The sequence below is a fragment of the Nostoc sp. FACHB-190 genome (assembly GCF_014696905.1).
Classification (GTDB): Bacteria; Cyanobacteriota; Cyanobacteriia; order Cyanobacteriales; family Nostocaceae; genus Nostoc_B.
In genome coordinates this window covers 57672-115342 of record NZ_JACJQW010000023.1, presented here as the reverse complement: position 1 = coordinate 115342, position 57671 = coordinate 57672, and the positions used below count along the sequence as shown (strand labels likewise).

Below are 57671 nucleotides of genomic sequence, written 5' to 3'. Positions count from 1 at the left end.
TACCTATTACTTATTGCTTCTGAATTCTGAATTCTGCATTCTGTATTCTTTTTTAAGTTGTCACCCTTGGATTTGAGACTACAGTCTTCTATCCAACGGTCGCCTGCTCTGTGCTAATCTATAACAAAAAATTCCAACCCACCAACCGCGTTTCTTCGGAATTCGTCTTTAATTCTTTAAGCTTGTTGAATATGGCTGTGTAAAACTACGAGAGTTTCAGCTAATTGACTCAGACGGGTTTCGAGATATTGTTTGCGTGCTAATAATTGACGGAGTTTTTGATGCCGTGCGATCGCCATACTCACTGTCGGTACTTGATCTGGTGGACAGGGACGTGACCAAACTTTACCCGATCCATCCAAACCACACAGCCGATATCCTGTGCGCGAAAATTGATAAGCGTCTTTATTCCCAGTTGTGCAGATTTCTTCAACATAGTTCATCAGACGGTCAACTTCCGCGTGGCGTAGTGTGGCGGTTCCTGGTTGTTCTGGTTCTTTGGGATTAGACTCTAACCAACCGTTGACTATCGGCCCTTCTAAATACAGGTCTTGGATTTGTTGCAGGAGATTTTGCAGTTCTTGTTGCCAACCAGCTACATGAATTTGAATTTCTTGCAGCAAATTCATAGCTAAGGCTGGGTTAGCTCCGTGGCGATGGTTACTAAAGCTAGGAGTTTTAAACTTGGGTAGGCTGGGAGTTTTATTACCTGTTTCTTGAGCAGAAAATGTATCTACAGAATGATGTTCCGCAAATAAATCTGGTTCAACAGTGCTGTCATAGTTAGAATTTATCTCTAAATTTTCTGTGAGTTCTGGTGTCACACTTGGCTCATCAGATATATCTACATCTGGGGTAGCAGCTTTGCTAGAAACACTAATTCTAAAAGATACTGGCTGCTTGGGCGAATCTCCAGCTTCGACTGTGGCGTTGTCCCGATTTCCGAGATCATGTAGAGTCGCTTCAATCCGTTTTAGCCCTGTTTTCATAAGCATATCCTGTGAGTTTGCTGTCCTTTGCGGTATTTAACTTTTCACAAAGGTTTGTTGGGAGTCTTGGCTTTTGCCAATTTTGGCACAAATTAATCTGGTGCTAATTTTATCTTTTAAAAGATATTTGCAACAAACAAACTCAAAATTATCATCCCTAGGTATGGGGCTTTGAAGCTGTTTTTGATGGCAATTGGCGATTACATTACATTTCTTTACAAAAAATTCATATTCAATGTATTTCAGAAAACGTTCATATTAAGCAATTTAATGATTTATTTATATTTGTTAAGGTCTTTTGTCTTAGGTCAAATCTCAAGACATATTTCACCAAGGGAAATCCTAATCAATGACTACACCTGTGCAATTAGTAACTAATCAAGATCAGGTCTTGACAACCTCGCTTGTATTCGACCTGAATACCTTGAGTCAAGAATTAGTTTCAGGCAAGATAGCTGCTGCGGATTTCGCTGGTTTATTCAGTAAGACAGATGTTGTAGAAGCAACTCGGTTAGCCAATCCACCTGCTGAACTTATTGAAACTACTATTGACGCTGCAACTGAGTTTGTACTCAAATTTGCACCTGATGTCGCAAATGACCCGATCGCCTTTAAAATATTTTCGGCTGCTAATTCTGATACAGCCTCTTTAGTAAGTAAGCTAGTTCACATCATTCTTGGTACTGAAAGCAATGACATTTTGATCGGTAAAGCCACCCGTGATTATATTTTTGGACTGGGTGGTAATGATCTGTTATTGGGAGAAGGTGAAAATGACTTTCTGTTTGGCGGCAAAGGCAATGATATCCTCCTTGGTGGAGACGGTAACGATACTGTCTTTGGCGAAAGCGGCGATGACACTTTATTTAATGATGCAGGCAGCGATAATCTGATTGGTGGTACTGGTAATGATTACTTTTATGTATTAGATGCCAGTGGTAGCAGTTTGCTAAATGGTGGGACTGGCATTGATACAGCCGACTACAGTGCTTTAAGCCAAGCAATCACCTTGAAATCTACTGGGATTGTTAGCAAAGGAGTAGGCTTTGGTACAGATCAACTAGTTCAAGTCGAGAGAATTTTTGCGACCTCATCACTCAACGACTGGATTGATGCTTCAGATGCTACCGCGCCAACTTCCATAACTGTTAATTTATTAACCAATTCCCTGATTGTAAATAATGTTCCTGGTTTGGGAACCCTCACTTTTACAGTCAGTGGTTTTGAGAATGTCAGAGGTACAAACCAAAACGACAGCATTACTGGTGACAATGCCAATAACATTCTCAATGGTGGTGCGGGTAATGATGTGTTGGGTGGTAGTAACGGTAATGATACCCTCAACGGTGATGTAGGAACTGATACAGCAGACTATAGTGCGCTGGGACAAACTATCGTTCTCGGCCCCACAGGTACAGTCAGCAAATCAGGTGGAGGAATTGACCAATTAAACGGAATTGAAACCATCACAGCCTCTGCCTTACTCGGCGATACAATTAATTCCTCAACAGCAACGGGTAGCGTCAGCATTACCGCCAACTTGGGTACAAATAGTTTGACAGTGAATAATGTGTTGATTGGTGGTGTGACTACCAACCTCAACTTTACTGTCAACAACTTTGAGAATGTCACAGGTACTGGGAATAATGACATTATTACTGGTAACAACGGTAATAATATTCTCAATGGTGGTGCTGGCAATGATGTGTTGCGCGGTAGTAATGGTAATGATACCCTCAACGGTGATGCAGGCACTGACACGGTAAACTACAGTGGATTAGGGCAATCCATTATTCTTGGCCCCACAGGTACAGTCAACAAATCTGGTGGAGGAACTGACCAGTTAAATGGCATTGAAGCGATCGTTGCATCTAACTTGCTGAATGATACTATTAATGCCTCAGCAGCAACAGGTAGTACCTCCATTACCGCCAACTTGGGTACAAATAGCTTGATAGTAAATAATGTGGTGATTGGTAGTGCGACTACTAATCTCAATTTCACTGTCAGTAACTTTGAGAATGTTACAGGTACTGCGAATAATGACACTATTACTGGTAATGCTGCTAACAACATTCTCAATGGTGGTGCGGGTAATGATGTGTTGCGCGGTAGTAACGGTAATGATACCCTCAACGGTGATGCAGGCACTGATACAACAGACTATAGTGCGCTGGGACAAACTATCGTTCTCGGCCCCACAGGTACAGTCAACAAATCAGGTGGAGGAATTGACCAATTAAACGGAATTGAAACCATCACAGCCTCTGCCTTACTCGGCGATACAATTAATTCCTCAACAGCAACGGGTAGTGTCAGTATTACCGCCAACTTGGGTATAAATAGCTTGACGGTGAATAATGTGTTGATTGGTGGTGTGACTACCAACCTCAACTTCACTGTCAACAACTTTGAGAATGTCATTGGTACTGCGAATAATGACATTATTACTGGTAACAACGGTAATAATATTCTCAATGGTGATGCTGGCAATGATGTGTTGCGCGGTAGTAATGGTAATGATACCCTCAACGGTGATGCCGGTACTGACACGGTAAACTACAGTGGATTAGGACAGTCCATTATTCTTGGCCCCACAGGTACAGTTAGCAAATCTGGTGGAGGAACTGACCAGTTAAATGGCATTGAAGCGATCGTTGCATCTAACTTGCTGAATGATACTATTAATGCCTCAGCAGCAACAGGTAGTACCTCCATTACCGCCAACTTGGGTACAAATAGCTTGATAGTAAATAATGTGGTGATTGGTAGTGCGACTACTAACCTCAATTTCACTGTCAGTAACTTTGAGAATGTTACAGGTACTGCGAATAATGACACTATTACTGGTAATGCTGCTAACAACATTCTCAATGGTGGTGCGGGTAATGATGTATTAGTAGGTGGTGCTGGTAACGATAATCTCATCGGTGGTAGTGGTGCAGATGTTTTAACTGGCGGTATTGGCAATGATCAGTTCACCTTCTTAAAACCTGGGGAAGGTGTAGATATCATCACTGATTTTGCTTCTGTCCCTGATACGATCGCAGTTTCTGCTTCTGGTTTTGGTGGTGGTCTATCCTTGGGTGTGCTTTCCAGTCTTCAGTTCTTTGTAGGTACAGGTGCAACAACCGCAAATCAGAGATTTATCTATAACAGTATTACTGGTGGACTATTCTTTGATATTGACGGTAATGGTGTGACGGCACAACAGCAAATTGCTAGTCTCACTCTCGCACCAACTCTGACATCCGATGACATTCTAGTGATTGCTTAACAGAGATAGGATTTACGTACAAAGGTTATCTGTTAAGAATGGGTGTAAGAGTGTGAGGCTGTACTTATAGCGTTTCTCGGTTGAGTGCAGTAAAAGTAGATGGGGAAAAGAGGCTAGGGAAATATATTTATTTCACTGGAATGAAAGCCGCTATAACTTTATTGCTCTATACTCCTTTACCCTCTTCCAAATAGTTGTGATCAAAGGATTGGAACATGAAAGGATGTAGAAGTAAAATTCTACATCTTTTTGCTTAAGTATTTCCTAGGAAAAATCGTGGGTAAAGTCATTTTAATTACAGGGGCTGCTCGGTCGGGCAAAAGTGAATGGGCAGAATATCTTGCCCAGCAGTCAGGTAAACAAGTGGTTTATGTTGCCACTGCTACCGAAAATCCTAATGATCCTGAGTGGCAAAAACGCATTGCGGCACATCAACAACGCCGTCCGCAAAATTGGGTAACTTTAGCAGTGCCTAGAGAATTATCAGCGACTTTGGCTGATGCTAAACCCCAGAGTTGTTTGTTAGTTGATTCTTTGGGAACTTGGGTGACAAATTTTTTAGATGAGGATGAAATTAGTTGGCAAAATACAATTGCCGAGTTTTTAGACACAGTACAACTCGTAGCTGCCGATATGCTGTTTGTGGCGGAAGAAGTCGGCTGGGGTGTGGTTCCTGCTTACCCTATCGGTAGACAATTCCGCGATCGCCTGGGTGCTTTGGTGCGGCAATTAGGCGTTGTTTGTGACACGGTTTATCTTGTAGCTGGTGGTCATGTATTGAATTTGAGTGTGCTGGGTACACCATTGCCAACAGCGATAAATGAGGAATTGTAAAGTATTAAATTAAGAAAAATGAAGAGAGCTTGATTATTATTTTTCCTACCGATTGAGGGTCAAATTTTTAATAGAAAATTAATATTATATACAGAGCAAGTCTCCTCATGCCGAATGTACAATCGTGGTATGGCAAACACAGAAGATGTCAAAAAGTATCTCGCCTACTGGTTTCAGTTGGGTAAGAGAGTAGTGGTTGGTAATGGGGTAGCAAGCTTGTTGCCTCAACCTGTATATAAAGGCGATCGCTATAGCCAGGAATTTGAAGAGTGTTGGCAGAAAATTATCTCGCCAGAATTCGGTGATTGTTATTTAGAAGGCACTCACGAAACCATTGCAGAATTGCTGACCTCTGTATGGGAAATTATGCCTTGTGGTCGTTGCAATATGCCGATTCCGATGAGAAACGTAGGAATGCCGGCTGAGACTTGCCCATGCAATAATTTACCTGGTTGGCCGAACACTGATTTACCAGCGCCACGTTCGGCAGTGGATAACCAAGCCAGACTGATGGGAATCCGCGATCGCTTGTTAGAAAATCTTTCCGCCAAAAGTAAGTAACTAGGACTTACGCACAGGTTGTCTATCCAGAATGGGTGTAAGGGTATAAGGGTATGGGGTGTAAGGGTTTTGTATAATTACACGCCTACAATCTTCCCCAAACTATTGATTTTTCGTCTTATTGCTAGTCCTACACATGATCAAACTCTCTTATACCATTTTGGATTTTAGATTTTGCGAAAAGTTGCGTGGGCGGGTTCCTCGACTTGAGCAAACTTTTCAAGACAGATTTTAGATTGAGACAGGCTTTACTGGTAAGCTTTTGGGCAATTTATTTGTCGCAATCATTCTTCAATTTGGTATTACAATTCTGACTTGTGGATTCTGGATTCTGTTATGTCACCATATAGAATAAAGAGCCAAAATCAGTAATAGGGAAACAAAAAAACGCTGTGCAAATAACATTTTTAGGGACAAGTTCCGGTGTACCGACGCGATCGCGTAATGTTTCTAGTGTCGCCCTAAGATTACCCCAAAGGGCAGAACTGTGGTTATTCGATTGTGGTGAAGGTACTCAGCACCAAATTTTGCGGAGTGACCTAAAAATCAGTCAACTTTCCCGAATTTTTATTACCCATCTGCACGGCGACCATATTTTTGGCTTGATGGGTTTGTTGGCTAGTTGTGGTTTAGCTGGCAATGTTGACAGAATTGATATTTACGGGCCGCCGGGATTAAATGAATATATCCAATCGGCATCAAAATATTCTCATACACACTTTTCTTACCCGATTAAAGTTCATACTATCCGTCCTGGAGTAATTTACGAAGATCAGGAATTTACCGTCACCTGTGGCCAGTTGCATCATCGAATTACCGCATTTGGTTATCGGGTTGCCGAAAAAGACCGCGCTGGACGTTTTGATGTCGAAAAAGCCAAAACGCTGCAAATTCCTGCTGGTCGGATTTATGGTCAACTCAAACGGGGTGAAACTGTCACCTTGGACGACGGAAGAGTAATTAACGGCGCTGAACTTTGTGGCCCCACAGAAATTGGCCGCAAAATAGCTTACTGCACAGATACAATTTATACAGAAGGTGCGGTAGAACTAGCTAAAGATGCGGATGTATTAATTCACGAAGCGACCTTTGCCCATGCAGACGCAGAGATGGCTTTTCAAAGATTACATTCGACAACCACAATGGCAGCACAAACAGCTTTAGCAGGTGGTTCCCATCGGTTAATCATGACTCATTTTAGCCCTCGCTACGCTCCAGGCAACCCCATAGAATTGAAAGATTTACTTCAAGAAGCACGGGCGATTTTTCCTAAGACAGATATGGCTTATGATTTTATGACTTATGATGTCCCTCGACGGCGGGAAGTAGAGTTAAAACAAATGCCTGTAAGTTAAGCGATCGCCCCAAGTTCAGCAATAATTACAATAGAACGATTTGAATTAAATCTAGACAATCATTGCAAAACCGACCCCCGAATTTGAAGGAGTCGGTCAAAGAGAAGGTCAGTTGTTATTTAAAAGAAGAAGGATGAAGGGGTTAACTACACAGCCTCAAATTTCCATTTGTGGTGATCAACGTTTTGTCTTGTCCATTGATCGACTTTTGCTCCATTCTCTTTGTTGCCACCATTTACCTGTAGAACCTTACCACTTTGTTTGCCGATAATGTAGAAGTAGCCGTCACCTGCATCTTCCAATAGCCATTTAGAGTTATCGTTATTTCCTTTCTGATACTGAACAGCATTGCTACCATCAACACTACCACCACCTGCTATATTTGCAACTTTGCCGCTATGTTTAGCAACAAGGTAGTAAGAGCCATCACCAGTATCTTCCAACAGCCATTTAGAGTTATCACTATCTGACTTGTCATACTGAATAAGCTGGATATTGTCTTCCTTACTACCACCTGTCACATTTAAAACTTTGCCAGTATGTTTAACAACAAGGTAGTAGTATTTTCCTGCTGCCGGACGTGGTGTTTTCGCAGACGCAGGCTCAATAGCAATCCAATTGATATGCCATTTGTTAGTGTTAGCTAGTTCTGGGGTAATAGTTCCAGATTCGTAGTCTTTTTCCCACCTTATTTGTATACGAAAGCCTGTAGCAGTAGGGTTATAGATAGAAGTAGCTCCAGTGGTTCCATAATGCTTGCTATCACCAGCAAGTGATGTTATGTATCTTGGTGTTTTGGTGAATCCAGCAGCACTAGTGTCAACTTCTATATAAATACCATCACTATATTGTTGCCAGTTGGTTGCACCTGGTGTCGTATTTCCTGATGCAATTTTAGTACCATCATTACCATAAGTTACTGAGAGCGCCTGGCTGGTTTGTACAGGTGTAGCCACCATAATTGAAACTCCTAAGTAAATAGATGAAAATGAATGAATGCGAGTTTTTGTCAATGCCAAAGACAACCCAGCACAACAATATTCGTCACAAGACTAATGTCTTGTGCGGAATACTATTGCCACAGTGCATATATTTGCTAGATCAGAGCATTTAGCTTGACAAATGCTTTAGTGGAAGTCACTTGAAGTGCGTTCTCGATACACTTCATGCTTCTAATATTCCAAAATTTTCATGAGAATTCAAGGACAGTTAAAACAGTTAAAAAACAGTTAAAAAAGCATTAAGACAGTTAAGACACTTAAGTAATATTGAATAAATACTTAGGGCTGGACGAAAAAGACCTTTGGTGCTGGTAGGGAAAACTTCTCCTATCGGAGACGCTACGCGAACGACAGGCTCAGGGGAGCGCGGGAAACAAGAACCAGGAACAGTTTTTTCCTGATTGATGAGTGCGATCGCTCCAAATCCAGCGATAATTACAATGACCTAGATAAGCGAGTGCGATCGCTCCAAATCCAGCGATAATTACAATGCCTTCAAAGTAAGCAAATTCCACCCTGAATTTCTTACTAACACTGGTCACACTCAGATAAATCAATGCTTTTGAGAGCCATTATGGTGCATTTATATGATGCGAAATCTTGCGGAAACTATAATCACCGTATAGCTACTTCACTATGTATCTAATCTTGCACAAGTAAATTTTACCAAATCATTGATATTGATGTCTCCCGGTAAATTAACATCTAGCTCAATAATAATATTTCCTACTCGTACTAAATTCTCTTCTACACTTATCACTTGCCCTAATATTTCATGAGCAAAACCACTCTTCTTACGGCTAATATAAGGAGTTTTATTTATGGTTTCCAAAACAGGGTATTGGCTATTAAAAGATAAAAGTGGTTCTTCAATAAAATAACCTATACATTTATTACAAGGCTGACAAAAGGCAGCACACTCATAAACACCATCAGTTATATGTAATAAAGCCTCTTCAGCATCTTCTGAAAGAATTTCAATATTTTTAATTAACATATTATTAATAAATTCTTTTCCTCATTTTTCTCTAAATACCTGACACCATTCTCTTTGAAAATGCTCTTGAATTTCAACACTTACAGGCTCTACATCATCACCAGTTTTAAATATATCTACACGAGTTAATTGACCATCTTCACCCACTTTATAAACTCTTCGTCCCAATGCCATATCGATTGCCATACCCGTTATTATGATTTTTCTACTAGCTCCGTAGCAAATAGGCAAAAGACGGTGTAAAGCAAGTCTCTCTCGAACCCGCTTAAAAGACTCGAAAAAATGCCAATCTGTTTCTTCGATTACACCGTTAGCCCACTGTAATTTAATACGACATTCGGTGCGTCGTCCGCCAACTTCAGTCCAATCTCGGCAACCTAATTCAATCTTTGCTGGAAGCAAATTATTATCTGCATCTTTCAAGAAGATTTCATACTCACCAACAGCTTTTTCTGGTGCTTGTGACATTTAACCTTCCAAGTTTAGGTTTTCAATAATCTCTTGAAGCCATTATCGCGTAAGGAAGTTGCTCCATATTGGCAGATGAAAGCTTTACCATTCAAGCATTTGAGTAAATAAACAGATTTTTTCTGGAATTAATTTTCTGACTTGCACCATATTTGATAAGTCAATATGGCGTTTCCTCGTCTGTTGAGGTACAAATTTATCTGTTTCCATCTGTATAGCCTGCGGCAAGCCGCTTACTCACCTAAATTTGCGGTTAACTGTTATTGCTTGTATCTCAGTAGAATAAGAACCGATATAAATATAATTTTCGCACCATCATTATAGTAATTGTGTTGGATTTTACAAACAATATTCTTGTTCACTTCCTAAAATACCAGTAATTATGAGCTATATTGAACTTTTTATAGCTTTTAATGCTGAAAGGAAAAACATCCTATGCGTTATTTATCACTTTATTTATTCAGTATGTTAACGGTTATTGGTTTGAGTGCTAATACTGTGGTGCAGGCAAATACACAAACCCAACCGACAAAAACATATTTAGCACAAAAAACCAACTGTAATGACCCGCAAACTCAATTGGAAATTAATATCTGCTCACAATTGTCATATCAAAATGCAGATAAAAAATTGAACCAAGTTTATAAACAACTGTTACCAAAGTTGTCAAAGACTAGACAGCAAAAATTAATTGCTGCACAGTTAGCCTGGATTAAGTTTCGTGACGCTAGTTGTGAGTTTGAAAGAAGCGCATACGAAGGGGGAAGTATTGCACCTGCGATTTATGCTGGCTGCTTAGAAGAAGCGACAAAACAGCGAACTCAACAATTGCGCGAGTATCTTCAACATGATGGTTAATAACTATCAGGTCGCTATGCTTGAACATAAAGAGGCAAGGTAGACAAGGAAGATAGGGGAGACAAGGGAGATAGGTTTGTTAATGACTATAGAAGCAGAAGCTACAAGAGAAAAGTAGTTTATGAAGCATTTTTTTGCTGGGATGCTTCACTTAAACGAGTAGCAGATTTTTGTTAAAAAATGTAAATGAAATTCAAGCTAAAGTTGCGTTTAATTAAGCGATCGCAATGCGGGAAGTCACTCACTGCGGTAGTCTAGATGAATGTGAATGTATCGCCTGGTTTGACATAACGTTATTATGACTTCAGTTGTTTCCAGTGCAACCCGCACGATTCGTATTGGTTCTCGTAAAAGTCAACTTGCTCTAGTTCAAACATACTGGGTAAGAGAGCAACTACAAAAAAGTTTCCCAGATATCAATTTTGAAGTCCACACCATGTCTACCCAAGGCGACAAAATCCTGGATGTAGCGTTGGCGAAGATTGGCGATAAAGGACTATTTACAAAAGAACTCGAACTGGGAATGATCAACCAAGAAATTGACTTTGCAGTTCATTCCCTCAAGGATCTGCCGACTAATTTACCAGAAGGCTTAACCTTAGCAGCAATTACCGAACGGGAAAACCCCGCAGATGCTTTAGTTGTGCATGAAAAGTACAAAGACAAGCAAATTGACACTTTGCCAGAGGGTGCAGTCATTGGCACATCCTCACTGCGACGATTGGCACAGTTACGCAATCAATTTCCCCACTTTACCTTTAAAGATGTGCGCGGTAACTTGAATACCCGCTTGGCAAAACTCGATGCTGGTGAATATGATGCCCTGATTTTAGCAGCTGCTGGGTTACAACGCTTGGGTATGGGCGATCGCGTTCATCAAGTTATTTCCAAAGAAATTTCCCTCCACGCTGTCGGACAAGGCGCTTTAGGGATAGAATGTCGCGCTGATGACCAAGATTTGATATCTTTACTCAAAGCAATTGAACATCCCCAGACACGCGATCGTTGTTTAGCAGAAAGAGCATTCTTACGTGACCTTGAAGGTGGTTGCCAAGTACCCATCGGTGTAAATACAGAAATTGTTGATGGTAATTTAACATTAACAGGTGTAGTCGCCAGTGTAGATGGTCAAAAACTTGTTAAAGATACCGTCACAGGTGCAGCCAGCAACGCCGAAGCATTAGGGACAGAATTAGCTAACCTTCTACGGGAACAAGGCGCTCAAGAAATTCTTGAGGAAATCTTTGCTGAAATCCAACGGGGTTCTTAGGATACTGGCAAACAGATGTGGTTAGATAAGAGTTGAGATTAAAGGATGAAGTGTAAAGGATCAAGATTCTTTGATTAAACTGCCTTTATACTTCAGACTTCTTGTGAAAATATAGGCAGAACCGGGGAAACAACAAAGACCATGCGGATTCTATTCGTTGCAGCAGAAGCAGCTCCCGTTGCGAAAGTAGGAGGAATGGGTGATGTTGTGGGAGCATTACCTAAAGTCTTGAGAGAAATGGGGCATGATGTCCGCATCTTCTTGCCTTACTACGGGTTTTTACCAGACAAAATGGAAATCCCCAAAGACCCGATTTGGTGGGGATATGCCATGTTTCAGGACTTTGCAGTTTACGAAAGTGTGCTGCCCGGTACGGATGTGCCTTTGTATTTATTTGGACATCCTGTATTTAATCCCCGCCGCATCTATTCGGGCGAAGACGAAGATTGGCGGTTCACCTTTTTTGCCAATGGTGCGGCTGAGTTCTGCTGGAATTACTGGAAGCCAGACATCATCCACTGTCACGACTGGCATACAGGGATGATACCCGTGTGGATGCACCAAGACCCAGATATCACCACAGTGTTTACGATTCATAACCTGGCTTATCAAGGGCCGTGGCGTTGGTATCTGGATAAAATTACTTGGTGTCCTTGGTATATGCAAGGACACAACACAATGGCAGCAGCAGTGCAGTTTGCTGACAGGGTAAATACCGTTTCCCCAACTTATGCCGAACAAATCAAAACACCCGCGTATGGTGAAACTATCGAAGGTTTGCTGTCATTTATCAGTGGGAAGTTATCAGGGATTGTCAACGGTATAGATACTGAGGTTTACAACCCAGTCGATGATAAATATATTGCACAGACATTCTCGCCAGACACTTTAGATCAGCGTAAGAAAAACAAAGTTGCTCTACAAGAAGAAATGGGGTTAGAGGTCAACTCTCAAGCCTTTTTAATTGGTATGGTGAGCCGATTAGTCGAGCAAAAAGGCTTGGATTTGGTCATCCAAATTTTAGACCGCTTCATGGCGTATACAGATGCCCAATTTGTGTTGTTAGGGACAGGCGATCGCTATTATGAAACTCAAATGTGGCAATTAGCATCCCGGTATTCTGGACGTATGGCAACTTACCTGTTATATAACGATGCCCTATCACGTCGGATATATGCGGGTACTGATGCCTTTTTAATGCCCAGCCGTTTTGAACCTTGCGGAATTAGCCAAATGATGGCGATGCGCTACGGTTCAGTTCCCATCGTTCGCCGCACCGGGGGATTAGTTGACACTGTAACCCACCATGACCCAGTTAATGAAGCTGGTACAGGTTATTGCTTCGACCGCTACGAACCCTTAGATTTGTTTACCTGCATGATCCGCGCTTGGGAAGGTTTTCGTTTCAAACCTCAGTGGGGCGAACTGCAAAAACGCGGGATGAATCAAGACTTTAGTTGGTATCGTTCAGCCAAGCAATACGATAAGCTGTATCGTTCAATGTTTGGTTTACCAGACCCAGAAGAAGAAGCACCACAGCCAGAGTTAGTTTTAAATCAGTAGTTTTAAACGCAAAGTGGCGCAGAGTTAAACGCAGAGGAACACAGAGAGTTTTTGTTTTTTATCTGCGTTTATCTGCGTTTCATTATTTTCTAAATACAATGACTGAGGAACGAGAAAGAGCCGATAATGATTCGCCGTGGAAAGAAATTTTAGAAGCATACTTTCCCCAAGCAATGCAGTTTTTCTTTCCCCAAACAGCAGCCCTAATTAATTGGGAACGCCCCCACGAATTTCTCGACAAGGAATTTCAACAAATTGCCCGCGAAGCCGAACTTGGAAGAAGATACGCCGATAAATTAGTTAAAGTTTGGCAAATTGATGGGGAAGAAGTTTGGTTGTTAATTCATGTCGAAATTCAGGCGAAACCAGAAGATAACTTCGCCGAAAGAATGTTTTTGTATAACCTGCGAATTTTTGATAAATTTGCCAAACCAGCCATCAGCCTAGCAATTTTATGTGACGCTGACTCTACTTGGAGACCGAATCAATACAGTTACAATTATCCTGATTGCAGTCTGATTTTTCGATTCGGCACTATCAAATTGCTAGATTATCAAAATCTCTGGACAGAATTAGAAACCAGCAATAATCCTTTTGCGACAGTTGTCATGGCGCATTTAAAAACGCAGCAAACCAGCAAACAGCCAGGAGAACGGAAAAATTGGAAATTCAGCTTAATTCGCCGACTTTATGAACAAGGGCTAGAAGAAAGAGACATTCGTAACCTCTATCGTTTTATCGATTGGGTTATGATTTTACCAAAAGCATTAGAAGCAGAATTTTGGCAAGACTTTAAGTTATTCGAGCAGGAGCTTACTATGCCTTACATAACTACAGGCGAGCGCATTGGCTACGAGCGAGGCAAGGAAGAAGGTAAACAGGAAGGTAAACAAGAAGGTAAACAGGAACAAACACAAATACTTGTCTTACGACTACTGCAAAGAAGGGTGGGCAATTTACCCGACGAAGTTCGTCAACAAGTTCAAGGTCTTTCTTTAGAACAATTGGAAGCACTGAGTGAGGCTTTATTAGATTTTAGTGCGATCGCTGATTTACACAACTGGTTACAAACCAATCAAGCAGTATAGTTTAACTTGGAAATTAAATTACCACAGGCGATCGCCTGTAGTGAGGCTTTATGAAATTTTAGTGCGATCGCTGACTTACTCAACTGGTTACAAGCAAATCAAGCAGGATAGTTTAAGTTTTGTAACTAATAAAAGTAAAAAATAATCCTCACTTCTTTTGGTGAACCTAAAGCTAAGAGTTTCTCAAAAAAATAATCAAGAAATTCAGAACCAACAAATTCTCTATAACTTTCTACCCAACTGACTTGTACATTATCTGATTTAGGAAGATAATTCGAGTTTAGAGAATAGCAGTGCGCGTTTTCTGGCCATTGTTCGTAAGGAAATGGTTGATTACTAGAAAACAAGTTTGCGTACTGTGGTTCAACCAAGCCGTAAAATTTAATGAGTTTTTCCCAATTAAAACTAATCAGTTCTTGAACCAAAAGCCAAGACGCATTCCAACAATTATCATCTTCAATTTCAATATAAGTTTTTAAGAAAGGTGAAAGGTCTTTTGGCAACCCTCGTGGTCGAGATATAGGTATAATATCTACACCATACAACTTTAAAAATCTTTCCCGGCGCACACCTGCTAGAACAGCAAAAAACCCATAAGGTCTGCCGATATCTATGATTTCTAAAGTAGATAAATCTTGATGTGACTCCTTACTTAAATCCTCAGTTATTGATAATGGTGTCCATTGTCCATCCTGTAGACGTTCTGCAAATATTTTAATATCAGTACCCATAATTCGTACAGCCAAATTTAATTTTTGGTAAAGGCAAAATGAAAGTAATCAAGAAGTATTAAAAAGCATAATATGAGTTAAATTACCACAGGCGATCGCATAAGGTGAGGTTTGATGAGATGTTGCTACGATCGCTGATTTACTCAACTGGTTACAAGCCAATCAAACAGCATAGTTTAAGTTTTGTAACTAATAAAAGTAAAAAATAATCCTCACTTCTTTTGGTGAACCTAAAGCTAAGAGTTTCTCAAAAAAATAATCAAGAAATTCAGAACCAACAAATTCTCTATAACTTTCTACCCAACTGACTTGTACAATATCCGCTTTAGGAAGATAATTCGGATTAAGAGAATATAATTTCGCTTCCTCTGGCCATTGTTCGTAAGGAAATGGTTGATTATCAGAAAATAAATTCGCGTACTGTGGTTCAACCAAGCCGTAAAATGTAATGGGTTTTTCCCAATCAAAATTGATCAGTTCTTGAACCAAAAGCCAAGACGCATCCCAACAATCATCATCTTCAGTATGCGATTTCAAAAAAGGTGAAAGGTCTTGTGGAAGACCTCGTGGTCGAGATATAGGTCTGATATCTGCACCATACCACTTTAAAAATCTTTCCCGGCGCACACCTGCTAGAACAGTAAAAAACTCATAGTGTGTGCCGATATCTATTCTTTCTAGAGGTGAAAATTCTGCTGTTGATTTTTTTAGACCGCGACCTTTTGGTTTTAGCACTGCTGTCCATTGTCCATCTTGTAGAAACTCTACAAATATTTGGATTTGAGTACTCATAATTTGTGCAAATAAATTATTTTTTTGGGAAAGGCGTTTTGCCTCTCCCTATTTATCAACTCACTCCCAAATAATTCTTTACAATTTGCAAAATTCTCTCGGCTGCATGACCATCACCGAAAGGATTAATCGCGTTAGCCATTGCATCATACGCCACGGGGTTACTCAACAACTCAGCCGCCGCCGCCAAAATACTCGCGCTTTCAGTCCCCACTAGTTTAGCTGTACCCGCCGTTACAGCTTCAGGACGTTCTGTGGTTTCTCGCAAAACTAACACTGGTTTACCTAAACTTGGCGCTTCTTCTTGCAAACCACCAGAATCAGTTAATAAAAAATGCGATCGCCCAATTGCACCCACTAATTCGGCATAATCTAAAGGTTCGGTCAAAAATACGCGCGGATGTTGCCCTAATAATGCTTGCAATGGTTCCCTAACTGTCGGGTTGCGATGCAGTGGTAACACCAAAGCAGTATCAGGAAACTTATCTAATATTTGCAGAAAACCTTGGGCGATCGCTTGTAATGGTTCTCCCCAATTTTCCCGGCGGTGAACTGTGGACAACAACACGCGATATTCATTCCAATTCAACCCCGGAACATTACAAGCTGGCTGACTCGCCGCCACATTTAATAGTGCATCAATCACAGTATTCCCCGTCAGGTGAATTTCGCCCAACACCCCAGAACGTTGCAAATTCTCCACCGCCAAAGTTGTTGGTGCAAAATGCAGTTGCGTAATTTGGGAAATTAACCTGCGATTCGCTTCTTCTGGATAAGGATTGTAAATATTATCAGTTCTTAACCCAGCTTCGACATGACCCACAGGAATTTTTTGATAAAAAGCTGCCAAGGCTGCGGCAAAAGCTGTAGTCGTATCTCCTTGGACGATAACTAAATCTGGTTGATTTTTTTGAAATAATTCTTCTAATCCGCGCAAGCTGCGACAAGTAATATCGCTTAAAGATTGTTTCGGCTGCATAATCTCTAAGTCATCATCGGCTTTGAGGTTAAACAGTTGCATCACTTGTTCAACCATTTCACGATGCTGTCCAGTTAAAATTACTTGCAACGCAAATTCAGGAGATTGCTGGAAAACCTGAATTACAGGCGCTAGTTTAATCGCCTCTGGACGTGTACCTAAAATAATGCCAACTCGCTTTTTATTAGTCATGGCTGGTAGTCATTAGTCATGGGTCATTGGTCAATAGTAAATGTTTCATCCCTACAAATGACAAATGACTAAGGACTAATGACTAAAAATGAAAAAACCCGGCTGAACCGGGCAGATGTACTGTTTGTCGTGTTTAACGCAATAGTTTTATTTGATTTCACAAGTTAAAGGGCAAGCTGCATATATAGAGGTCTTTTGTAATTCTTCAGTCTCTCCATGCAACCAGCTTAACCATTTGATGTCACTGGGATGTACACCTTTGAGGGTGAGAACACCAGCTGCGATCGCCACTGCCAAAATATTGAACAAAATTAACCCACCACCTACTAGTAAAACCGCACTAACAGGCATGACAGATTGTAAAACAATCGACAACAGACATCCGACCGTAGCCATCAAAACCACTAATGGAAAACCGACAACTAACAAACATACTGCCAACGTGAAAGTCCATATCAAGAAGCTTTTAATCATCATTAAGGAGTAGGTCTTTCCGAGATTAGAGCCTTGAGCCGAAACCATGACTTTTCCTCCTAAGTACACAGCAATCAATTTAATATCAGTGAGATAACGCTGTTGGCGAATCAACTGATTGTTTCAGTGAATCCCAGTATATAAAAAGGAATAGGAAAAATGAGCATTTAGTAACTTAACTTTACAGTTAAGTTTTTCTAATTATGAATGTAAAGTTCCGTTGATTTCTTGCTATGGAACTGGTTTGTGCCATCTATCTCAAGGAGTAGAAGCTAGTTCTTAACAGCCTCATCAGAATGTTTTCCACCCCGCAAATTGATCCCCTTAATATTTCTTATAAAAACTGGGGATGTCTCTCATAAATCACTAATTTGTCTGAAAAAAATACCTGCTGCTGATTTGGCTTTTAGCTGCTAGTCAATTGCCGGAATTTTGCGGAGAAATTTCTCATCTAATCGCCGGATGTTTTCACATTTGATTAAATGTATTATATATTGCTTTTATTTATAAGGGTTATCACTGAAGGATATATCAGGTTGCAGTGTGCTAAACAAGTTTATATAGACTTCAGGATTTTTTAACCTAATGGAGAGATTTGCACATTATCTAAAAAAATATACTAACAGGCAAACTAGGTGTAACGAAATGTTGCGATAAAGTTCTCAGCTAAGGAGCAGCAACAAACCTGCTGTCTGCCGTCCTTAGAACCACCAACACAGATTTTTTGCAGATTCAAGTTCATAACTCCCTAATTTTTAAGATATATGACAGAAACACAAAACTCTGCCAATTCCCATCCTGCTGCTCCTCGGAATGTGCCGCCTATGCCGCCGCCACCACCATCATTAGCGACACAACGGCAGCATACACAAACATTAGATATGTCTGCCCACCGGAATACAACTCAACCTGCACCACCGCCACCAGTTGCAGGTAATCGTCCCGCAAGTCCACCACCAGCAGCAAAAAATCCTTCTGGGCTAACCTTGGGAGCAATTATTAAAGAAGCTTTTGATAACGGTTATTCAGATATTCACCTTGGCGTAGGTGAAGTTCCCCGCTTCCGCAACCGTGGCGAAATTAGTCCCACAGAATATCCCGAAACAGATAATGCAACTTTCATGAGTTGGTTACGGGAAGTGATGACAGAGAAAGAAATTCAGCAATTTGAAGAAAACCTCGAATTTGATGGTGCAACTCAATATGAATTCGCCCGTGTTCGGTTGAACGTTTTTGGCTCGCTGAAAGGCCATGCAATGGTACTGCGGTTGATTCCCCTGAAAATTTTATCAATGGAACAGTTGCGCTTACCGCCAGTTTTCCGAGATATCTGCCACTCTCATAAAGGCTTAATCTTAGTCACTGGGCCGACTGGTTCTGGTAAATCCACCACAATGGCGGCGATGATTGACTATATTAATCGGGAAATGGCCAAGCACATCATCACCATCGAAGACCCGGTAGAATTTGTTCACCAAAGCCGCAAGTCATTGGTGAAACAACGGGAAGTAGGGATGCACACCCGCAAGTTTGACAATGCTTTAAAAGCAGCTTTGCGGGAAGATCCAGATTTGATTCTGGTGGGGGAAATGCGGGATAAAGAAACCGTCAACACCGCCTTGAAAGCTGCCCAAACAGGTCACTTGGTAATGGGAACTCTGCACACCAACAGCGCCGTAAAAACCATTGAACGGATTTTGAATTTATACTCTGGTGCAGAACAGGATGCGATGCGGGTAGCCTTGGCAGAATCGTTGGTGGCAGTCATCGCCCAAGGATTGTGTCGAACGACTGATGGTAAACGAGCTGCATTCCACGATATCTTAATTAACACTGAGGCGGTTAAAGAATGGGTCAAAGACGGTAAATATGATGAAATTACCGAATTGATGAAACAAGCCAGTTTCGACGGCATGATTACCATGAATCAGTCGTTACTCAATCTTTATCAAGAAGGTCGCATTACTGAAGAAATCGCTTTAGAAATGTCACCAACTCCTAACGAAATGGCTCAGTTTCTCCGAGGACGAGTTTAATTACAGTAAAGGTAAAAAGTTATCGCCTCGGCTTTTTACCTCCAAGTTCCCCAACCCCTGTAACTAGCTTGACTACACCTAAACTCTTTTTACCTAAAGTTTTTAAAGGCATTGCCTTATTCACACCCGGAGGCGATTTAATTTATTGCATCGACCCGAATAAACAGGGTCGATGGCATTTGCATTTGTGTGCTGCTTTACAAGAAATTCTCGATTTATCGGAACCGCCACATTTTTTAGTTCCTTGTTATACTGCCACAGTTGACCACTGGTTAGATCCCCATACGCAACAAATTCGGACTTTTGCCGAGGCTTATCCGGCAGTATTACAACATCAAGCTTTACTGAATACAATTTTTCATACGGGCGATTTAATCTGGCAAGCTGCACCTTGGCAAGATGGTTTGTGCGATCGCATGGTGTTAGGCACTTATCGTTCCACATTTCCCCAACTTTGGGAAGACCACGACTTAATTGTGAACTTAGATTTATCCGAAAAGGCTCCCAAATACTATCCACCAGTCAGAGCCACACAAAACATCCAACAAAAAACCCAATGTTACGTTTTGCGTTTATTTATTGCGGGTCATAGCGCCAATACCGAACGGATACTGCACAATCTACACGAAATGTTAGAGCGATCGCTCAAATATCCCTACACTTTAAAAGTGATTGATGTTTTAACTCATCCAGAACAAGCAGAAATTGATCAAGTGTCGGCAACTCCCACTTTGGTGAAAGTTTGGCCGCAACCAATTCGACGCATCGTCGGCGATTTAGATAACGCCGAGAAAATTTTCCAAATGTTAGGTACTAAAGAAAAATTATAAAAAATTTATCGGATTTAGTATTCTGGCTCACAAAAAAAATCAACAATTAGTTTTACTCAAGAAGATTGGCAGGTTAAATTTAATTTTTAATTAAGCTTTCCCACCCAAAAAACTTTGTATATTGCTTAGTAAATTGGGATTTATTTGGCCAAAAATGCTGGCGTTGCTGTTAGGAAAACCGTAAGTAAGAATTAGCCTCAGTTTTCATAGTTCAATTACATACTGTCTTGACAGGTATAAGATTTTCATGCTTTATTGAGTTAATTACAGTAACTCGATGGAGATGCTGTAGATAGCGGGGTAAATCTTTAATGAACAAGTCGCAGCATCCGGCTAATATACATACTTGCATTGAGAAAACAGCACAGTTAATGCGAGTTTTGTATCAAAAAATCGGGAGAATTTGGTTCAACCAAACCTCTGTTAAAAGATTTGCATATTTATGCTTTTTAGGTGCGATTTTAAGTGTAGTTATCTCTGCTTGTGCAGGGAGTTATTCAGCGACAGAACCAGAAATTAAGCTAAGACTAGTTTCTTTTTCGGTCACTAAAGCAGCCCATGACCAAATTATTCCTAAATTTGTCGAAAAGTGGCAGAAAGAACACAACCAAAAAGTAGTTTTCGACCAAAGTTATGGCGGTTCTGTCGCTCAAGCAGCTGATGTAATTTCAGGTAAGCAAGAAGCAGATATAGTCCACTTAGCACTGCCGTTAGATGTCCTGAGAATTCAACAAGCTGGTTTAATTAAATCCAGTTGGCAGATTAGAACCCCCAGAAATGGTATTGTTAGCAAATCGGTAGCAGCAATTGTTACCCGTGAAGGTAATCCGAAAAAAATTCAAACTTGGGCAGACTTAGCGAAAGACAATGTACAACTCATTGCAGCTAACCCCAAAACTTCTGGAATTGGCATTTGGGAATTATTAGCTTTTTGGGGTTCGGTTACACAAAATGGCGGAGATGAAGCAACAGCATTAAACTACATTGCCAAAGTTTATCAAAATGCTGCCGTTCTCACCAAAGATGCCCGTGAAGCCAGTGATGTGTTTTTTCAAAAAGCTCAAGGCGATGTTTTAATCACCTACGAAAATGAGGTGAATTTAGCAGAAAAAACAGCCACAAAACTACCTTATGTCATCCCAGAATTAAATATTTCGATAGATAATCCTGTGGCTGTAGTAGACAAAAATGTTGATCAACACAAGACAAGAAAAGTAGCTGAGGCATTTGTTGACTTCTTATATTCTTCCGAAGCCCAACGGGAATTTGCTAAATTACAATACCGTCCGGTAAATCCTACAGTTACCCAAGAAGTAATCTCACAATATCCCCCCATTCAAACTTTATTCACAGCCCAAGATTTAGGGGGATGGGACATAATTCAAACCAAATTTTTAAACGATGGGGCAATTTTTGACAAAATTAAAGCTAATAGTAAAGCATAAATCCTCATCCAAATTCAGGGAATTAGCAATTGTATGAATTTTATTTCTCAATGCAAAAATAACCTATTACTGCTGTCTTTACTGGTAATTAGTTATAGCCTAACAGCTTGTAGTAGTCAAAAAGAAAAGCAAAAACAAGTCAGTATTGATGGTGCGGCTGTAGGATTTCCGATTTCTTTAGCAGTAGCAGAAGAATATCATAATGTGAAAGCTGATGCTGTTGTGAGTGTTGCATCAAGTGGTACTGGGGGCGGAATCAGTAAATTTTGTGCAGGAGAAATTGATATTGTTGGTGCTTCACGTACCATTAGAGATGAAGAAATCACTAAATGTAAAAGTAAAAATATTGAATTTTTGGAAATACCCATCGCTTTAGATGGTATAGCCGTAATTGTGAATCGGCAAAATGATTTTGTGCAATGTTTGACTGTTGATGAATTAAAAACAATTTGGAGTGCTAAGGCAGACAGCAAAATTTTAACTTGGAATCAAGTTAATCCGAAGTTCCCTAATGAAAAGATGAAACTTTATGCGCCTGCATCGGATACAGGTACATTTGATTATTTTACCCAGGCGGTGACAGGTAAAGCTAAAAATGGTCGCACAGATTATACTCCCAGCCACAATCAAAATACTTTAGTGCAAGGGGTAGCAGGAGATAAATATTCTTTAGGTTATGTGGGTATTTCTTACTACATTCAAAATCAAGACAAGCTGAATTTAGTAGCTGTAGAAAACCCTAATGGCAAGTGTGAAAAGCCTGTACCAGTGGATAATGTCGTGAAAAATATTTACACACCATTATCCCGTCCTTTGTTTATCTATGTGAGTAAAAAGTCGTTAGATACAAAGCCAGCAGTACGAGAATTTGTTGATTTTTATTTAGAAAACTCCTGGAAATGGGTAGATAGCGCAGGTTATGTGGCTTTACCTGATGAAGCCTACGTGAAAGTTAAACAGAAATTTCTCAAGGGGGAAACCGGCACAAAATTCAAAAAAGCTAAACCAGGTCAGCCAATTACTAACTTTATTTAATTTATTGATTTATGAGTGCCATCAATCATCAAAATGGTTTTCAGGAAGATTCTCGGCGATCGCTAGAAAAAAATCCATCCGAAGATATTACCGAAAAGATTATCGCCACAATTTTATTTTGCTGTGGTTTAGTCTCGGTTTTAACAACCTTTGGTATTGTCGTTATTATCTTTCAGGTAACATTTGAGTTCTTCCAAGAAGTCCCCCTAGCTGACTTTTTTCTCGATACTAAATGGACACCTTTATTTGCGGAAAGACATTTTGGCATTTGGCCGTTAATTGCGGGGACTTTCTTAACTACTCTCACTGCGATGGCAGTAGCGATTCCTTTGGGTTTATCTTCCGCAATTTATTTAAGTGAATATGCCCAACCTAAAGTCGCTGCCATTTTGCGTCCAGCAGTGGAACTTTTAGCAGGGATACCAACAGTTGTATATGGATATTTTGCCCTGTTATTTGTGACCCCATTCCTGAGAAATTTTCTGCCTCTAGAAATCTTTAATGCTATGAGTGCAGGCTTAATGATGGGAGTGATGATTACCCCGACAGTTGGTTCTATTAGTTTAGATGCGATTCAAGCCGTGCCGAATTCTTTAAGAGAAGGCGCGTATGCGTTGGGCATTACTAAATTAGAGTCGATTTTTAAAGTGTTATTACCCGCAGCACTTTCAGGAATTACGGCTTCGATTATTTTAGGTATTTCTCGCGCTGTTGGTGAAACAATGACCGTGGTAATTGCTGCTGGACAACAGCCAAAACTGACTGTGAATTTGATGGAGTCAGTCGAGACGATGACAGCTTATATGGCACAGATTTCTGGTGGAGATAGCCCCAGAGGAAGTCTCAATTTTAAAACTTTATATGCTGTCGGGGCTGTGTTATTTCTGCTAACTTTGGCATTAAATATTGTTAGCTACTGGATTTCCCATAGATTTAAAGAAAAATACGATTAATCAATATGGCTACAAGTTATCAAGGTAATGATTTTTTCGATTCTAGTGCAGAATTTACCGATAATATTGAAAAAAGAGAGTCACTCGGTAAGGTATTTGAAATCATTTTTTTATTGGGGTTGTTGATTGGATTATTTATCTTGGCATTACTGGTTTTTGATATTTGCCAAGATGGATTAGTCAGATTTGTCACCCCAGGTTTTTTAACAGAAACTCCATCGCGGTTCCCGGATGAGGGAGGTATTCGTCCCGCAATTGTTGGGAGTATTCTGTTGGCAATTATTGTGATGTTAGTTGCAGTGCCAATTGGTGTAGGAGCCGCTTTATATTTAGAAGAATACGCTCCTAAAGCTTGGTGGACTGCCATCATCGAAATTAATATTAGTAATCTTGCTGGTGTACCTTCAATTGTGTATGGGTTGCTGGGTTTAGGAGTATTTAATTATTTGTTGGGTTTTGGCCCGGCTTTAATTTCTGGAGCTTTAACTTTATCTTTGTTATCCTTACCAGTAATTATCGTGACATCTAGAGAAGCGATTCGTGCAGTACCGGATTCTTTAAGACACGCTTCCTATGGTTTGGGTGTGACTAAATGGCAAACTATTTACCATCACGTTATCCCCTATGCGATTCCTGGGATATTAACAGGGGTGATTATTTCTGTATCTCGTGCTGTGGGTGATGCAGCTTGTTTAATAGTAGTTGGGGCTGTGAGTTTTTTGACTTTTGATCCTGGGTTATTCCAGAGATTTATGGCTTTACCAATTCAAATTTTTAGTTATCTCAGTCGTCCAGAACCAGGTTTTGCTAATTCATCAGCCGCAACAATTATTGTGATGTTGTTGTTGATTTTAGTATTGAACGGGATAGCGATTTATGTTCGCCAACGCTTTTCAATCACTCGATAGGTATTGCTTTAGGTAACGGCAAATTTTTGCAGATATCAAATAGAAATCTTCAATTTAGGTGTAACGGTCATGACTCACAATGATAATAGAAGCAGGCAAAGTAATAATACACTGATTCAAGAAAGAAATGTGTTTGATATTGAGGGTCTGAGAGTTTACTATAGTGGTTTTTTGGCTTTGCTGGATGTTTATCTACAAATTCCCGAAAAGCAAATTGTAGCTTTTATTGGCCCTAGTGGTTGTGGTAAAAGTACTCTGTTGCGATGCTTTAATCGGATGAATGATTTGATTCCCGGTGCGAAAGTTGAAGGCAGATTAAATTACCGCGATCGCAACATTTACGATCCTAAAATTAACTCAGTCAAATTACGCCGCCAAGTCGGGATGGTGTTTCAAAGACCAAATCCTTTCCCAAAATCCATATATGAAAATATTGCTTTTGGCCCCCGTTCTAACGGTTATAAAGGTAATTTAGATGAATTAGTCGAAGATTCCCTCAGACGCGCAGCAATTTGGGATGAAGTCAAAGACAAACTCAAAGCTAAAGGTACAGCATTATCTGGTGGACAACAACAAAGACTTTGTATTGCACGGGCGATCGCGATGAAGCCAGATGTATTATTAATGGATGAACCTTGTTCCGCCCTTGACCCCATTTCCACGCGCCAAGTAGAAGAACTCTGCTTAGAACTCAAGCAACAATACACCATTATTATGGTGACTCACAACATGCAGCAAGCTTCGAGAGTTGCAGATTGGACAGTATTTTTTAATACCGAAATTGATGAACATGGCAAACGCCGTGGTAAATTAGTCGAATTTAGCCCGACAGTTCAACTGTTCTCTTCTCCAACTACCAGAGAAGCAGAGGAATATATTAGTGGTCGTTTTGGTTAGATGAAAGAGGCTAGTACAACAAGGCAAAAGTAAAAGGTCAAAAGGAAAAAGAAAGAATAGTGATAACATCAGCCTTTTAGCAATTTCTTATGGTCACTGAGCGCCGTCGAAGTGTGGTCACTGAGCGCCGTCGAAGTGTGGTCACTGAGCGCCGTCGAAGTGTGGTCACTGAGCGCCGTCGAAGTGTGGTCGGTTTATTTACGCCGAACTGTACTAGCCCCTAGATTCATAAACAGCGTTTAATTGTTGCTAACACAGATTCAGAAAGTGCCGAAAAATCATAACCACCTTCTAAACCAAACAGAATCTTTCGAGTTATACCCAAACAGTACTCTGTAAATAAACCATAATCTTCTGGAAGTAAGTTCATACTTGCCAAATGATCGGCGGCATTAGCATCGTAACCGGCGCTGACAATTAATAAATCAGGTTGAAAGTTTTGTAAGAATGGAATTATCTTACTTTCTAACAGTGGGCGATAAGCGTTGATATCACTACCTGGGGGCAGTGGCACATTTAAAACGTTATTATGATAGCCACGTTCGGAAGCTCTACCAGTGCCAGGATAGCAAGGGTACTGATGAAGAGAACAGTAGGCAATTTGGGGGTGAGTTTCCACGATCGCCTGAGTTCCGTTACCATGATGTACATCCCAATCCAGAATCGCCACACGCTTAACATCTGGTTGTTCTAGTGCATAAAAAGCTGCGATCGCAGCATTAGAAAATAAACAAAAACCCATCCCAGAATCACTTTCAGCATGGTGTCCCGGTGGACGCGCCAGCACAAAAGCCGGATTTTCTGTAGCTAAGACAACATCAACACCATCTAACCAAGCACTCACCGCCAACAATGCCACATCATAGCTATTAGCTGAAACGGGTGTATCACCATCAAGATAGCCACCGCCACTAGCCGCAATTTCGCCCAGTTTTTTGACGTAGGCGGGGCTGTGGGCTTGTAATAATAAAGACATCAACGATGGGTTGTCAGCAACGGGAGTCGGTTCGCGCCAAGCAATCTTTTCTGCAAATGCCGCTTCTTTTAACGCTGTGACAATGGCTGTTAGACGTTCTGGTTTTTCTGGATGATAATTTCCCGTTTTGTGATTCAAAAACTCATCCGAATAGATGACTGGTAGCATAGGTGGCAATCATCAAAGTTACTGAATGCCATTGTATAGCAGAAGGCAGGGGCAGTGGTTCGGCTTCGCGGTAATCGAGCGAAGCGATGCACTGAGCTTGTCGTTCGCGTAGCGTCTCCGGTAGGAGAAGTGTCGAGATTCACCAACCAGGCAGGAGGCAGGAGTTATCAACTCTTAAACCCACTATCTTGAGACTGTCATTAGTCATTAGTCTTTAGTATTGACAGATGACTAATGACCAATGACAGCCTCAACTAGGAAATGTGCCGCTTGAATGCAAACTTGTTTATTTACCCATTTCTGTAAGTAACCGTTGAATTACCACTGCATCTTCAGCATCAGGAACTTTGGATAAGTAATTTTGTAAGTCTGTGACTGCTTGCGGGTAATGTCCTAATTGATAGTAAAGCAGACCGCGATCGCGGATTTCTAACATCGCTGCCGGAAATAACAATAAAATTCGTTCCACAGCAGAGAGGGTTTTTTCCAAATCTTGCTGTTTGAGATATATGTATTTTAAGTTCGTCAGCATCCTAGCCAAAAATTGTCGATTGCTGACAGTGGCTAAAAATTCGGGTTTGAGGCTGACAGGTTGTTGAAACATTTGGGTGAGTCGTTCCTGACAATCCTCTGCAAACATTACCTCACCCCGATTAAAAGCATCCACAAAAATCTCCATATCTGGAATATCAGGACGGATGAGAAAATGTCCTGGTAATCCTATACCCACCATCGGGAACCCAATTCTGTGGGCAATTTCTAGATAAACCAGTGCGAGAGTGATGGGAATCCCGATACGGCGGTCAATCACATCATTTAAAAAGCTGTTGCGGGGGTCGTAGTAGTTGCTACTATTGCCCGTAAATCCCAAATCATCATACAAATACTGATTTAAGCTTTGAATCAACCGCAACGGATAGCGTGGAGTTGGTAAACGTTCTTGAACCTCTTGTGCCATTGTATCGAGGGCATTGAGATATTCTTCCGGGTCAAGGTTGGAATATTCTTCTTGGGCAATGTATAGTGCTGCCTTGGCCAAGTTGATATACTCGTCAGGTTGCTGAATCTCTTGGTAAAAATATTGTCTTGCTGACGAGAAATTCATAAGCAAATTCTGCTGTAAATCTAAGATGAAGCTAGGGCAAATAGGGACTGAGCGATTTTTGCACTTATCTTTATCTTAAGTGAAGAGCATGAAAGTAAAACGCCGAATGCAAAATCGCGCAACTTGATCAAACAGCATTCAGGAATCAGCCTTCAGAAATCAGAATCATAAATAAGTTAGGAGTCTACTAGATAGAAATTTTCATAGCCTGATAAAGCAATTCTGAATGATTTACAAACATCTTTCTACCTTGTCTTGTGTTCATACCTTCCAAATCAGACTGCTATCGTACTGATTTTCTATTTCTCTTGCCATTCTGAATTATTACTGAGAATGTAATCTTTTTCACTCAAAATCTTTATTATAACTAGATAAATAAATGACGAAAATTATTAAAAAATGTCGTTGATTGTGATTCTGATTTATTTTTATCAAAAATTGATTTATTGATAAAATCTGTAAAAATTTGTTTATACCAATTTAAAATTTTTCTTATATTTTATTCGTCTTATTTTTATATTTAATTATAAAAATATCTTGAAGGAATTAGGTTTATTTACAAAGTTTTATTATTGAGTTTGAACTTGTAATCGTCTCAAGTATTTACAAAATCAACTTTTGCGAGTAAATATACAGAATTAAAAATGTAATTATTGTGTAAACAACCGTATTTCTACTATCCAAAAAAATAGTTACCTACTAATCTAATTACATAGACCAGCGAGAACAGATAAAGATTAACTCGCTCAGATTCGGCAGAAATGTGTTTTCAAAGTGTGGTTACAGTACTACGTTGATAATCAGCGATCGCGGCTAGAGATGAATTCAGTTTACAACCATAATACTTGCTACTTTCTGGCATAATTCTTGCTGAAAATCCCCAAGCTTTAGCAAAAAAATATTGCCAACATCACGTTTAATTGGTAGAAAAACATGAAATCTCTCCAGGGTTTTTTCAAAACAGGTGCATTTTCTTTATTAGGTTTAGGATTAGTAACCGCACCTGCCCAAGCTGTCAATATTACTACTAGCAGTGACCCAAATATTTTAGTTAACAACATTTTAGGTTCAGGGATTACAATCTCTAATGCTACCTATCAAGGTGCATCAATAGCATCTGGAATCTTCACAGATGGTTTAGCTTCAGGTATCGGCATAGATAGAGGGATTATTCTCACTACTGGTAATGCAAAATTGGCATCCGGGCCAAATACTACTGAAAGTGCATCTAGTAGCAACAAAGTACCTGGTGATACTGACTTAAGTGCTTTAATTTCTGGTGTAAAAACCTTTGATGCTAGTGTATTAGAATTTGAATTTACATCCACAACTGGCAATCTGTTTTTTAATTATGTTTTCGCTTCCGAAGAATATAACGAATATGTAAATTCTCAATATAACGATGTATTTGGTTTTTTCTTAGACGGTAAAAATATTGCCTTAATTCCTGGAACTAATACACCAGTTTCTATTAATACTGTTAATGGTGGTAATCCATTTGGTAGTAATGCCACCAATCCGCAATTATTTAATAATAATGCCTTAAGTGATGGTGGAATTTATAATCTGCAATATGATGGTTTTACCAACATCTTTTCTGCACAATTCTTAGGTTTGAGTGAAGGCGTACATCGACTGAAAATAGCAATTGCAGATGTGGGAGATTATCGTTACGATTCTGCGGTGTTTATTCAAGCAGGTACTTTTTCTGCTGGTGAATTGCCAAAACCAAAACCCACACCCGTTCCGCAACCAACAACTCCAGTACCTACACCAACACCCGTAAAACAAGTACCAGAACCCACCACTATTGTAGGTATATTGGCTAGTGCTGCTTTTGGTCTGACATCCCTCCGCAAGCGGACATTAGCAGCAACAAAACCTCTCCGCTAAATTTTATGTAAAAATACGGAAACTTCATTATTAAATTACAAAGTAAGAAGTACTCTATAAAAGTAACTTCACAGGAATAACACGTAGTAAGATAACTGCCAAGCTCAAAACTTGTAGTCAAACCCACTGTTTACCAGAATTTGCTGCTTGTTCTGTGATGCGATCGCCTATTAGGAGTAGTTTTCCCCTAAAACACAGTACCCCTAGACAAGTTACTTAACAAACCGCCCGTATTACTACTGGCCTCTTTCTTTGGAAAAACATTCTACTTAAAGTATGGCTAAATCAAATTTTTTTTCCACATTCAGTAAACTAGGACTCACATTAACTACCATCACAGCCATAGGCATGGCAACATCTCATACAGCTAATGCCGCCACCTTGTTGTCTGACAACTTTAATAGTGAAAATGGTGGTGTGGGAAGTTTAAACTACAATGCTTTTACTAATTGGAACGTTTCTGGTGGCAGCGTTGATTTAATTGGGAATGGTTTTTTTGACTTCTTCCCTGGTAACGGACTGTATCTTGATACAGATGGCTCGACCAGTAATGCTGGCAGAATTACATCAAAAACAGCATTTACATTTAATCCGGGAGATTTAGTTGACATCAGTTTCGATCTTGGTGGCGCTAGTAGACGAGGCGAAACTAACTCCGTAATTGTCTCTTTGGGCAGTTTGTTCAACGAAACATTTACCTTACCAGCTAACGAAGCTTTGACTACCATTCGCCGTAGGATTAATGTCGCCACACTTACCACTGCTAATTTAGCCTTTGAAGGCGTTGGTGGAGATAATGTTGGTTTAATCCTGGATAACATTACTCTGTCACGCACAACAACATCAATTCCTGAACCTAGTGCTTGGTTGGGTGTATTAGCATTGGGGGCTTTAGGTACAGTTTCAGTATCTAAGCGTCAACTCCAGAAACTAAAAGCTAAAGCATAAATAAATTTTCACTCAACTTTGTAGCGCCCGTGTCAGAATACATCTGACGCGGTGTTTTTTGTTTTTAGCCTCATTTCCAAAACAAAACACTGGTCTTAAGGAATTACTAACGGAGTTATGTCCCCTTCCGGTGCTACAGTGAAAGATGACATTGCTTAATCTTTTGTCATCAAAGACCTCATCTGAAATATAGCTTCAATCATTAGGCTCAGCATGGTCACCGCAGAAAAAACAAACATAGGCTACATTACCCAAATCATTGGTCCTGTTGTAGACGTTAAATTCCCTGGCGGTAAATTACCGCAAATCTACAACGCTTTGACCATCAAAGGCACTAACGAAGCTGGACAGGAAATCAACCTAACCGTCGAAGTACAGCAACTGCTGGGCGACAACCAAGTTCGAGCTGTGGCGATGAGTTCCACCGACGGTCTAGTACGCGGTTTGGAAGTTGTCGATACAGGCGCTGCCATCAGTGTACCAGTGGGTAAAGCTACCCTGGGTCGGATTTTCAACGTCCTTGGCGAACCTGTTGACAACAGAGGGCCAGTAAATGCGGAGGAAACCTTACCTATCCACCGCGATGCTCCCAAGCTAACTGAACTGGAAACCAAACCTTCCGTTTTCGAGACCGGAATTAAAGTCGTTGACTTGCTAACTCCCTATCGACGTGGCGGTAAGATTGGTCTGTTCGGCGGTGCAGGTGTCGGTAAGACCGTGATCATGATGGAGTTGATCAACAACATCGCTACCCAGCACGGTGGTGTATCCGTATTTGCTGGTGTGGGTGAGCGTACCCGCGAAGGGAACGACCTCTACAACGAAATGATTGAATCTGGGGTTATCAACAAAGACAACCTCAACGAATCAAAAATCGCGCTGGTTTACGGTCAGATGAACGAACCACCCGGAGCAAGAATGCGGGTTGGTTTGTCTGGTTTGACAATGGCTGAGTACTTCCGTGATGTCAACAAACAAGACGTATTGCTGTTTGTTGACAACATCTTCCGCTTTGTACAAGCAGGTTCAGAAGTATCTGCGCTACTAGGTCGGATGCCATCTGCGGTAGGTTATCAGCCTACACTGGGTACTGACGTAGGTGCATTACAAGAACGGATTACCTCGACAACCGAAGGTTCTATCACCTCCATTCAAGCGGTTTACGTACCTGCGGACGACTTGACCGACCCCGCACCTGCAACCACCTTCGCTCACTTGGATGGTACTACAGTACTATCTCGTGGTTTGGCTGCTAAAGGTATTTACCCTGCGGTTGATCCTCTGGGTTCTACCTCAACAATGTTACAGCCCAACATTGTAGGTGACGAACACTACAACACTGCTCGTGCTGTGCAAGCAACCTTACAACGCTACAAAGAATTACAAGACATCATCGCAATTCTCGGTTTAGATGAATTGTCTGAAGATGACCGTCTGACTGTAGCACGCGCTCGGAAGATTGAGCGTTTCTTGTCTCAGCCCTTCTTCGTAGCAGAAGTATTCACCGGTTCTCCTGGTAAATACGTAAAATTGGAAGACACCATCAAAGGCTTCCAGAAGATTCTGTCTGGTGAATTAGATGCTCTACCAGAACAAGCCTTCTACTTGGTAGGCGATATCAACGAAGCGATCGCCAAAGCTGAAAAGCTCAAAGGTTAATACTCAGTGAACAGTCATCAGTGAATAGTCATCAGACATGAAAACTGTTCACTGATAACTGATAACTGATAACTGATAACTGATAACTGAAACATGGCATTAACCGTTCGTGTAATTTCCCCAGACAAAACAATCTGGGATGCTGAAGCTGAAGAAGTAATTTTACCCAGTACAACTGGTCAGTTAGGTATCCTCAGTGGACACGCACCACTGTTAACCGCCTTGGACACAGGGGTAATGCGTGTTCGTGCCGGCAAAAATACTAACTGGCAAGCGATCGCACTTTTGGGTGGTTTCGCAGAAGTAGAAGCTGATGAAGTGACAATTCTAGTCAATGGCGCAGAACGTGGCGACACCATCGACGTAGACAGCGCACGCACAGCTTACAACGAAGCCCAAACCCGCCTAGCTCAAGTTCCAGCAGGCGATCGACAAGCTCAAATCCAAGCTAACCAAGCATACAAACGCGCCCGCGCTCGTTTTCAAGCTGCTGGCGGTTTGGTGTAAACATTGCTCATAATCTGCAATTTTGTAGAGTAGGCTATCTGCTTGCTCTACAAATTTTTTTGAGGAAGTTTTGTGATGAACATCTAACAACCAAACGCGATAACTTCGTTAAGCTACGCTAACGCACTCCCAATCAGCATTAAGGGCTATTCCTGTAAAATCTCTTGATAGCGCATATAGCGCATATATGTATTATTTCCTAGTTTATAATTGGTGTGAATAAATCATAGTCAAACCTTATGTTGCAATCGATTGAAGGAATTTATAAAAATGGCAAAGTAGAACTTGCCGAACTACCATCAGATGTGTCAGAAAGTCGGGTAATCGTAACTTTTTTAGAACCAAGAAATTATTTGCAGCATTCACAAATAATGACATTTGGGATGTTCTCAGGGGAAAATCAATCCACGGAAGACGATTTCGGTATAGCTGAATTTCATGGAGATAGAGAAGATTATTTAGACTGGTCAAAATAATCTATGAAATATGTTGTTGATACCCATGCGCTTATCTGGTTTCTAGAAGGAAACATCGCGCAGATAGCAGAGGCTTTGGAGTTAAGTGTGGATGATGTGAAAAAAGCTGCACAAAAGTCTGAGTAAACAAGGGGATATAAGCGATCGTACTTCCCAACATCATACAGGCGATCGCAGATCAGTTTGGGGTTACACTCAGGAAGCGCGGACGACCTGCTAAGGATGAAGAGGAAAAGTATGAGCCGGTTTCCATTAGATTTCATCCTAAAATCATAGCTTGGGCAAAGAAAGAGGCAGAAAAGCGAGGGATAGGCTATCAAACGGTTATCAATGAAGCACTATTGGAGAAAATAGGCTAAAACTTAATGATTGCACTTTCTCCTCAACTTAATAAATGCGATCGCATTCCTCAAAACTACCAACAGGCGATCGCATGTGGCATTTAGCTTGCTACCTTGTTCAAAAAACTGTTGAAGCGATCGCTATCCATCAAGCCATTTTCTGATAGTATGCGTCGCACTGCAACTAAATGCAATGTTCTGACATCCGCTTGTTGCTCGTAATCAGGCAGGACTATTAGTGTACCAGATGATGGATGCTGGTAAATCTTTTGAGAGCCAAAGGTCTGCATGGTTACAAACCCTGTCTCTAAGAGCAATTTCTCTAATTCTGTGAATTTAATTTCTCTAACCATGATGACGAATCACTCCTTGTAACTGGCTGAGAACATTATTTTTAAATTTAGCAAATATTTTGATCGCCTGCTGATTTAATACGTTGTCTTTAGATAAACGCACAGTTACACTATCACCAACATTCGCTAAATCGAATCCCTCAATGCTTTCAAAATATGCTTGTATATATAACCAATAAGCTTGGCTATTTTTTGCATCATATACAATTAAAATACATGGCATTGGTTCAACCAACCATAATTCTAAATCCGAGCGGGTGATAGTAAAAGTAATGGTTTTTTGGTCTGCAAGTATAGAGAGAGAATCTGTAGCTTTTAACTGTACATATATCTGACCATTTTCAATCTCACCTCCAGCATTATAAGTAAAAATCACTAGATCGTAGCCATAATCATACTCAATACGCTCTACAGAATACCCGCATAGCAAGATATATCTTTCGACATAATTGACACTTAAATCTGCTATTATATGTTCTCTTGGTCGCTTTTTTCTGGGCATTGAACGGGCTTTTTAGTTCAATATCATCAAGATTATCAAAATTATATTAGCAGTTTCCTAATATTAAACTTCACACATCGCACTCCTTAAAATCAAAAAGCGATGTCATGCAAGCTTGCACTTTCTCATTCCCCCTCCAGCCTGGTAGGCTGAGCGAAGCCGAAGCCTCATTTATTCGGGCAAATCTGCCGACGCAATTCATCGCGGGTAGCCAGATAATCTTGGAGATAGTTGCAACCCTGAGCGAGTAAATCATCTAAATCCAAACTCCACAATTTGATGGTGTTGTCTGCACTTGCAGAAGCTAAGGTTTTGCCATCGGGGCTAAAGACGATGGTTTCGACCGAATTTTGATGCCCAGTTAGTGAAGTAATTTCTTTTGCTCTAGCGATATTCCACAATTTGATGGTGTTGTCCTTACTTGCGGAAGCTAAGGTTTTACCGTCGAGACTAAACGCTACGCTGAAGACTATATCTTGATGACCATTTAGGGAGGCAATTTCTTTACGTGTGGACACATTCCATAATTTTATGGTTTTGTCCCCGCTACCAGAAGCTAAGATTTTACCGTCGGGACTAAAAGCGACACTGGTGAAAGCATAACCATATTGATTGTTAGCCAGGGAAGTAATTTCTTCACCCGTGCGCACATTCCACAATTTGATGGTTGTATCCTCACTAGTAGAAGCTAAGGTTTTGCCGTCAGGACTAAACACTACGCTTATAACGCCACCAATATGCCCAGTTAGGGAGTTAATTTCTTTACCCGTGCTCACATCCCATAATTTTATGTTTTTATCCAACCCCATACTTGCGGACGCTAAGGTTTTACCGTCGGGACTAAACGCTACGCTGAAGACTCGATTTTGATGCCCAGTTAGGGAGGCAATTTCTTTACCTGTACTCACATTCCATAATTTTATGGTTTTGTCCGCACTGCCAGAAGCTAAGGTTTTGCCGTCAGGACTAAAAGCAATGCTGAAGACTTGATCTTGATGCCCAGTTAGGGAGGTAATTTCTTTACCCGTACTCACATTCCACAATTTGATAGTTTTATCAACACTTGCAGAAGCTAAGGTTTTGCCGTCAGGGCTAAAAGCAACATCGGGTACTATCCCTCGATGCCCCTTTAATTCATTACGTTCGCGAATGTTTAACAAAATTTCCTGTAAGGTAAAGAATGGATTATAAGCTGGATAATCAGCTAAAGATGTTTTCCCTTTCATTAAATTTTTCAACTCTCTTCCAGCCGCAATTATTGTCACTAAATTTTCAATTTGCTCTCCTAAATAAAACTGACGTAATGTTCTGATTCCTGTCTGTTCCAATAGTGTGATTATCTGGACATTTTGGCGTTGTTGTTCTGCTTCTTGCTTTTCTCGTAATGCTGCTTGCTGTTCTTGCTTGGTTTTGTTTAGTTGATTTTCAGAAGTTTTTAGACGTTTTTCTGCTTGTTGAAGTTTGGTTTGAGCATATTTACTAATTATCTGCGCCTTTTTAGCTGCTTGTTCTAACGTTTTAACTTCTTGTATTCTCTGTGCAAATTCCTGATTTCTTTTATGTAGTTTTCTATTGATATCTTCTAGTTTTTTATTCTTATCTTGAATTTTCTGTTCTGATATTTTGACTTTATCTTCCGCATTTTTAACTCTATCATCTGCTTTTTTAGTTACTGCTTTAGCATTATTTCGTGCTGTTTCAACTCCTTGTTGTGCCGTCAACCTTTTATCATTAGCCCAATTAGCAAACATCAACGCAGCAACAGACCCAATTATGGAAATAACCAGCACAATCAAGCCAATGCGAGTGTTCTTCTTCGCTTTTATTTCTTCTCGTAAAGCTTGATTTAGTCTAGTTTCCGCCTTTACAACCTTCTGATTTAACTCAGCTTCTAAACTCGCAGACAAAAACCGATAATCAACATCGCTTAACTTTCTTCCATCCGCCCAAACGCGAGCTTTTTCTAAATCTTCTCCCCACAACAAACAACTATTATCCTGATAATTACTCTCTACCCAAGCCCGTAATTTATCAGCATAAAAACGTAATTTACCTAGCTCATTCTCAACCCAATTAATATCAAAAACATTCCCATAAATCTGGTTATAAACCCTTAATTTCCCTTGCTGCTGTACCACCAAACCAGTCAAACGCAAGCGCATCTGCTCAAAGCTACTATCAGCAGTCATTTCTACCTGTTGTAAAATCTGCTGATATAACCCCAGCAAAGCAACAGAAATTTCCTCGCTAATTAGTAACCTGTCTCGAATCGTTTTTAAATGCTCTTGTTTATCGTTTGCTTCCCAATTATCAATAATTTGATTGTGAATAATTTCTTTAACTAATTCAATAATCTGATTTTCATCAACAGACTGAAAATCTCGCCTCTCGATACTTAAAGCTTTCCCCAATAATTCACAAACTCTCTGAGTTAAAAATGGCTGTCCCCCCGTCCAAGCTAAAACCTCTTGCATTACTGCTTGGGGATTTTCTACTTTTCCTGTTAATCCCTTGGCTAAAGGTTCTATTTCGTGAATCTTAAATCCGTCTAATTCAATTGCTTCGCCAATATTAAAGGGGGTTCGGGTTTTATCTTGGATTAAATCACCGGGGGTTGCTACTCCTAATAAGGCAAAAGTCAACCGTTTATAAGCAGGATTTTCAGCGCGTTTATTATAACAACTTCTAATCAGAGCAAAAAAATCTTCGCTCGCAAATCCTAAACTCAGGGTACTATCAATTTCATCGATAAAGATAATAATATTTCCTGAGATAGATGACAGAAGTACATCTTCAATAAATTCATCTAGTCTCTGCACAGGAGAAATATCATGGCGATCGCGCCACCAAGTCCGACGAAATTCGATTGGTTTGGCAATTTGCAAATCCTTAACAATTTTGGAAACAATACCCGTATACCATTGTTCTTGAGTGACGTTATCTTTGCTACCTTGTCCAGAAACATCAATACTAGAACAAGCCACCCCTTCGTTGACAAGTCTTTGCATCACGCGAACTTTCAAGCTCGATTTACCCATTTGGCGCGAGTTAAAGAGGCATTCAAAAAGGGGAGTAATATTCACAGCCTCTCTCCTCGAAGCGGCTACGGTGTACACACAAGTTGTAGCTGCAAGGGTTTCAGACGTTATAGCCTCCTTAAATTGTCATTACGAGCGCAGTGATAACGGAGCGAAGTAATCGCATAATCTCGTAGTTTTGGCGATTGCTACCCTTCGGGAAGTCTTACGCCTACGTCGTTCCTCCTCGCAATGACAGGTTTTCAGAGCGATCGCAAAACCGAAAGCTAGAATGACAAAACCAAACGATAGGTAGGATTTCAAGACTTGTGTGTACACGGTAGCCTCGAAGCGGAGAGGGGTTTCAAGAAGAAGTCGCACATCGGAGCAAAAATTACACCAAGTTTAAGAAAATCAGACCTGAGCAAGTGAAGTGTTAACTTAGATGATTAGTTGCCCAACAGGGCGCATAATATGAAAACTTTTCCATCTTGCTTTGGTAAGAGTCAACAAAATAAATTAGTTCGTTTGGGATTGTCAGCATTAACGGCTTTAGCTATCACAGGCGGTATACATTCAGTTAATGCTACTCCCCTAAAAACCCAAAATTCAGCAGAAATCGCTTCAGCATCAGTCAGCCTCAGTCAAACACAAACCGTTACTAATCAGCCTTCCTATCAAGCAATGCAGATAGCACCATTGATTCCCATAGTGGTGCTTGGTGGCGTTGTTATATTCGTACCGTTGTTTTTTGGTGGGTTGGTGGTGATTGGTGAACGGGAAGTTGGCATTGTCGTGAAAAAATTTGACCTTTCGGGACGCGGACTGCCAGCCGGACGATTAATAGCCATCAACGGTGAAGCAGGTTTGCAAGCCGATACCCTCGCACCTGGTTGGCATTGGGGTTACTGGCCTTGGCAATATTCGGTTCGTAAAGAATCGGTGGTGGTGGTACCCCAAGGTGAAATCGCCTTGATTGTAGCCGCAGATGGCGCATCCAACCCACCAGAAAGGATTTTGGGCAAAATTGTCGATTGTGATAATTTCCAAGATGCACGCAAATTTCTGACCAATGGCGGCGAGAAGGGTCGTCAAATGGGCTTCTTGACTGCTGGTACTTACCGCATTAACACCGCACTGTTTCGCGTCATTATGGCGGCGAATGCCAAACACAATGATATGCAGGCCGAACAGTTGCGGGTGTATAGTGTGGCATCAGATAAAGTCGGCATTGTCACCACGTTGGATGGTTTACCGATTCCGGCGGGTGAAATTGCAGGGCCGATGATTCCCGGACACGACAATTTTCAGAGTGGTCAAAAATTCCTCGATGCTGGCGGACGCAGAGGTTTGCAAGAGCAAATTTTACTGTCTGGTTCTTGGAACCTGAACCCCTGGTTTGTACAGGTTGAGCAAGTTCCAATGTCTGAAATCCCGATTGGTTATGTGGGCGTGGTGATTTCTTTCGTTGGTCAATCTCAAGAAGATGTCAGTGGCGCAACTTTCACGCATGGTAACTTGGTGAACCCTGGACACAAAGGTGTGTGGATAGAACCGTTGTATCCAGGTAAGCATCCCGTCAACTCTCGAATTATGAAAATTGAGTTGGTTCCTACGACTAACATTGTGTTGAATTGGTCAAGTCGTACCGAACGCCACAGCTATGATGCTAATCTGGCTTCTTTGACGGTGCGATCGCGCGATGGTTTTGCCTTTGATTTAGAAGTCGCCCAAATTATTCATGTCGGCGCTTTGGATGCACCGAAGGTAATTTCTCGTGTGGGTTCAATGCAAAATCTAGTTGACCATGTATTAGAACCGACCATTGGTAACTATTTCCGCAACTCTGCCCAAGATTACACTGTACTTGATTTTCTCACCGCCCGGAGCGATCGCCAAGCGGAAGCGGCTGAATATATTCGCGCTGCGTTACGCGCTTATGATGTGCAAGCAATTGACACCTTAATCGGTGATATTCAACCGCCTGCATCCTTGATGCAAACCCAAACTGACCGCAAAATTGCCGAAGAACAACGCAAAACCTACGAAGTACAGCAAGTAGCCCAAACCCAACGTCAGCTACTAGTTAGGGAAACAGCCCTGGCTGATATCCAACAAGAAATGGTGAAATCGGAAAAAAGCGTCCAAATTGCGGAACTCAAAGCCCAAGCCCAAATTCAACACGCCACTGGGGAAGCCGAAGGAATCAAATTACGCGCCATAGCCGAAGCAGAAGGGATTCGCGCCACAGGTAACGCCAAAGCCGAAACTTACCGCGCTGGCGTGGAAGCCTTGGGACAACAAGGTTATACAGCTATGCAACTAATGCAGATTATCGGCGATCGCAACGTCCGATTGATACCAGAAGTTTTGGTTAGTGGTAACGGTAGTAACAACGGCTTGGTCGATGGTTTACTCTCAATGATTTTATGGAATCAAACCGCCAAGCAAGGTGAAGTCACACCCACATCTTTACATCCACATCCAATAGTTGTGAATAACCCATCAGTTTCACCAAATAACCACTCGCCGATAGTTGCGGAATTCCCAACAGATAAGTAACCTGCATAATTAATTTAAATGGCGTTGCTGATTACAGGGATGTTTTTTGTTTCGCGCAAAGGCGCAAAGGCGCGAAAAATCGATAGTTAACCTTGCTAAAAATGCTTAATTCATCCCGCATTTATGCAGCGCCATTTAAATCAAACTCTTGTAAGGTGGGCATCTTGCCCACCTTGCTCATTAAGGAAGGTCATTCAATCAAAATTACCAATTAACACCTATGCAAAGGAAAAATGAAACAAGAAACAAGAAACGTTCTATTAAATGTGTACGCTCAACTACAGGAGATTGCCGCACAATTGTATCTAGCAGCCGATCAAGCACTTCAAAATGATGATTTTGATGATGCTAGTCTACTTCAAAGTAGAGCAGATAAAATTTATGAAGAAGCTGAAAATATTGAAATTCTGATTTCTGAACTGGAGGGCGAATGAAAACTATCGAGCAGCTAAAAACACGCATTCGGGAGTTGGGAAAACTTGCCGCACAGTTCAGTCAGCAAGCTGTTGAGGTAAGTAAAACTAACCACGAACAAAGCAAAAATCTGATGAGACAAGCTAGAGAGGCTAGTAAACAGTGTCAGGTATTGATCCAAGAGTTAAAAAGACACAACTATTAAAATCACCTTAAAGACAATTCAAGAAAAAGAATAAATTAAACTAATAGATTTTCTCTCGAAAATTCTCAAAATAAAATTGATATGACTGCTTTAACCTTACAATTGCCTTCTCATCTCAAATTTACGGATGAGGAATTTGAACAGATTGTGGCTGTTAATCGAGAGTTGCGTTTAGAATTAAATGCTGAAGGAGAATTAGTAATCATATCACCCACTGGGGGAGAAACGGGAAGTCGTAATTTTGATTTGTTAGGTCAACTATGGTTTTGGAACAGTCAAAATAATTTAGGAAAAGCATTTGATTCTTCCACTGGTTTTAGACTTCCTAATGGTGCAACTCGTTCTCCTGATGCTGCTTGGGTGAGAATAGAAAGATGGAACTCTCTTACACCAGAACAAAGAAAAAAATTCCTACCTTTTTGTCCTGATTTTGCGGTGGAATTAGTTTCAGAAACTGATGATGTGGCAGACACTCAAGCCAAAATGGAGGAATATTTAGCTTCAGGTTTATTACTTGGTTGGTTAATTAATCCTCAAGACAAACAAGTAATAACTTATCGCCCTCATCAAGCACCTGAAGTTCTACAATCGCCTACAAGTTTATCTGGTGAAGATATTCTTCCTGGTTTCGTTTTAAACTTGCAGCAGATTTTTGCATAAATAAATTTATTCCCGATTCTTTTTCATAATTTGCCAACATTGTTGTGCGATCGCCCAATCTTCTTGAGTATGTATAACTAACACCCGCACTGTAGAATCAGGTGTGGCGATATCTTGATCAACAGGTCGATTTTGATTTTTGGCTGGGTCAATTTTCCAGCCCAAAAATCCAAAGGCTTCGCAGACTGCTTGGCGAATACCTGACGAATTTTCCCCGATACCTGCGGTAAATAACAATACATCTAATCCGCCCAGACTAGCCAGCATCGCCCCAATTCCAGACCGCAGGCGATGGACGTATATATCCCAAGCAAGTTGGGCGCGGTCATTCCCTTGGGCGATCGCTTCGATAACTTGGGGTAAGTCGCTGGAAACCCCAGAAATTCCCCGTAAACCAGAAGCTTTATTTAATACATGATCCAAACTTTCGGCTGAGTAATTAAATTGACGCAGTAGGTAAATTAAAATGCCTGGATCGATAGAACCGCAACGACTCCCCATCATTAACCCGTCTAAGGGTGTGAAACCCATTGTTGTATCAATACTGCGACCATTTTTAATTGCGGCTAAGGAACAACCATTACCCAAGTGACAACTAATGATTCGCAACGATGCTAAATCTTGACCGAGAATTTGCGCCGCCCGTTCAGAACAATATTGATGGCTGATCCCATGAAATCCATAGCGGCGAATACCTTGTTCTACCCATTCGTAAGGGCCGGGATAAATCGCCGCCGCATCCGGGAGAGTGGAATGAAAGCCTGTATCAAATACTGCGACTTGGGTAACTTCGCCTAAACTTTTTTCGATAGCTTCAATACCTTCTAAAGCTGGCGGGTTGTGTGCGGGGGCGATATTAGAAAGACGAGCGATCGCATCTTTTACCTCTTCCGTAATCACCACACTATGGCGGTAGTCTTGCCCACCATGAACTACACGATGTCCCACCACATCAATTTCTGATACTTCATTGACTACTTTAGTCGCACCACGGCTGAGGGTATAAAGCATATAAGCTATGTGTGCTTGACGAGAGTCACCATAAATAGATTCATGCAAAGTTTCACCGGATGCTGTTTTCACCTCAATTTCTGCCGCACCTTGGTCTTGAGTCCAGTTGACTTTGCCTTCCCACAGGGGTTTGGGTGCTGATTGGGGTAAAGCATCATCAACTATTTCATACAGACAGCTTTTTTGACTGCTGGAACCAGCATTTAGTACTAGGATTTTCATAAATTTGACCTGAAAGTGCTGAGTGCTGAGTTACCGAAGTTTGCTCAACGGGGGGAACCCCCGCACGCAACTTCTCGCTGAGTGCTGAGTAAAAATACTAGTCCAACTTTCATGCTTGGCTTATGAAATAAGTTTCATTGGGACTGTCTCGCTGAAGTTAATGCGATCGCCTTGAGGATTCTTCAACCTGCTAAAAGTGGTGGCGAACTAGAAAATTATGCCATTTTGAGCTATTGATAAACCAAATTGAGTCAAACAATTTTGGATTTTAGATTTGCGATTTTAGATTCAATCCAAAATCCAAAATCCAAAATCTAAAATTCGGAGGGTCAAATTTAGTCGCAAAAGCAAAGTTTTTTGAGAAATGCAATAGACTTTCATCTAATGTCAATCGAGATGTTTTTTGCTTTATTCTAAGCATCGTTTTACAAAAAAATAAATCTATATGCTTAGACGAGCGCCCTTATATTTTTTTTTAGGAATATTAACGAGTTCTAGCTGTTTCATCTTCAGTGTAGCAGCCCAAGTCCCATCTACATCTAATTCGCAGCAGTCCTCAACTCGGAGTGAAGCTCAAGCCGCTAGTTGGTTTGAAGCTCATCGCTCCCAGCCAGCAGCTTTACGAGCATTTGTACAGCGAATGCCGAAGGGAGGAGATATTCACAGTCATCTAAGTGGGGCTGTGTACGCAGAACATTATCTGGAGTGGGGTGCAACTGATGGGTATTGTGTGAATCCACAAGCGGGGACTTTAGTTGAACCCAAAGCTTGTAATCAGGACAGTAGCTATTTTCCCGCTTCCGAATTGTTCAACCGAACATCTGTTTATGATTCCCTCATCAATCGTTGGTCTACTCGTAACCTGCAATTTGCTGGAAAATCGGGACATGACCAATTTTTTGAAGCTTTTGCTGGATTTGGGACAATATCAGACTCTGCCACCCGTCGGGATGATATGGTCGCATCAGTAGCAAATCGGGCAGCTTCTCAGCATATTACCTATCTAGAGTTAATGCTGACTGTTCAGGGGAGTGAGGTTCGACAGTTAGGGCGGGAAGTGGGTTGGAATCAAGACTTCCAAGCGATGCACGAGCAATTGCTCAAACGAGGATTAACTCAACTAGTAACACTCGGCAATCAGCAATTAATACAGTTGGAGAGTGAAGTTGCGAAAACACTCGGTTGCGGCACTCCAAAGCCACAGCCTGGATGTACAGTCACGGTGCGCTATTTGCAGCAAACTACCAGAACAAAATCACCTGTGGAAGTATTTGCTCAGTTAGCTTATGCCTTTACACTGGCTTCATCGTCCAAGCAGGTAGTCGGGATCAATCTCGTCGCCCCAGAGGATCACCCGATCGCACTGCGTGACTACACCTTGCAAATGCAGATGCTACAATTTCTCAAACGTCAATATCCCAATGTTAAAGTTTCACTTCATGCTGGAGAGTTAACCTTGGGGTTAGTTCCAACTGAGCATTTACGTTTTCATATTCGGCAAGCTGTAGAAGTAGCACAAGCATCTCGCATTGGTCATGGTGTAGATATTCTGTTTGAAGAGCGTCCTTTTGAGTTGATGAAGCAGATGCAACAACGGGGCGTGTTGGTGGAAATCTGCCTAACTAGTAATGAAGTCATTTTGAATGTCCAGGGAAATCAGCATCCTTTTATGGAGTATTGGAAAGCTGGAGTCCCAATGACCCTTGCTTCTGATGATGAAGGCATTGCCCGCATTGATTTGAGTCATGAGTATCTGTTAGCCGCAACAAGATATGGGCTGACATATAAAGACCTCAAGCGACTGGCTCGCAATAGCTTAGAATATAGTTTCGCTCCCGGAAATAGTCTCTGGAAGTCGCCTGAGTTTAAGGCAATGGTTCCAGCTTGTGCCAGCGATACCCCCGGTGATACCTCTGTTTCTACCGGATGCAGTACTTTTTTGCAAAAGAGCGATCGCGCAAGAATACAATGGCAACTAGAATCGGAATTTACTCGGTTTGAATCTTTGGAAAACTGGCTTTGATTGACTTTCCCCAAAATGCTTTAATCCCACATTCCGCATGAAGACTGGGTGTAAGGGTTTAACCCGAATTTCTCACGTATGGGTAGGGAGTGTGGGGAGTGTGGGGGGAAAGATTTCTTCACTATCCTCCCACACCCCTATACCCCTATACCCCTGTACCCCTATACCCTTTCTAAAACCGCTATATGTTTTCTAGATTTAGTAACCATTGGTGAAAATGCTGGCATTGTTGGCGGATTGTATCTAGTCCAATCTCAATAGCCAGCAATGAACCATGCAGTACTTTGTCATATTCTTGACAACACTTGAGAATTCGTTTTGAGGGAGCGGTTAACGGATCATCGTTAATGTGTTCTGGTGAAAGAAATTTATTGCGATCGCCTTGTAAAATACTAACTACACTAGCATCAAACCACTCAGCAAATACTTGTGGCTGGCTGTACAGCAGTGCCTCAAATTCATGAACTAACAAATTAGGGATGAAATTTGTGTGACCGATATCCTGACCCATCTTTTGTTCTAAATATTCAACTTTTTGGAATGGGTCACTAGTATTTGGCAAAGAATCCCTTCCGGGAAAATCATTCGGTAAGCGGTACAAATCAAACATTGTGGTCACGAAAGCTGTTTTATCTTCACGGCACTTACGGTCTAATTGTCGCTTGATTTTGGCGTAACTTACTACACCTCCTTTGCCTATAGAACTTGTTCTGACCAAAATCGGTATGAGGTAGATGTCTTTTTCTTGAAAATACTCGTAGAGTAGTTCTTTCACGAACGTTTCCTCAGTTTGACCTTCAACGAAAACATGAACTCGGATCATCGTGAAGGTCTCCCACCCAGGAGGTTTTTCTTCCACAACTCGCCTAAACTATATTCTTCTAGCCATTCCTCTAACTCCTCCTCATCCAACCTGCGTAGTAACGATTTCCCCTGCAAGCGGTCAACAACAATTACATCTGCAACATCAAATTCGTTGAGTAATTCTACAGACTGGGTAGAAACAATCACTTGTTTAGGAACAGTCTTTATCAAAGATGCCAAAATCTTGATTGCATAAGGATGAAGACCAAGTTCCGGCTCATCAACTAGAATTGTTTCTGGCTGAAGTTCTTCCGGTTGTAAAAAAACCGTTGCTAAACAGATAAAACGCAGCGTTCCATCAGAAAGTGAGTGCGCCTTCAATGGTACATCTTGCCCCCGCTCAAACCATTCCAGTTCAATCAAGTTTTTTGGGGAAGGACGTAGGAGAAAGTTACCAAAGAAAGGCGCAACCAGCCGAATGGTTTTAACGATTTGCTGATAAGATTTCTGATAATTCTCACGCAAAAGATACAAAAAAGCTGCCAGGTTACGAGCATCAGGACGCAGGTAAACATTGTCATTGATACCATGCGGCTGTTTTACATAGGCACTGTCGCTGGTGTCATGAAAATGATACACTTGCCACATCTGCATCACAGGCAAACCATATTGATCAACGTTAGTTTCTGTATCAGTGAACGCCGTGAAGAACGCCATTGTCTCGAAATGACCTTTACCTATTTCCCTCTCACTATTCAAGTTCCACAAAAAAGACTCTGAAGTAAACATCAGACGATGATCTTGGGTTGGTTCAAGGGTAGCAAAGTAGAAATTATTGCCGAAATATAGCTGAAACTCTAGTTTTTCTGTAGTTTTGCGCCCAAAGTGTAGTAAGGCATTCGCTCCACCTTGGAGACTGACAAAACCTTGCAGGTTCCCTTCTAGCAGCTGCTGAACCATACGGAAGAAGCCGATAAAATTGGATTTTCCCGCCCCATTAGCCCCAATTAAAATATTCACCCTGGAGAGTTCAACGTCACACTCAGCAATAGACTTGAAGCCTTTTAAAACTATTCTCGACAGTTGTTTTTCAGTTTGCGCCTCCGTCATGAACAGTCTCCCGGTCAACAGGCTTTTTCTACACAGGTTTCATTTTATCGAGTTTCTGCAAAAATGCTTTAATCCCACATTCCACCTTCTCCTTTGTTAATTGGAGATGCAGAATGTGGGATTTAATCATGGAATCTAAATCCTAGTAGTTCGTCTCATTATTTGTGAGAAGTTGGTGGTAGTTAGATCCCCGACTTTTATCAAAAGTCGGGGATCTAGCAACCCCGCAAAATTAATGTGATCAACCTCTAGACAACGCGGCAGAAATCAAGATGCCATTTCAAGTTAGTGAAAAGCTTGTGATATAAGCTTTTTGACTTTTGACTTTTGACTTCCGCGTAGCGTTACTAGTGGCTAGACGGCTACTTCTAAACTAGATAGTCTGTCTGCCAATAGTTTTTCCAGGTCTTCTAAGGCTTTGGTAAATCCTTTGATACCTTCGTCTAATTTGTCGTAAGCCATTTGGTCTTCGGCGTGCATTTTATCGAAGGTGGCTTTGTCGATGGAGATTTTGGCAATGTCCAAAGAAGCGGCTTTAGAAGGATCAAGTTTGCGGGGTAGTTCGCCGATGGTGGCTTGCAATTCACCCAACAAAGAGGGAGAAATAGTGAGTAAATCACAACCTGCCAATTCAGTGATTTCACCAACGTTGCGGAAGCTTGCGCCCATAACTTCGGTTTTGTGTCCGAACTTTTTATAGTAGTTATAGATGGTGGTAACAGATACTACGCCTGGATCTTCAGCAGATGGGTAGCTGTCGCGTCCAGTTGATTTTTTATACCAGTCCAGAATCCGACCGACGAAGGGAGAAATGAGGGTAACACCTGCTTCAGCACAAGCGATCGCTTGATGTAAACCAAACAACAGAGTTAAGTTACAGTGAATACCTTCTTTTTCCAGAATTTCGGCGGCGCGAATACCTTCCCAGGTACTAGCAATTTTAATCAAAATTCTTTCGGGGCCAATGCCAGCAGCTTTATACTGAGCAATGATTTCTCGACCTTTGGCAACTGTCGCTTCGGTGTCGTAAGATAAACGGGCATCAACTTCTGTAGAAACCCGACCAGGAATAATTTGCAGAATCTTCAAACCAAAAGAAACTGCCAAGCGGTCAAAGGCTAAGGAAACAATTTGAGCTTTGCTTGCGCCTGCACCAGCATCTTTTTTAGCTTGCAATAAAGTCTGGTCAACAATATCCTGATACTCTGGCATTTGTGCCGCAGCCGTAATCAAGGAAGGGTTGGTGGTCGCGTCTCTCGGTGTAAATTTTTCAATGGCTTTAATATCGCCAGTATCAGCAACTACTACTGTAACTTCGCGCAACTGTTCTAGTAAATTTTTAGACATAATCAACTCCGCGATGGTGATTTGTGTAGGATTTACCTAATTCCCCTATGTGTTTACACTTTCTACGGTCGCTAAAATTCTGATTTTGGCAATCTTTCTTAATGCTTGCTTTGTTCACTGAGCGAAGCCTCAGCCTTATTCTAGCTACGTCAAGCGAGAATAGGCTGTCCAATAGAATGCACTTTGATTAAACTAGTTGTGCCTGATTTACCAATTGGAACGCCGGAAGTAATTACCACTTTATCGCCTTCATTGACTAAACCCGTGTCTGCAACTGTGTTGACGACGTTGATAAACATTTCCTCCGCATTGTGAACTGGCGGAATGAATATAGGTTCAATTCCCCAAGAAAGTGCTAGTTGGCGATAGGAATTTTCATCAGGGGTGAGGGCAATAATCGGCGCAGAAGGACGGTATTTGGACACTAATTTAGCTGTACTACCAGAGGTGGTATTACAAAGAATTGCCTTTGCGCCTGTTTCATAAGCGATGCGACATACTGCTTCAGCCACCGATTCGGTAACGCTGAGACTACCTGCTTCGTGACACCAGGAATGTTTACCACCTTCTTGCAAAGCTTGTTCTGTCCGTACAGCGATGTTGTGCATAATTTGCACCGCCGCTACAGGATATTGACCAACGGCTGTTTCTCCAGAAAGCATGACGGCATCAGTACCATCCAAAATGGAGTTAGCCACGTCGGTGGCTTCGGCGCGGGTGGGATCTGGTGAACTAATCATTGACTCCAACATTTGGGTAGCAGTAATCACGGGTTTACCAGCCTGATTACAACGGCGAATAATATCCTTTTGAATCAGGGGAACTTCGTGAATTGGCACTTCTACCCCCAAATCGCCACGGGCAATCATAATGCCGTCAGCAACTTGTAAGATGGAGTCAAAACGCTCAACTGCTTCTGGTCTTTCGATTTTGGCAATTAAACGAATTGCAGCCCCAGCAGCTTCAATCATCCGTTGGGCAGGTTCTAAATCTTGGGGCGATCGCACAAAGGAAACCGCCGCAAAATCTACACCTATCTGGATGCCAAAGCGTAAATCCATCAAGTCTTTTTCGGTGATTGAACTTACGGGTAATGGTGTTTCTGGCAGATTAACGCCCTTGTGGGTGGAAATTAACCCGCCAATTTTCACCAACGCCCGAATTTTATCGGCATCGCGATCGGTGACAATTAACTTTACACGTCCATCATTAATTAAAATCGGTTCCCCTGGTCTAACCATTGCGAACAAAGTCGGCAAGGGTAAAGGCAGTTCGTCGATACTATTGCCTTTGTCTTGCAAAACAAATGTGACTTCTTCCCCAGCTTCGACATTTAGTCCTTCTGGTGGTAAAACTCCTAGACGAATTTTCGGGCCACAAAGGTCTTGCATAATTGCCACTGGCTTTTGGCGATCGGCACTAATTTGCCGTAAATATTTAGCCGTTTGTCCGTGAAATTCATGAGCGCCGTGTGAAAAGTTTAACCTCGCTATATTCATCCCAGCTTCTACAAGGGCTTGTAGTTTTTCCGGTGCAGAACTAGCAGGGCCAACAGTGCAAATAATTTTGGTTCGACGCATAGGGATTAGGGTTCGGGTCTATATTGCGATATAGAAGAGGAGGCAGGAGGCACTCCGGCTTTGCCGGAGAAGTCAAAAGTAAAAAACCAAAAGTCAAAAGTATTAGTACTTTTGAAATTTCCTAGTCTTTCTGACTACCGCTATCAATGCTTTCCAGAATTGCCTGCATCTATATCACTTGTGCTTCATATCACTCCTTATGTATGTAAAAACACTTTTTTATGAAGTCTGAAGTGCGAAAGCTAAAGTATAAATTTCATACTTCATACTTCACACTTCAGACTTTATTAAGCTGCTACAGTCAACAGTTGTTCTTTTTGTGCCATCGATAACAACAGGTCTACCACCCGGTTCGAGTAGCCCCATTCGTTGTCATACCAAGAAACAACTTTGAAGAAGTTGGAGTTTAACTCAATTCCGGCACCTGCGTCGAAAATACTGGAATGAGTATCACCCTGAAAATCTGTAGATACGACTTCTTCGTCGGTGTAGCCTAAAATTCCGGCTAATTCACCTGTTGCAGCTTCCTTCATAGCTGCACAGATTTCTTTGTAACTAGTAGCTTTTGCAGTTTTAAAGGTGAGGTCAACCACTGAAACGTCAGGGGTAGGAACGCGAAAAGCCATTCCGGTTAACTTACCCTTTAATTCTGGCAATACCAAAGCCACTGCTTTTGCTGCACCCGTGGATGAAGGAATAATATTTTGGGCTGCGCCTCGACCACCCCGCCAGTCTTTTTTACTGGGGCCGTCTACGGTGGGTTGAGTGGCAGTCATGGCATGTACTGTAGTCATCAAGCCTTCGGTTAAACCAAATTGATCATTGATGACTTTGGCAATGGGAGCGAGACAATTTGTAGTGCAGCTGGCATTGGAAACAACTAAATCTTTGCTGGGGTCGAATAAGTGATGATTTACACCCATCAGCAAAGTCTTAACTCTGTCTGGCTCTTTTGTAGGGGCAGAGATAACAACGCGCTTTGCACCTGCTGTTAGGTGTTTGCTTGCGCCTTCATAATCAGTGAAGAGTCCAGTAGATTCCACTACATAATCTGCGCCTAATTTACCCCAAGGCAATTCCGCAGGATTCCTCACGGAAACACAAGGAACAAAATGTCCATCAATGACAATGCCATCTTCCTTGGCTTCCACTTTGCCTTTAAACTTACCGTGAGTGGAATCATATTTCAACAGGTAAGCGAGGTTATCTGGTGGTACTAAGTCGTTAATCCCCACAAACTCAATGTTAGGGTTATAAATGCCAGCCCGCAGCACTAGCCGGCCAATACGACCAAATCCATTAATACCAACTTTTAACTTCGTCAAAATTCAACCTCCTAATTGAGAACAACCCAGGTCTGTTCTCCGTTTCAGCGCGGCATTTAGCTGGGTTAATTTTGGTCTGACTGAGCTGATCGTGACAGTCTTAGACACCTAAACGCATTTTGTTAGAGATGTTTTAAGGTTTTGGGATTTTATCAGTTATCAGTTATCAGTTCACTGTTTACTGATAACTGATAACTGTTCACTGTTTTAATACGGCCACTGCCAGTTGCGGATTTCGGGCATATCTTCGCCGTACTGGGAAATGTAGTGTTTGTGTTCGATCAGCTTATCTTGCAGGTGTTGTTTGATGTATGCGGCTTTGTAACCTAGTTTCGGCACGCGATCGATTACATCCATAACTAGATGATAGCGATCGAGGTCGTTGAGAACCACCATATCAAAGGGTGTTGTGGTCGTGCCTTCTTCTTTGTAACCACGGACATGGAGGTTCTGATGATTGGTTTGCCGATAGGTTAACCGATGGATTAACCAAGGATAGCCATGAAAGGCGAAGATAATTGGTTTATCGGTTGTGAAAATTGTATCGAAGTCTTTGGTACTTAAACCGTGAGGATGCTCACTTTTTGGCTGTAATGTCATCAAATCAACGACGTTGACCACCCTAACTTTTAAGTCTGGGAAGAATTGACGCAGCATATCCACAGCCGCCAAGGTTTCTAAGGTGGGTACATCCCCAGCACAAGCCATGACTACATCTGGTTCACTACCTTGGTCGTTACTTGCCCATTCCCAAATGCCTATGCCTTTGGTGCAGTGTTTAATGGCTGCATCCATATCCAGATACTGCAAGGCTGGTTGTTTGCCGGCAATAATCACGTTGACATAGTTCCGGCTTCTTAGGCAGTGGTCGGTAACAGAAAGTAAGGTGTTGGCATCGGGGGGAAGATAGACGCGAATTACTTCTGATTTTTTGTTGACTACATGGTCGATAAAACCAGGGTCTTGGTGCGAGAAGCCGTTGTGGTCTTGTCGCCAAACGTGAGAGGTGAGTAAGTAATTTAGGGAAGCAACTGGTCTGCGCCAGGAAATATGGCGGGTGGTTTTCAACCATTTGGCGTGCTGGTTGAACATGGAGTCAATGATATGGATAAATGCTTCGTAGCAGGAGAAGAATCCATGACGACCAGTCAGGAGATAGCCTTCTAACCAACCTTGACAATTGGTTTCGCTGAGAATTTCCATTACCCGACCGTTGGGTGAGAGGTGTTCGTCTTCGGGCAGGATTTTGGAAACCCAAGTTCTATCAGTGACTTCAAAGATGGCATCTAAACGATTGGAGGCGGTTTCATCAGGGCCAAAAACGCGGAAATTCCGGCTGTCGAGGTTGAGTTTCATCACATCCCGGAGGAATTGGCCTGTGACTTTGGTGGCTTCTGCTTCGACTTTGCCGGGTTGGGGAATATGTACGGCATAATCTTGGAAGTTGGGCATTCGCAAATCACGCAACAAGATACCGCCGTTGGCGTGGGGATTATCGCCCATCCGCCGCAGGCCTGTGGGGGCTAATTGGGCGAGTTCGGGAATGAGTTTACCGTTTGCGTCGAAGAGTTCTTCGGGTTTGTAACTCTTCATCCAGTCTTCGAGTAATTTTAAATGTTGTGGCTGTTGAGCGATCGCTCCAAAGGGGACTTGATGCGATCGCCAAAAATCTTCGGTTTTCTTGCCATCAACCTCTTTTGGCCCTGTCCAGCCTTTGGGAGTTCGCAAAATAATCATCGGCCAGCGTGGACGTTCTGTAAATCCATGTACGCGGGCTTCTCTTTGGATGTTTTGAATTTCGGAAATGATTGTATCTAAGGTTGCTGCCATCTGTTGATGCACGTCTGTGGGTTCAGAACCTTCGACAAAGTAAGGTTTATAGCCATAACCCACAAATAAGCTTTCTAATTCTTCATCGCTTAACCGTGACAACACTGTTGGGTTAGCAATTTTATAGCCGTTAAGATGCAGAATCGGCAAAACTGCCCCGTCATTTACAGGGTTGAGAAACTTATTAGAATGCCAACTAGCAGCTAAAGCCCCGGTTTCGGCTTCACCATCACCTACAACCGCCGCCACAATCAAATCAGGGTTGTCAAAAGCTGCACCGTAAGCATGAACTAAGGCATAACCTAATTCCCCACCTTCGTGAATTGAACCAGGGGTTTCGGGGGCGACATGGCTAGGAATCCCACCGGGGAAAGAAAACTGCTTGAATAGCTGCTGCATTCCCTCAGCATCTTGAGAAATGTTGGGATAATATTCGCTGTAAGTTCCTTCTAGGTAGGTGTTCGCAACTAAACCAGGGCCACCATGACCAGGGCCAGCAATATAAATGATGTCCGTATCATATTTTTTAATGATGCGGTTGAGGTGGACATAAATCAAATTCAACCCTGGTGTTGTTCCCCAATGCCCTAAAAGTCGGGGTTTGACGTGTTCGATTTTCAGGGTTTCTCTTAGCAGTGGATTGTCTAGGAGATAGATTTGCCCTACTGACAAATAGTTCGCCGCCCGCCAGTAGGCGTTAATTTTCTGCAATTCTTCGTCTGTTAAAGGCTTTGTTTGTGGAGAGATTGCTAAAGTCATAACAAATTTCCGTATACAACAGGATTTTGACCTTGTTTCGTAAGCTAGTGTAGTGGTCTATGCAATAACGGCCATCCTACTCATGACAAATTTTTTCCAGCGCCAATCAGGAAAAACTTGTACTTTGTTGTTGCGATCGCTGGTGCGAAAATTTTTAGTGAGTGATAAATAATTCCCGAATATCTCCTGCTTGAGAGAGTAGCAGATGTAACCAAGATGGTTCGCTAGTTTTAAGATTTTTTTAAACCATTTATGACAAACGTCCAAAATTCACTACAGAAGTTGGTTTAGAAAAGATAATCTTATTAAAGAAATATTACTTTTACTAAAAAATATTAAAGACTCTAGCCTTCACTAGTCTGTGAAGGTACGAATTTATCTGCGTGCATCTGTCAGTTTTCTACATTCATTTAATGATCACCGAAATCAGAATTGAATCATAGTGTTAGATGGAGAATCCATAGCTTGCTTTTAAATCACAAACATTTCCCAGAACAGCAACAATTGAGAATAAGCAATCATTTGAATTCTCCATCGAATTTTTAAGGCGCTCCAATTCTGCCCTCAATAGGTAAACCTTGATTTAACCCATGTTCAGTGGCAGCTTTGTAATTAGTGCCGTAAGCTTGCTTTAAGTCAGGATATCTATCCAGGTAATACTTCACATCAAATGCGGGTGAGCCTACTCTGCCCTCATATAGATGCGATGACAGAGGCATTGTTAGCATTACCTATAGTTCCTCCTCTATCACAGTCAGAGGTATAAACATAACGAGTAGCCACATAACCGGAAGGTGGTGTCAAACCACATATTGTTAACCCTGTAACGGGAGTATCGATAATACTGGCGTTGTCAGATGTACTTGTCGTTTGTTGCTGACGGCATTCCAACACATAAGTATAACGAACAGCCACATAACCAGTCGGGGGTGTGAAGCCACATATCGTTAATCTTGAAGAGGGAGTTCGGATGGTAGCAGCATTTTGTGAAGTACCTGTACTTAATCCTGTACGACATCCTGACGCATAAATATAATTAACAGCCACATAACCAGTCGGGGGTGTAAAGCCGCATATCGTTAATCCTAATGAGGGAGTTCGGATAACAGCAGCATTTTGTGAAGTACCTGAAAGTCCTTCTTTACGGCATTCCGACGAATAAGTATAACTAACAGCCACATAACCATTAGGGGGTGTGAAGCCGCATATCGTTAATCCTGATGAGGGAGTTCGGATGGTAACAGCATTTGGCGAAGTATCTGTAGTTCCTCCTGTACGGCATTCAGGTAAATAACGATAACCAACAGCCACATAACCAGGCGGAGGTGTGAAGCCACATATAGTCCTTAGAGACTGTGCTGTGCTTACTTCTGGATAGACAAAGGATAAAAGGGTAAAAGCTAATGCAGTTCCAACATTAGTCAAAAGTCGTGCTGCTAAGGAGGTTTTTGACACTGTATTGCTCCAAAATCATGAATAAGGTGCAATCTGTTAATTGACAAATGTCAATAACAGTACCCTATTCAGTCATTTCACTAGTTTTGCTATGTTTTATGCTAAATTTCGCTACTAAAATTACCAACTACAAATTATTTAGGCTTAATCCAGTTGTGTACATCTAACTTAGAACCGCAAGAAAAACGGGAAATTGCGTGTCTCTACTAAACCGACAACCTTACCTGTGAACCTTGTTGAGTTTTATGCACTTCAATTCTGGCTTGAAAGGCTTCTTTGAGGTGGGGCATGTGAGTTACTGTCAGTATACAGGCGAAATCAGCAGCGATCGCATTTATGGCGGCAATTAAGCGATCGCATCCTTCGGCATCTTGTGTACCAAAACCTTCGTCAATAATTAACAATTGCAACGCCGCCCCCGCCCGTTGTGCTAATAATTTCGCCATTGCTAACCGAATGGCAAAGTTAATTCTAAAGGCTTCCCCACCAGAGTAAGTCTCATAAGCGCGGGTTCCTTTGGCATCGGCAATTAAAATATCTAAGGTATCAATCAACTTGGCATTTTTCTTGGTAGATTTGCCGCTACGTCCAGCTTTTTGAGTAACAAACTGCACATGCAACTGATTGGCACTCAACCGCGCTAATAATTGATTTGTCTCAGCTTCTAGTTGCGGTAGTACGTTTTCAATCATCAGTGCTTGGATACCATTTTTACCAAACGCCAAAGCTAACTCGTGGTAAACACGGTACTGTTTCTTACAAGCTTGCAGTTGTTGTTGTTGTTGTTCATACTGCACTTGTAAAGTTTCTAGTTGCAGCGCGAGTTGTTCTAAACGCCCTAATTTGGCAATTTGTTCATCAAGTTGTCGTCTACGGATAGCTAATTGCTGTTCTAAAGCTTGAATTTGCTCAATCGGGTTGGCAGACTGGGCTAGTTGTTGGACAATTTCATCAATTTGGCTGGCGAGTTGTTGTCGTTCGTTCAACCGAGTAGTTTTCGCCGCTTCTAGTTCTTGTAATCTGCCTTGCAATTGGGGATATTGCTGTTGGGCTGAGAGTAATTGTTGATAACGTAACTGCCAACCTTGACTTTGGCGGACGGCTTGACGTAGGTTATTATGCTGCTCTGCACTATAACCAATTTCTGTAATTTGACGCTCTAGGGCGGTAATTTGTTGGGCGCACTCAGAATCAATTTGTTCTTGCTGGATTCTGGTTTGTAATTGGGTGATAGTTGCTTGTAATTCTGGTTTGCGGGCGGTTAGTTGGGTTTGGCGTTTGAGTGCGTCTTTAATTTGCCCTTGTTTAATTTCTGCCCAGCGCCATCTTTCGACTTCACTCCGCGCTAGGGCGTGGTCTTGCTCATTGTAATTTAATTGTTGCAGATATTCGTCTAATTTTCTCAGTTCTTGCTGTTTATCTTGGGCATAATCACCCACTTGGAGCGATCGCTCTAAATGTTGTCTTTCCTGTGCCAGTTGTTGTAACTGTTGTTCTGCATCACTGGTGGATTCTAATTGGGCGGCTAATTGCCCGCGATGTTCCCGCAAAGAGTCATAAGGAGCTAAATTTTGGGATATTTCCCGATATTTCTGTCTTAATACCTGAATTTCTCTGTCTGTACAAGCCAGTTGTTCGCGGAATACCCATAGCTGTTCCTCTGTATCCTTGTACTCAGCTTTCGTTTTTTCTGCGACTCGGTTCCAATGATGCTCATCTAATGGACGTTCGCACAATGGGCAAATTGCATCAGGGTTGCGAAGCATTCGCAATTTTTGGTCTAATTCGCCTAATAACCTCTCATATTCTCGTTGTTGTCCTTGCAGGCGCTCAATAAAGTGTCTTCTTTCTTGCCCTTTTTCTTGAACCCGTTGCAAATGAACTTTTTCTTTCTCCATTTGTTCAATTTGCATCGCCACCGCCATCACCGCTTGTTGTAGTTCCGGGTGACGTTGGGAGGCGCGTTGTAGTTGATTTTCTGTGGCTTGGATTTGTTCTAATCTGGCGACTAAACTAGCTTGGATTCTATCTAAATAAGTTTGCAAACTTTGACGCTGTTGCAATAAAGGCGAAACCTGCATCTGTAATTCATCCAACTGCGTCACCCGACGACGGGCGGCGTTGAGTTGTCCTAATGCGGCTTCGACTTCGCCTGATTTACTGAGGGTGTGCTGAATTTCCTGTTCTTGCTGTGCTAACGCTTCCAGTTGTGCTTGGACTTGTTGGAGTTGTCTTTCAATTTCGTGAATTTGCTGAGTTAATTGCTGCTGTTTTTGTTGACGGAGGGCTGTGGCGCGGGTGTGTTGTTCAAATTTAGCCGCAAAAGCTTCTTCTTGAGATTGGAGACTTTGATAATGGGCGTAACCGTTTTTAATGTCTGCTTCTTGATTTAAGATTGCGGCTAACTCCGCCAGTTGCGTTTTAACAGATGATTGTTCTTGGTGGAGGCGATCGCAATCTTGGGTTAAATTTTGGTATTGTTGCCTTACAAAGCTCAGTTGTTGTTCCCAATTTTGTCGCTGGTGCTGGACAACCTGCAAACTTTGTAATTGAATATTCTCAAAAGCTTGTACTTGTTGTAGTTGATTCAGTTCCGCTTCTAATTCTACCCGTTGCGCTTCTGTAAGTTCTCGTTGTTGCAATTGAATTTTAATCGCTTCCAAAGAACGCTCTAATTCTTCCACCCTGGCTTTATATTGTCGGGAAGATTCTTTCGCCCGTTCTTCCAAATCATCATACTGGGTGAGTTTTAACAACTCTGCCAAAATTTCCTTTCGTTCTGTCGGGCGCTTCAACATAAATTCATCTGCACGACCTTGACGCAAGTAAGCAGAATTAATAAAAGTATCGTAATCGAGTTTGATATGTTCTAAAATCAAATCCTGA

The 57671-nt window shown here is 41.5% G+C and carries 51 protein-coding genes (1 of these 51 only partly in view); 27 read left to right on the top strand and 24 right to left on the bottom strand.

What is annotated here, in order from left to right; all coding sequences use genetic code 11:
- Positions 1-176: 176 nt before the first annotated feature.
- Positions 177-989 (bottom strand): hypothetical protein, encoded by an 813-nt coding sequence (locus H6G28_RS22865; protein WP_190591969.1) that lies wholly within the window; start codon positions 987-989, stop codon positions 177-179.
- Positions 990-1338: 349 nt separating this feature from the next.
- Here H6G28_RS22865 and H6G28_RS22860 point away from each other — a divergent pair, with 349 nt between their 5' ends.
- The 4 genes from H6G28_RS22860 (at position 1339) to H6G28_RS22845 (ending at position 7016) form a co-directional block, all read left to right on the top strand.
- On the top strand, positions 1339-4266 hold the full coding sequence (locus tag H6G28_RS22860; protein WP_190674416.1) for a calcium-binding protein: 2928 nt from the start codon (positions 1339-1341) through the stop codon (positions 4264-4266).
- 276 nt (positions 4267-4542) lie between these two features.
- Positions 4543-5100 (top strand): bifunctional adenosylcobinamide kinase/adenosylcobinamide-phosphate guanylyltransferase, encoded by a 558-nt coding sequence (cobU, locus tag H6G28_RS22855; protein WP_190591971.1) that lies wholly within the window; start codon positions 4543-4545, stop codon positions 5098-5100.
- A 129-nt stretch (positions 5101-5229) separates the two neighbouring features.
- A complete protein-coding gene (locus H6G28_RS22850) occupies positions 5230-5661 on the top strand; it encodes a hypothetical protein (protein ID WP_190591972.1) in 432 nt (143 codons plus the stop codon).
- A gap of 392 nt (positions 5662-6053) precedes the next feature.
- On the top strand, positions 6054-7016 hold the full coding sequence (locus H6G28_RS22845; protein ID WP_190591973.1) for a ribonuclease Z: 963 nt from the start codon (positions 6054-6056) through the stop codon (positions 7014-7016).
- Positions 7017-7162: 146 nt separating this feature from the next.
- Here H6G28_RS22845 and H6G28_RS22840 read toward each other — a convergent pair whose 3' ends face one another.
- The 4 genes from H6G28_RS22840 to H6G28_RS22825 form a co-directional block, all read right to left on the bottom strand.
- Positions 7163-7975, bottom strand: a complete 813-nt coding sequence (locus H6G28_RS22840) for an RICIN domain-containing protein (RefSeq protein ID WP_190674413.1) — start codon at positions 7973-7975, stop codon at positions 7163-7165.
- A gap of 398 nt (positions 7976-8373) precedes the next feature.
- Positions 8374-8559: a hypothetical protein gene (locus H6G28_RS22835; protein ID WP_190674410.1), complete on the bottom strand. Its 186-nt coding sequence runs from the start codon at positions 8557-8559 to the stop codon at positions 8374-8376.
- Between the two features lie 92 nt (positions 8560-8651).
- Positions 8652-9014 carry a hypothetical protein gene (locus H6G28_RS22830; RefSeq protein ID WP_190591976.1) on the bottom strand — a complete coding sequence of 121 codons (363 nt, stop codon included), beginning with the start codon at positions 9012-9014 and terminating at the stop codon, positions 8652-8654.
- A 21-nt stretch (positions 9015-9035) separates the two neighbouring features.
- Positions 9036-9482 (bottom strand): hypothetical protein, encoded by a 447-nt coding sequence (locus H6G28_RS22825; RefSeq protein WP_190591977.1) that lies wholly within the window; start codon positions 9480-9482, stop codon positions 9036-9038.
- Positions 9483-9917: 435 nt separating this feature from the next.
- Between H6G28_RS22825 and H6G28_RS22820 the strand changes: the two genes are divergently transcribed.
- From H6G28_RS22820 to H6G28_RS22805, 4 genes are all read left to right on the top strand, one after another.
- A complete protein-coding gene (locus H6G28_RS22820) occupies positions 9918-10340 on the top strand; it encodes a lysozyme inhibitor LprI family protein (protein WP_190674407.1) in 423 nt (140 codons plus the stop codon).
- 298 nt (positions 10341-10638) lie between these two features.
- Entirely contained in the window at positions 10639-11610 is a 972-nt protein-coding gene (gene hemC / locus H6G28_RS22815; protein WP_190674404.1) for a hydroxymethylbilane synthase, read from the top strand.
- A 141-nt stretch (positions 11611-11751) separates the two neighbouring features.
- Positions 11752-13173: a glycogen synthase GlgA gene (gene glgA, locus H6G28_RS22810; RefSeq protein ID WP_190674401.1), complete on the top strand. Its 1422-nt coding sequence runs from the start codon at positions 11752-11754 to the stop codon at positions 13171-13173.
- A gap of 98 nt (positions 13174-13271) precedes the next feature.
- Positions 13272-14261, top strand: a complete 990-nt coding sequence (locus H6G28_RS22805) for a DUF4351 domain-containing protein (protein WP_190674398.1) — start codon at positions 13272-13274, stop codon at positions 14259-14261.
- A gap of 125 nt (positions 14262-14386) precedes the next feature.
- Here H6G28_RS22805 and H6G28_RS22800 read toward each other — a convergent pair whose 3' ends face one another.
- The 4 genes from H6G28_RS22800 to H6G28_RS22785 all read right to left on the bottom strand — a co-directional run bounded on the left by H6G28_RS22800 (position 14387) and on the right by H6G28_RS22785 (position 17477).
- Entirely contained in the window at positions 14387-14992 is a 606-nt protein-coding gene (locus H6G28_RS22800) for a hypothetical protein (RefSeq protein ID WP_190674395.1), read from the bottom strand.
- Positions 14993-15181: 189 nt separating this feature from the next.
- Positions 15182-15784, bottom strand: a complete 603-nt coding sequence (locus H6G28_RS22795; RefSeq protein ID WP_190591982.1) for a hypothetical protein — start codon at positions 15782-15784, stop codon at positions 15182-15184.
- 55 nt (positions 15785-15839) lie between these two features.
- Positions 15840-16955 (bottom strand): non-hydrolyzing UDP-N-acetylglucosamine 2-epimerase, encoded by a 1116-nt coding sequence (wecB, locus tag H6G28_RS22790; RefSeq protein WP_190674393.1) that lies wholly within the window; start codon positions 16953-16955, stop codon positions 15840-15842.
- Positions 16956-17102: 147 nt separating this feature from the next.
- Complete coding sequence (locus tag H6G28_RS22785; protein WP_190591984.1) at positions 17103-17477, bottom strand: hypothetical protein; 375 nt, start codon at positions 17475-17477, stop codon at positions 17103-17105.
- Positions 17478-18193: 716 nt separating this feature from the next.
- On the opposite strand from H6G28_RS22785, the gene H6G28_RS22780 reads away from it, so the two are divergent.
- The 7 genes from H6G28_RS22780 to pstB all read left to right on the top strand — a co-directional run bounded on the left by H6G28_RS22780 (position 18194) and on the right by pstB (position 25533).
- Positions 18194-19465 carry a type IV pilus twitching motility protein PilT gene (locus H6G28_RS22780; protein ID WP_190591985.1) on the top strand — a complete coding sequence of 424 codons (1272 nt, stop codon included), beginning with the start codon at positions 18194-18196 and terminating at the stop codon, positions 19463-19465.
- Positions 19466-19533: 68 nt separating this feature from the next.
- On the top strand, positions 19534-20295 hold the full coding sequence (locus H6G28_RS22775; protein WP_190591986.1) for a circadian clock KaiB family protein: 762 nt from the start codon (positions 19534-19536) through the stop codon (positions 20293-20295).
- Positions 20296-20666: 371 nt separating this feature from the next.
- Positions 20667-21740 carry a sulfate ABC transporter substrate-binding protein gene (locus H6G28_RS22770; protein ID WP_396020666.1) on the top strand — a complete coding sequence of 358 codons (1074 nt, stop codon included), beginning with the start codon at positions 20667-20669 and terminating at the stop codon, positions 21738-21740.
- A gap of 33 nt (positions 21741-21773) precedes the next feature.
- Positions 21774-22775 (top strand): PstS family phosphate ABC transporter substrate-binding protein, encoded by a 1002-nt coding sequence (locus tag H6G28_RS22765; RefSeq protein ID WP_190674388.1) that lies wholly within the window; start codon positions 21774-21776, stop codon positions 22773-22775.
- Between the two features lie 11 nt (positions 22776-22786).
- Positions 22787-23728, top strand: a complete 942-nt coding sequence (gene pstC, locus H6G28_RS22760) for a phosphate ABC transporter permease subunit PstC (RefSeq protein ID WP_190591989.1) — start codon at positions 22787-22789, stop codon at positions 23726-23728.
- Between the two features lie 5 nt (positions 23729-23733).
- Positions 23734-24636, top strand: a complete 903-nt coding sequence (gene pstA, locus H6G28_RS22755; protein ID WP_190674385.1) for a phosphate ABC transporter permease PstA — start codon at positions 23734-23736, stop codon at positions 24634-24636.
- Between the two features lie 69 nt (positions 24637-24705).
- Complete coding sequence (gene pstB, locus H6G28_RS22750; RefSeq protein ID WP_190674382.1) at positions 24706-25533, top strand: phosphate ABC transporter ATP-binding protein PstB; 828 nt, start codon at positions 24706-24708, stop codon at positions 25531-25533.
- Positions 25534-25759: 226 nt separating this feature from the next.
- On the opposite strand, the gene H6G28_RS22745 is transcribed toward pstB, so the two are convergent.
- Positions 25760-26677, bottom strand: a complete 918-nt coding sequence (locus tag H6G28_RS22745; protein WP_190592930.1) for a histone deacetylase family protein — start codon at positions 26675-26677, stop codon at positions 25760-25762.
- Between the two features lie 286 nt (positions 26678-26963).
- Entirely contained in the window at positions 26964-27782 is an 819-nt protein-coding gene (locus tag H6G28_RS22740) for a SirB1 family protein (protein ID WP_190592929.1), read from the bottom strand.
- A 933-nt stretch (positions 27783-28715) separates the two neighbouring features.
- On the opposite strand from H6G28_RS22740, the gene H6G28_RS22735 reads away from it, so the two are divergent.
- The 7 genes from H6G28_RS22735 to H6G28_RS36935 all read left to right on the top strand — a co-directional run bounded on the left by H6G28_RS22735 (position 28716) and on the right by H6G28_RS36935 (position 33624).
- A complete protein-coding gene (locus H6G28_RS22735) occupies positions 28716-29675 on the top strand; it encodes a choice-of-anchor L family PEP-CTERM protein (RefSeq protein WP_190674378.1) in 960 nt (319 codons plus the stop codon).
- A 276-nt stretch (positions 29676-29951) separates the two neighbouring features.
- Complete coding sequence (locus H6G28_RS22730) at positions 29952-30623, top strand: PEP-CTERM sorting domain-containing protein (protein ID WP_190592927.1); 672 nt, start codon at positions 29952-29954, stop codon at positions 30621-30623.
- Positions 30624-30836: 213 nt separating this feature from the next.
- Positions 30837-32282 (top strand): F0F1 ATP synthase subunit beta, encoded by a 1446-nt coding sequence (gene atpD / locus H6G28_RS22725; RefSeq protein ID WP_190592926.1) that lies wholly within the window; start codon positions 30837-30839, stop codon positions 32280-32282.
- 93 nt (positions 32283-32375) lie between these two features.
- Positions 32376-32789, top strand: coding sequence for an ATP synthase F1 subunit epsilon (gene atpC, locus H6G28_RS22720; protein WP_190592925.1), 414 nt, complete (start codon positions 32376-32378; stop codon positions 32787-32789).
- 239 nt (positions 32790-33028) lie between these two features.
- Positions 33029-33265, top strand: coding sequence for a hypothetical protein (locus H6G28_RS22715; protein WP_190592924.1), 237 nt, complete (start codon positions 33029-33031; stop codon positions 33263-33265).
- A 3-nt stretch (positions 33266-33268) separates the two neighbouring features.
- Positions 33269-33391, top strand: a complete 123-nt coding sequence (locus H6G28_RS37435) for a hypothetical protein (protein ID WP_277880547.1) — start codon at positions 33269-33271, stop codon at positions 33389-33391.
- A gap of 17 nt (positions 33392-33408) precedes the next feature.
- A complete protein-coding gene (locus tag H6G28_RS36935) occupies positions 33409-33624 on the top strand; it encodes a BrnA antitoxin family protein (protein WP_313949973.1) in 216 nt (71 codons plus the stop codon).
- Between the two features lie 83 nt (positions 33625-33707).
- Here H6G28_RS36935 and H6G28_RS22705 read toward each other — a convergent pair whose 3' ends face one another.
- The 3 genes from H6G28_RS22705 to H6G28_RS22695 all read right to left on the bottom strand — a co-directional run bounded on the left by H6G28_RS22705 (position 33708) and on the right by H6G28_RS22695 (position 37499).
- The gene (locus H6G28_RS22705) at positions 33708-33959 is read right to left on the bottom strand and encodes a type II toxin-antitoxin system HicA family toxin (protein ID WP_190674376.1); all 252 of its coding nucleotides are present in this window, start codon (positions 33957-33959) and stop codon (positions 33708-33710) included.
- Positions 33952-34461 carry a DUF4365 domain-containing protein gene (locus tag H6G28_RS22700; protein ID WP_190674373.1) on the bottom strand — a complete coding sequence of 170 codons (510 nt, stop codon included), beginning with the start codon at positions 34459-34461 and terminating at the stop codon, positions 33952-33954. Before H6G28_RS22700 ends, H6G28_RS22705 begins: the two co-directional genes overlap by 8 nt.
- A 167-nt stretch (positions 34462-34628) precedes the next feature.
- Positions 34629-37499 (bottom strand): WD40 domain-containing protein, encoded by a 2871-nt coding sequence (locus tag H6G28_RS22695; protein ID WP_206758265.1) that lies wholly within the window; start codon positions 37497-37499, stop codon positions 34629-34631.
- Positions 37500-37952: 453 nt separating this feature from the next.
- On the opposite strand from H6G28_RS22695, the gene H6G28_RS22690 reads away from it, so the two are divergent.
- The 4 genes from H6G28_RS22690 to H6G28_RS22675 all read left to right on the top strand — a co-directional run bounded on the left by H6G28_RS22690 (position 37953) and on the right by H6G28_RS22675 (position 41319).
- A complete protein-coding gene (locus tag H6G28_RS22690; protein WP_190674371.1) occupies positions 37953-40040 on the top strand; it encodes an SPFH domain-containing protein in 2088 nt (695 codons plus the stop codon).
- Between the two features lie 233 nt (positions 40041-40273).
- Positions 40274-40474: a hypothetical protein gene (locus H6G28_RS22685; protein WP_190674369.1), complete on the top strand. Its 201-nt coding sequence runs from the start codon at positions 40274-40276 to the stop codon at positions 40472-40474.
- Positions 40471-40659, top strand: coding sequence for a hypothetical protein (locus H6G28_RS22680; protein WP_190674367.1), 189 nt, complete (start codon positions 40471-40473; stop codon positions 40657-40659). The genes H6G28_RS22685 and H6G28_RS22680 overlap by 4 nt, the downstream gene beginning before the upstream one ends.
- Before the next feature lie 81 nt (positions 40660-40740).
- Positions 40741-41319: a Uma2 family endonuclease gene (locus tag H6G28_RS22675; RefSeq protein ID WP_190674366.1), complete on the top strand. Its 579-nt coding sequence runs from the start codon at positions 40741-40743 to the stop codon at positions 41317-41319.
- Positions 41320-41325: 6 nt separating this feature from the next.
- On the opposite strand, the gene H6G28_RS22670 is transcribed toward H6G28_RS22675, so the two are convergent.
- A complete protein-coding gene (locus H6G28_RS22670) occupies positions 41326-42552 on the bottom strand; it encodes an acetate kinase (protein ID WP_190674364.1) in 1227 nt (408 codons plus the stop codon).
- A gap of 445 nt (positions 42553-42997) precedes the next feature.
- Here H6G28_RS22670 and H6G28_RS22665 point away from each other — a divergent pair, with 445 nt between their 5' ends.
- The gene (locus H6G28_RS22665) at positions 42998-44575 is read left to right on the top strand and encodes an adenosine deaminase (RefSeq protein WP_190674361.1); all 1578 of its coding nucleotides are present in this window, start codon (positions 42998-43000) and stop codon (positions 44573-44575) included.
- A gap of 181 nt (positions 44576-44756) precedes the next feature.
- Here the strand turns inward: H6G28_RS22665 and H6G28_RS22660 are convergent, their stop codons facing one another.
- The 9 genes from H6G28_RS22660 to sbcC form a co-directional block, all read right to left on the bottom strand.
- Entirely contained in the window at positions 44757-45398 is a 642-nt protein-coding gene (locus H6G28_RS22660) for a DUF4276 family protein (protein WP_190594705.1), read from the bottom strand.
- On the bottom strand, positions 45395-46489 hold the full coding sequence (locus tag H6G28_RS22655; protein WP_190674359.1) for an AAA family ATPase: 1095 nt from the start codon (positions 46487-46489) through the stop codon (positions 45395-45397). Before H6G28_RS22655 ends, H6G28_RS22660 begins: the two co-directional genes overlap by 4 nt.
- 354 nt (positions 46490-46843) lie before the next feature.
- The gene (locus H6G28_RS22650; RefSeq protein ID WP_190674357.1) at positions 46844-47836 is read right to left on the bottom strand and encodes a transaldolase; all 993 of its coding nucleotides are present in this window, start codon (positions 47834-47836) and stop codon (positions 46844-46846) included.
- 149 nt (positions 47837-47985) lie between these two features.
- Positions 47986-49416 carry a pyruvate kinase gene (gene pyk / locus H6G28_RS22645; protein ID WP_190594709.1) on the bottom strand — a complete coding sequence of 477 codons (1431 nt, stop codon included), beginning with the start codon at positions 49414-49416 and terminating at the stop codon, positions 47986-47988.
- Between the two features lie 287 nt (positions 49417-49703).
- Positions 49704-50741, bottom strand: a complete 1038-nt coding sequence (gene gap, locus H6G28_RS22640) for a type I glyceraldehyde-3-phosphate dehydrogenase (protein WP_190594710.1) — start codon at positions 50739-50741, stop codon at positions 49704-49706.
- Between the two features lie 207 nt (positions 50742-50948).
- Positions 50949-53330, bottom strand: coding sequence for a phosphoketolase family protein (locus H6G28_RS22635; RefSeq protein WP_190594711.1), 2382 nt, complete (start codon positions 53328-53330; stop codon positions 50949-50951).
- A 542-nt stretch (positions 53331-53872) separates the two neighbouring features.
- Positions 53873-54049 (bottom strand): hypothetical protein, encoded by a 177-nt coding sequence (locus H6G28_RS22630; protein WP_190594712.1) that lies wholly within the window; start codon positions 54047-54049, stop codon positions 53873-53875.
- The gene (locus tag H6G28_RS22625) at positions 54024-54785 is read right to left on the bottom strand and encodes a hypothetical protein (protein WP_190674356.1); all 762 of its coding nucleotides are present in this window, start codon (positions 54783-54785) and stop codon (positions 54024-54026) included. The genes H6G28_RS22630 and H6G28_RS22625 overlap by 26 nt, the downstream gene beginning before the upstream one ends.
- A gap of 206 nt (positions 54786-54991) precedes the next feature.
- Positions 54992-57671, bottom strand: partial view of an exonuclease subunit SbcC gene (gene sbcC / locus H6G28_RS22620; RefSeq protein ID WP_190674354.1) — the 3' portion only. It continues 347 nt past the right edge of the window; only the last 2680 of its 3027 coding nucleotides appear in the window; the start codon falls outside the window, past its right edge — the gene reads right to left on this strand; it ends in the stop codon at positions 54992-54994.

What these genes read in the sequence shown, in the direction of transcription:
- H6G28_RS22865 (WP_190591969.1), bottom strand. Translation starts at nt 989, where the DNA reads ATGAAAACAGGGCTAAAACGGATTGAAGCGACTCTACATGATCTCGGA.
- H6G28_RS22860 (WP_190674416.1), top strand. Translation starts at nt 1,339, where the DNA reads ATGACTACACCTGTGCAATTAGTAACTAATCAAGATCAGGTCTTGACA.
- H6G28_RS22850 (WP_190591972.1), top strand. Translation starts at nt 5,230, where the DNA reads ATGGCAAACACAGAAGATGTCAAAAAGTATCTCGCCTACTGGTTTCAG.
- H6G28_RS22840 (WP_190674413.1), bottom strand. Translation starts at nt 7,975, where the DNA reads ATGGTGGCTACACCTGTACAAACCAGCCAGGCGCTCTCAGTAACTTAT.
- H6G28_RS22830 (WP_190591976.1), bottom strand. Translation starts at nt 9,014, where the DNA reads ATGTTAATTAAAAATATTGAAATTCTTTCAGAAGATGCTGAAGAGGCT.
- H6G28_RS22825 (WP_190591977.1), bottom strand. Translation starts at nt 9,482, where the DNA reads ATGTCACAAGCACCAGAAAAAGCTGTTGGTGAGTATGAAATCTTCTTG.
- H6G28_RS22820 (WP_190674407.1), top strand. Translation starts at nt 9,918, where the DNA reads ATGCGTTATTTATCACTTTATTTATTCAGTATGTTAACGGTTATTGGT.
- hemC (WP_190674404.1), top strand. Translation starts at nt 10,639, where the DNA reads ATGACTTCAGTTGTTTCCAGTGCAACCCGCACGATTCGTATTGGTTCT.
- glgA (WP_190674401.1), top strand. Translation starts at nt 11,752, where the DNA reads ATGCGGATTCTATTCGTTGCAGCAGAAGCAGCTCCCGTTGCGAAAGTA.
- H6G28_RS22805 (WP_190674398.1), top strand. Translation starts at nt 13,272, where the DNA reads ATGACTGAGGAACGAGAAAGAGCCGATAATGATTCGCCGTGGAAAGAA.
- H6G28_RS22800 (WP_190674395.1), bottom strand. Translation starts at nt 14,992, where the DNA reads ATGGGTACTGATATTAAAATATTTGCAGAACGTCTACAGGATGGACAA.
- H6G28_RS22795 (WP_190591982.1), bottom strand. Translation starts at nt 15,784, where the DNA reads ATGAGTACTCAAATCCAAATATTTGTAGAGTTTCTACAAGATGGACAA.
- wecB (WP_190674393.1), bottom strand. Translation starts at nt 16,955, where the DNA reads ATGACTAATAAAAAGCGAGTTGGCATTATTTTAGGTACACGTCCAGAG.
- H6G28_RS22785 (WP_190591984.1), bottom strand. Translation starts at nt 17,477, where the DNA reads ATGGTTTCGGCTCAAGGCTCTAATCTCGGAAAGACCTACTCCTTAATG.
- H6G28_RS22780 (WP_190591985.1), top strand. Translation starts at nt 18,194, where the DNA reads ATGACAGAAACACAAAACTCTGCCAATTCCCATCCTGCTGCTCCTCGG.
- H6G28_RS22770 (WP_396020666.1), top strand. Translation starts at nt 20,667, where the DNA reads ATGCGAGTTTTGTATCAAAAAATCGGGAGAATTTGGTTCAACCAAACC.
- H6G28_RS22765 (WP_190674388.1), top strand. Translation starts at nt 21,774, where the DNA reads ATGAATTTTATTTCTCAATGCAAAAATAACCTATTACTGCTGTCTTTA.
- pstC (WP_190591989.1), top strand. Translation starts at nt 22,787, where the DNA reads ATGAGTGCCATCAATCATCAAAATGGTTTTCAGGAAGATTCTCGGCGA.
- pstA (WP_190674385.1), top strand. Translation starts at nt 23,734, where the DNA reads ATGGCTACAAGTTATCAAGGTAATGATTTTTTCGATTCTAGTGCAGAA.
- pstB (WP_190674382.1), top strand. Translation starts at nt 24,706, where the DNA reads ATGACTCACAATGATAATAGAAGCAGGCAAAGTAATAATACACTGATT.
- H6G28_RS22745 (WP_190592930.1), bottom strand. Translation starts at nt 26,677, where the DNA reads ATGCTACCAGTCATCTATTCGGATGAGTTTTTGAATCACAAAACGGGA.
- H6G28_RS22740 (WP_190592929.1), bottom strand. Translation starts at nt 27,782, where the DNA reads ATGAATTTCTCGTCAGCAAGACAATATTTTTACCAAGAGATTCAGCAA.
- H6G28_RS22735 (WP_190674378.1), top strand. Translation starts at nt 28,716, where the DNA reads ATGAAATCTCTCCAGGGTTTTTTCAAAACAGGTGCATTTTCTTTATTA.
- H6G28_RS22730 (WP_190592927.1), top strand. Translation starts at nt 29,952, where the DNA reads ATGGCTAAATCAAATTTTTTTTCCACATTCAGTAAACTAGGACTCACA.
- atpD (WP_190592926.1), top strand. Translation starts at nt 30,837, where the DNA reads ATGGTCACCGCAGAAAAAACAAACATAGGCTACATTACCCAAATCATT.
- atpC (WP_190592925.1), top strand. Translation starts at nt 32,376, where the DNA reads ATGGCATTAACCGTTCGTGTAATTTCCCCAGACAAAACAATCTGGGAT.
- H6G28_RS22715 (WP_190592924.1), top strand. Translation starts at nt 33,029, where the DNA reads ATGTTGCAATCGATTGAAGGAATTTATAAAAATGGCAAAGTAGAACTT.
- H6G28_RS37435 (WP_277880547.1), top strand. Translation starts at nt 33,269, where the DNA reads ATGAAATATGTTGTTGATACCCATGCGCTTATCTGGTTTCTAGAAGGA.
- H6G28_RS22705 (WP_190674376.1), bottom strand. Translation starts at nt 33,959, where the DNA reads ATGGTTAGAGAAATTAAATTCACAGAATTAGAGAAATTGCTCTTAGAG.
- H6G28_RS22700 (WP_190674373.1), bottom strand. Translation starts at nt 34,461, where the DNA reads ATGCCCAGAAAAAAGCGACCAAGAGAACATATAATAGCAGATTTAAGT.
- H6G28_RS22695 (WP_206758265.1), bottom strand. Translation starts at nt 37,499, where the DNA reads ATGGGTAAATCGAGCTTGAAAGTTCGCGTGATGCAAAGACTTGTCAAC.
- H6G28_RS22690 (WP_190674371.1), top strand. Translation starts at nt 37,953, where the DNA reads ATGAAAACTTTTCCATCTTGCTTTGGTAAGAGTCAACAAAATAAATTA.
- H6G28_RS22685 (WP_190674369.1), top strand. Translation starts at nt 40,274, where the DNA reads ATGAAACAAGAAACAAGAAACGTTCTATTAAATGTGTACGCTCAACTA.
- H6G28_RS22680 (WP_190674367.1), top strand. Translation starts at nt 40,471, where the DNA reads ATGAAAACTATCGAGCAGCTAAAAACACGCATTCGGGAGTTGGGAAAA.
- H6G28_RS22675 (WP_190674366.1), top strand. Translation starts at nt 40,741, where the DNA reads ATGACTGCTTTAACCTTACAATTGCCTTCTCATCTCAAATTTACGGAT.
- H6G28_RS22670 (WP_190674364.1), bottom strand. Translation starts at nt 42,552, where the DNA reads ATGAAAATCCTAGTACTAAATGCTGGTTCCAGCAGTCAAAAAAGCTGT.
- H6G28_RS22665 (WP_190674361.1), top strand. Translation starts at nt 42,998, where the DNA reads ATGCTTAGACGAGCGCCCTTATATTTTTTTTTAGGAATATTAACGAGT.
- H6G28_RS22660 (WP_190594705.1), bottom strand. Translation starts at nt 45,398, where the DNA reads ATGATCCGAGTTCATGTTTTCGTTGAAGGTCAAACTGAGGAAACGTTC.
- H6G28_RS22655 (WP_190674359.1), bottom strand. Translation starts at nt 46,489, where the DNA reads ATGACGGAGGCGCAAACTGAAAAACAACTGTCGAGAATAGTTTTAAAA.
- H6G28_RS22650 (WP_190674357.1), bottom strand. Translation starts at nt 47,836, where the DNA reads ATGTCTAAAAATTTACTAGAACAGTTGCGCGAAGTTACAGTAGTAGTT.
- pyk (WP_190594709.1), bottom strand. Translation starts at nt 49,416, where the DNA reads ATGCGTCGAACCAAAATTATTTGCACTGTTGGCCCTGCTAGTTCTGCA.
- H6G28_RS22635 (WP_190594711.1), bottom strand. Translation starts at nt 53,330, where the DNA reads ATGACTTTAGCAATCTCTCCACAAACAAAGCCTTTAACAGACGAAGAA.
- H6G28_RS22630 (WP_190594712.1), bottom strand. Translation starts at nt 54,049, where the DNA reads ATGCCTCTGTCATCGCATCTATATGAGGGCAGAGTAGGCTCACCCGCA.